Consider the following 56,020-nt stretch of genomic DNA (forward strand, 5'->3'; position numbering starts at 1 on the left):
CTGGCAATACCGATGGTCGAAATAATGGCCGCCGCCCCTTCGTTCAGGCTCATGTTGCCCATCCCCGGAATGTCGGCTTTCTGGTTCTTCAGCTCAAGCAGGGCGTTAAGGTTGTCGCCATTGCCCGGCTCCTTCGGGTCGCCGGAAAGCGCCAGCTCGTCGGGAGCCAGATCGTTTACCTGTAGCATGCCCGCCGGGTTCGACGCATCGAAGGTGAACAGCGGTTTCCCCTGCTTGCCGTTCAGATCGTAGCCCTGCGCCAGCTGTGTGTTGAACATATCCGCCACGGCCTGCGCCATGCCCTGCACGGAGTCGCCCATCTGCTTCAGCGTGCCGGTTTCATAGTCATAAAGCGCCCCCAGCTGACCGCCCGTTGAGGGATTGAGGGAAAACTCGCTGGTCGAAAACGCCAGCGTCAGCGTGGTATTACCGTTGCTGTCCTTACCGGTGCTAAGCTTGCCCGCCGTCTTGCCGCTCACCAGCGGCTGACCGTTACTTAACGAGACGGTGTAGCCGTTGCTATCGTCGGTTACTTTGACGTCAGCCATTGAGCTCAGCGTCTTCACCAGCTCGTCACGCTGATCGCGCAATACGCTGCTGTTGCCGCCCGTGGATTCCATCGCAGCAATCTTCTTGTTGTATTCTGCAATGTTGCCGCTCAGGGTGTTGATCTGCTCCACCATCGCCCCACGCTGCGTGTTGATGGACTCTTTCTGGCTGGAGATAAAATCATTCATGCTGTTGAAGCGGGTAGAGAGCGTGTTTGCCTGGTTCAACAGCTGCTGGCGCAGCGCCTGAGATTCAGGCTGCTGCGTCAGGGCGTTCAGGGCGCTAAAAAAATCGTCCAGGCCATTTCCGAGGCTCGTCGAGTCGGTGCCGATGACCTTCTCCAGGGAGCTGACGTACTCGTTACCCATGCTGAAATAGGCGGCTTTGGTGTTGGTCTGCCAGACCTGGTTGACAAGGTACTGACTGGAGAGCCTGCGAATACTGTTCACCTGAACGCCGTTACCCGGCGAGAGTCCGGCCTCGCCCATCGGGCCGATGGCGCTCTGAACAATCCCCTGACGGGTATAGCCTGGCGTCAGCAGATTATTCGCATTCATCGACGAGACGAGCATCCCCATGTTAGCTGCCTGCAGTCCGCTATAGGCGATATCGAACATACTCATGGCTTACTCCTGTCCTTCGGTTATCTGGAACGACTGCAAATGGCGTTCCTGCGGTTGTCCCTGTAAAGCGGCCGCTTCCACCTGATTCTTAAGCGGGGCCGTCACCTGCGGGGAAAGCTGGTTAATAATCATCTGAGCAATGCCGGTGCTGCGCTGGGAGGCCAGCTCTGACGCCATTTTGTCATCATAGAAATCGCGCATCATGCGCTGCTGTTTGCTGTTGAAGGGGTTATCTTCCCCCAGCACGTCGGAGGCCTTACGCATTTGCGATAGCATTGAGCGCAGCATCAGCGCCTCAAACTGCCCGGCGGCCTGTTCAAGCGTTTGCGGCTTTACCTGGCCGGTAATATCACCCGGCAGAATAGCGGTTTGTCGGTTAATCGCATTCAGCATTACATCACCACCAGTTCAGCATCCAGCGCCCCGGCTTCGTGCAGCGCCTGCAGGATAGCCATCGTGTCATCCGGGGCCGCCCCCAGGCTGTTGAGGGTATTGACGATACTGCGCAGGCTGGTGCCGGCTGAGATGGTCACCATCTGCCCACGTCCGCGATTAACGTCAACGTCGCTCTGCGGGGTCACCACCGTCTGTCCACGGCCAAAGGCATTGGGCTGGCTGACGTTTGCGGATTCGCGAATGGTGACCGTCAGATTGCCGTGAGAAACCGCCGCGGCGCGGACGATCACCCCATCGCCGATCACCACCGTGCCGGTCCGGGCGTTAAACACCACCCGCGGCGGCTGCTTGCCGGCGTTGATCTGGACATCTTCAAGCGACGACATAAAAGCCACCCGCTCGCCCGCCCCCATTGGGGCACGCACGGAGACATTGGTGGCGCTCTGGGCCGTCGCCGTTCCTGCCCCAAAGGCGTTATTCAGCGCTACCGCTACCGCGTTGGCGGTTTTAAAGCTCGGCCGCTTGAGGTTCAGCATCACCGTCGGCTCCTGCTGGAAATCGCTCGGGATTTCACGTTCCACCGAACCGCCGTTCGGTACGCGGCCTACCGTTGGCGTATTGATGGTAACGCTGGAACCGCTATTGCCTTCCGCCTTCACGCCGCCCACGACCACATTACCCTGCGCCAGGGCATACACCTCACCGTCGGCACCGCGAAGCTGAGTCAGGAGCAGCGTTCCGCCGCGCAGGCTTTTGGCATCGCCGATGGAAGAGACGGTGACGTCAATGGTTTGTCCGAGCGAGTAGCCCGGCGGCAGCGTGGCGCTAATGGCGACGGCCGCGACGTTTTTCACCTTCGGGTCAATTTTGGCCGGCAGCTGGACACCAAACTGGCGCAGCATATTGGTGACCGACTGGCTGGTGAACTTCACCTGGTTTTTATCCCCGGTTCCGTCCAGACCCACTACCAGGCTATAGCCGATCAGCTGGTTACCACGTACCCCCTGAATGTCCACCACATCGCGCAAAGGCTGGGCAGCAACGCCAAGGCTGTACAGGCACAGGAGCAGTAAAATTCGTCTAAACACGCTCGACTCCGTCAGATAGGGAACAGGGGATGGTTAAAGAAGCGCACCAGCCAGCCGGCCGCGTTTGCATCACTCAGCGCGCCGCGTCCGGCGTAGGAGATACGCGCGTTGGCGATACGCTGTGAGGAGACGGAGTTATCGCGCTCAATATCGTCGGCTCTTACGAGGCCGGTTACCCGCATGTACTCATCTCCCTGATTGAGGGTGAGCCATTTTTCGCCGCGGATTGCCAGCACGCCGTTGGGCAAGACTTTATAAACCGCCACGGTGATCGCTCCGCGCAGGCTGTTTTGCTGCTGCGACGTGGCGCTACCGTTGAAGTTACGGTTACCATCTACCGACCCGGACAGCTTATCCACCGAGTGGCCAAAGGCCTCCGGGATGCCGAGCGAGACGTCATTCTTCTTGCCAAAGTTCGTTCGCGCCTGCTTGCTCGCCTGGGTGGATTCGTCCAGCTTTACGGTCAGGATATCGCCAACACGATAGGCGCGGCGATCCTGAATAAGCGACCAGTTATAGCCGCTGTTATAGACGCCACCGCCGCGGACGTGCGTCTCCGGCATGGCGAAATCTTCCGGCGGCGCGTACGCCGCATCGTCTTTGTGCACCAGCAGTGCCGGGCTTTCGCAGCCCGACAGCACCAGCGCCAGTAAACCGATCGCTACCTGCTTTTTCATCTCTTTCACTTTACGGCTCTGCCCTTACATCGACTGCGTAACAAACTTCAGCATGTCGTCAGCGGCAGAAACCATTTTGGCGTTCATTTCATAGGCGCGCTGGACGGTGATCATATCGACCATCTCCTCAACAACCTGCACGTTGGAGCCTTCCAGCGAACCCTGTTCCAGCTGGCCAAACGCCTCTTCACCGGGTACGCCTTCCACCGCTTCACCGCTGGCGGCCGTTTCACGATAGAGGTTGCCGCCGACAGCCTCGAGACCGGCCGGATTGACAAAATTCACCAGCGTCAGCTGCCCCAGTTCAATCGGATCGGTTTCACCCGCGACCGTCGCGGTGATGGTGCCGTCTTTGCCGATCTGAATATCCTTCACGTTATCCGGCAGTTCGATTTGCGGGATCAGCGGCAGCCCCTGCGCGTTCGTCAGCACGCCTTCAGGCGATTTTTGCAGGTTACCGGCGCGGGTATAGGCGATATCACCGTTGGCCGTTTCCACCTGGAAAAAGCCCTGCCCGGTAATCGCCACGTCCAGGCTCTGCCCGGTGTTCTGGATGTTGCCGACGGTGAACTCTTTCTGGGTACCGACAATCTTGACGCCGGTACCGAACTGGATGCCCGTCGGTGAGATAGTGTCCTGATCGAGCTGGCCGCCCGGGGTGCGCTGATTCTGGTAGAACAGATCGGCGAACATAGCGCGGTCACGTTTAAAACTGGTGGTATTGACGTTCGCCAGGTTGTTGGAGATGGCGGTCATTTTGGCGTCCTGCGCCGCTAGCCCAGTTTTACTGATCCATAAAGCGGGATTCATCTGTATTCCTCAAATGTGTTGTCAGGTGCCGCGAATCAGGCGGTTACCGGCGTTTGCGAGATCTTCAGCGGCTTTCATCATCTTGATCTGCGCTTCAAACTGGCGATTGAGCGCAATGCTGGAGACCATTTCGCTGATGGCCGACACGTTGGCGGATTCAAGATGTCCGGCGGCCACCTTCACCTCTTCGTCACGCGGATTAAACGCCGCGCTGGTGATCAAGAAACCGGCTTCGTTTTTGCTGAGCTCGCTGGCGGGGATATTCACCAGCTTCACGCGGTCAATATCCATCGGGGCGGCGATGTCGCCGTCCTCCGGCACGATGGTGATTACCCCATCCTCACCGATTGAGATGGAGGAGTAAGGCGGCAGCACGATCGGGCCGTTATCGCCCTCCAGCGGCAGGCCGCTGACTGACAGCTCGCCATCGGCGTTGATGTCGATTTGGCCGTTACGCGTGTAGACCTCACGAGTGCCGCTGCGCAGCGTAATCAGGCCGTCGCCCTTCACGGCAATATCCAGGTCACGCCCGGTTTCACGCATGGCTCCCGGCGTCATATCGACGCCGCCCTGAGTGGGCTGCGCCAGATAACGCGAGGCATATCCCTCGCCGTTAATCTGCTGCGTGAGCGCTTTGTCGAGATCGCTACGAAAACCCTGGGTATTAACGTTCGCCAGGTTATTCGCGTGGATTTCCTGCTGCGTCAGGCTTCGCGAGGCGCCGCTGACGGCGGTGAACAGTAGGCGATCCATCGATTACACCGCCTGGAAGAGCGAGGTCATCATGCTGTCGTTGGTGCTGATCACCTTGGTATTCGCCTGATAGTTTCGCTGGGCGGTCATCAGCCCGACCAGTTCGGCGGTCAGATCGACGTTTGACGACTCCAGCGCCCCGGAAACAACAGAACCCAGCAGGCCGGTACCCGGCGTGCCGGTCAGCGGCGCGCCAGAGCTGGTGGTTTGTGACCAGGTTGTACCGTCCTGCGCGGACAGGCCGTTCGGATTAGCGAAGTTCGCCAGCACCAGCTGCCCCTGCAGCAAACGCTCGCCGTTAGAGAAGGTGGCATAAACGCAGCCGTCCTGATCGATTGCCTGGCCCGTACGTTCGCCGGAGGCATAGCCGTCGCCTTTGTTTTTGCTGACGGAGAAATCAGAACCATACTGGCTGGTGCCGCCATAGGTCATGTCAAGCGTAATGGGATTAGCGCCCGCAACATCCGCGGTCAGCGTGACTGCTCCGCTCGGATCGGTAAGCACGCCCTGGCTGTTAAAGGTCAGCTTCTGTACCTGCTCCGTACCGCCGCTGGTCACCGGCGTATCGTCCATGTAGTAGTGCACTTCCCAGGCGTTTTCGCCGGTTTTCACGAAGTACTGGTTCAGGGTGTGCTCACGGCCCAGCGAGTCATAAACCTGAGTGGTGTAGGAGTTGTTATAGGAGGTGTTGTCTTTAGGATTGAATGGCGTAGTGGCCGGAACGTCCGCGCGCGCGTCCATGTTGGCGGTAAAAGCGATACTTTCCGTCGCTTTTGCCGGAATCGAACCGCTGCTGATCGTCAGGTTGCCGATAGTGCCCACCTGGAGCGTACCGCTGGCATCGACAGGATAACCCTGAAGATACATCCCTTTGTTGTTGACAAGATGACCGTTGCTGTCGGTGCCGAAGTAGCCCGCGCGGGTATAGGCGGTAGTACCTGCGCTATCGCGAACCATAAAAAAGCCATTACCGTTGATGGCCAGATCCAGCGCGGTACCGGTGGAAGTAATACTTCCCCCTTTGGTAATGCTCTGGGTAACGGCAGTTACGCCCACGCCCAGCGGCTGGCTTTCCGCGTACAGCGCGGAAAACTCCGCGCGCCCGGATTTAAACCCCACGGTACCGGAGTTGGCAATGTTGTTAGAGATAGCACTCAGCTGCTCGGTAATCGCATTCAGACCGGACGTTGCAATACTAAAGCTCATAATCGTTCCTGTTTAATTAATATCCTGATTCACTTCAGGCTTTGTTCCTGGAGGCAGTGCCAAACTGGCTGATGTTGTTGTAGGCGACTTCGCCAAGACCGTCGATATTGAGTACCGTCGGGCTACCGTCGAGAGGAATGCGCACGTTGTTTACCACCCCGCCCATTTCGAGCGGCACTTTCTCTTCACCGGTATCGGTCACCACGCTCAGGGTGTATTTGCCTTCGCTCAGCCCCAGCGCTTCCGGGTCGAAGGTGAAATCCACCTGTCCCGCTTCCTGCTTGCCCAGCTCAATTTTGTGTTCAATGCCGGCGGCGTCTTTGGCAATCACCGTCACCACGCCGGCGGCGTGCTCCAGCGTCAGACGTCCGTCAAGCACGCTCTCGCCATCGCTGTTCACCGAATCGGTCTGCACCATCACGTGCTGTCCAACGAGGTTGCCGGTAGTCAGCGTTTGCAGGTTGTCCATCAGCACGGAATTGTTCGCCATCAGCTGCGACATGGTTTCCATTGATTGCACCTGGGTAAGCTGGGCCAGCTGGCTCACGTACTCGGTACCGTCGGTAGGGTTGAGCGGATCCTGGTTCTGGATCTGCGCGACCAGAAGCTGCATAAACATGGTGTTCATGCCGGAGGCGGACTGGTTGCTGGCAATGCCGTCCGTTGTACTGCCGGAACGGCTTTTGGCGTAAGCGCCGTCTACGTTCATATCCATGCTTATGCTTCTCCAAGTCGCAGCAGGCTTTGCTGCATGCTTTTCACACTGTTCAGCACATCCACGTTGGTTTCAAAACCGCGTGATGCCGACATCATATCCGCCATCTCTTCCACAACGTTGACGTCCGGGTAGTAGACATAGCCGTCGGGATTGGCCATCGGGTTGTGCGGCTCATAGCGCTGTACCGCGTTACCGGTCTCAACGACGTCCATCACCTGCACGCGCGCACCGGTTAAGGCCTGATGGTTCATCAACTCGTCATTTTTATACACCGCAGCAAATACCGGACGGCGCGCTTTATAGGTGCCGTCTTCGGTAGCAGAGGCGGTTTCTGCGTTGGCGAGATTACTGGCGATGGTATTAAGACGAACGGTTTGCGCCGTCATCGCCGATCCCGAAACGCGATAAATATCCGAAAAAGCCATATTTCGTGGTTACCTGCGTTGGGTTACTTACCGTCAATGGCCTTTTTAAGGCCAGTGAACTTCATGTTTAAAAAGGCAAGGCTCATCTGATAGTCCTGGGTGTTCTTCGCGAACTCCGCCTGCTCGACGTTCAGTGAAACGGTATTGCCGTCGGAAGACGGTTGGTAAGGCACCCGATACATCTCCTGCGGGGCAGACGAAAAGGAAAAACTCGACCGTGAACGTTGCATCTCGGAGGCAAAATCAATATCTTTAGCCTGGAAGTTAGGGGTATCAACGTTTGCCAGATTGGCTGAAAGCAGCTCTGCTCGGGAAAGTCGAAGTGCTACAGCCTGTGGATGAACGCCCAATGCTTTGTCAAAAGTAATACTCACAATTCACACCCTCGTGATGCTTAAACCTGCATGCTCTGCGTTTTCATAGCAACTTTCATGCCAAGGTTTTAAGTTTATGATTTACAATGTTTTTCCTCTTTTTTTAAGCCTCAGGGTGAAACGGTATTTCCGCTTTCTGATGGCGTTTTTCCTGCTGTCGTTTTCAGTTACCGCGCTGGCCGATGTCGCCCCTCCCATCAGCGCCCGCAAGCAAGTTTTTGCCACCGTCCAGCACAACGCGTCGGATCTCATTCGCCAGGAGGCAAAGCGCCGTCGCTGGCCTGACTATCAGGCGAAAATGAATCTGTTTATTCCTGGTGAAGTATCACAGTACGCGGCATGCCCTGAAAAACTGGCCGTTTCTCTTCCCGGCGGCGACCGCCTTGACATCAATCGCCTGCGCTTTGACGTGCGCTGCGCGGGCCCCGGAGGCTGGGATATTCCGGTTACCGTAAAGCCAGATATTTACCTGCCGGCAATCGTCGCCAGCGCCACGCTGGAACGCGGTCACGTCATCACTCCCGACAGCATCGCCATTAAAAAGCTCAACGTCAGCAATATGCGCGGTGAATATCTGACCCAGCCAGACGACATCATCGGGATGACCGTCAGGCGCCGCATACGGGATCGGCAGGCAATTACGCTTCAACAGCTGGAAGCGCCGCTGCTGGTAGAGCGCGGCCAGCGCGTGCTGATGATTGCCGGACAAAACGGCGTAGAAGCCAGAACGATGGGTGAAGCCATGAAGAAGGGACGCAAAGGCGAGATCATTAAGGTCAAAAACGAGACCAGCGGACGGATCGTCAGCGCTATTGTTGCCGACGTTGGCGTGGTGAATATGGTGTATGCCAGCGGCAGGTAAAAAACTTACCTCCCTGTTTAAGTTACCGCATGCCATAGCCGCTCTTTACACATAACGGCACAGGAAGCAGGACTTCCGCAGGGCAAGGTTCATACGCAACCAGAACAGACGATAGGTAAAAGGGCAAAGCGATGAAAGTAGCAGCACCGCAGTACAACCTGACCACTGCAATTAATAAAGCCAGCAGCGCGGAACAAACGTGCACCGTGGCGCAGGAGGGTACCCGCGTGATGCGCAGCGCCGCCATCGATCCGGTCCTGGGCGATGCGCAGACGCAGTTAAGCACGCTGCCAGAAGTGGACATGGCGCGTGTCGCCGAAATGAAGGAAGCCATTAGCAGCGGCAAAATCAGCATCAATATTGATTCGCTGGCCGAGGCGATGCAGAAGTATTTCCAGAGGTAATTATGACCAACGCCGCCCAGCGCGTTAAAACCCTGATTCAGGATATGGCGGAAGACCGCAAGCACTACAGCGCCCTGACCGCCCTGCTCGACACACAGCGCCGCCATATTGTCGCCCGCGATAGCGCGGCGCTGGAAACGCTCAACGCGCAGCTGATGGCGATTTACCAGCAGCTATCAAAAAATAGCCAACAGCGCTACAAGCTTTTGAACGAACTGGGCATCACTCCGAATGCCGAAGGCATAAAATCGCTGATCGCCCGCCTGCCCGCCACCCACCGGCCAACCGTTTCAGCTCTCTGGAAAGGTCTCCAGCAGCAGGCCACCGCCTGTCAACGCGCCAACGACTACAACGGTGCGCTGATAAATATGCAGCAGGAGATCCTTGGGAATTTGCTGAACAGCAGCGCGCCGGAGAACTGGTTGTATCAGGAGGGGTGATGCAACACCCGCCGTTTTAATGATGGGTCAGTTATAACTTTAGCCACTTTAGTTTATCGCAAAGTTTTTGAGCACCTGTGAAATTGAGGTGGTGGGCGTCACTAAAATCTTCTGGAGAAAAATCATTATCTTCAGAAAGATCGATACAAAATGCGTTTTTGCCGTCAGTAACTGAAGTTAAAAATTCTTTGGTTTCGCGGCGCATTTTTTCATGGAATAGTGCATTATATAGCCGGGTAAAGGGTTGAATGATAAAATAAATATGCCCCTGTACTTGCCTCACCTGTTCTACAATACCCTGAAAAATAAGTTTATTATATTCAGCAACCCCCTCGCGCTCATAAAACCTGGCAAAATATTCAGTTTCTCTTCTAGTATATGCACTGCTATAAATAAAATCAGTAGAAATTGGTTTTTCAGGTATTAACGGCGAGGATGAACGCAACGATGTAATTTCTCTCCTCGCGACCCAAGAGGCAATATCGACGTTTAATATATCAACAATTGGCTCCCTTTCAAAATTAAACAAAAAAGAATTACACTTATAACGGCCACGATAATCATATGCAATATTGTTACTTGAAAAAAACTCAGAGGCCAAATGAAAGTATCCATTGGATGATTTAGCTAGTTCATGGAATAATTCAAAAAAGCCGATAACAATAACAAAATCCTTAATGTTATGGTGTCGGATACAGTGTTCAACCAGTGCTTTATTGTAGGCCGCATCCCCACTAGCAATAGATAAATTCACAGCATTCGTTAACAAAGCATCATGCATACCATAATAGCCAAACGAAGACCCAAGAATTACCTTATCATAGTTGTTATTACTTTCTAATTTTCGCAAGTTATTATTTAGAATAGCGACCATATCAATATGTTTACGAATGACGCCTATATATTCAGCATGATTACCAATGAGAGAACCAGCTGTTTCAATATTTATATAACCCAGCAAGTTTCGAACATTTACATGGGATAATCCTTCTTTGTCTCCAAGAATAACGGGGCGAGGGAGATTGATACAGTTCAGTTCATTTTTAAGTGTCTCTGGACTTATTTCATCGACAAAGATAGTATTCTTAAAATACAGAGGAGCATTGCCAAGGATATGGCAGCTCAAATGAAAGTTTTTGCGCTTGCCAATATAAATGAAATCCAAAGGACGGCGCTGTACAAGCCACTGCCAGAATGCGGAAAGATGAATTAAAAAATCATCGACATCTCTACCGCTTACTTTTTTTTCAGATACAGAAATGAGTTTCTCAATAAAATTCACAGACTGAATTTCATCAGGTATAACACATTGGTTTTTAATAACACATTCTTTTATTGCATCTATGACTTCATCCAGTTTAGTGAGAGATAATGTCATAGCAAGATTTTTTAACTGAATAAGAAAGCAGCTTTCTCTAGGAATAAGTGATTCTTTCATAATTGTGTTATATATTTTAACGATTAATAAACTCTATCGCTTTTTCCCGATCGATTCTATCGTTACTGAAAAAATCGATGCCATTAAACAAATAATAGTGAATATATTTTTTCAGCATTTCCTGATTAAATGTTTTATAAAAACAATCACCTATAGCTATAACTGGCTTATAATGTAATAAACCTTCTAGCCCTACAGTCGAATTTATCGTCACTACACCTTCTGACTGTTTGATAAGATCGGTAGTTAACTCTCTCGATAATTTAAAACCTAGCGTCTTTTGTAATTGCACAATATGTCGAACTTCTTCACTTTGTGGTTCCGCAGGATGGAGTTTCACTACAACCTGATACCCACTGCTCTGTGCCAACTGTAATGCATAACGGATAACATCTTCGTTTTTATAACGTGAATAGAGCCAGAGTTGCGCATCATTGGAAACCTGAAGTGGAACAAAGAGATAAGGTGCCCCAGTGTTAAGAATTTTATCTGTCGAACACTCGTTAATGAAATTAGTCAATATATTCCCCTGCGCCTGGCGGGGCGGCTGTGCTTTAAAAGCGCGGTACCTGGACATCCATGCCAGATGTGTTGTCTCTTCAACCGCTGGATACCTTTCAAGTATTTCTGGAGTCATGGCAAGTTGTGAGTGGGCATTCGTACCCAGTGGATCGACAAAAATCTTATTGGGTAAATTTGACAGTTCTACAAATTGCATTGGGATCGATTTTAGCTCGCATACCACCTTTGCTGCTTTTGCCCCGATGCCACAGCCGCTACACATGACAAACCGAGAAATTCTGGCGGGTTCAAATTGGTTAAAAAAAACAAAGCATGACAATAGAACATGCCAACAGACCTTACGCTCACCGCCCCCGATGACGTACTCGAAGCTACTTTCAATCGCCTTACCAAGCCGCTCACCAAGAAGCGGTCTGGAGTGATGAAATAATTTTTCTTCTGGCACCGATTTGAGCATCGGAATTTGCATTACCTGACAGTATGGCAACTGACTCTTAATCAAATTGCAAATGTCAGAATCACGGGAAAAAAATATCACATTTTTTCTTTCCCTTTCCGGTAGCGCTTTTACGATACGGATAAAAAAATATGCGTAGAAATGCCCTTCTATCAGAAATGCAATCATCACTTATGCCTGTTTATTTATTACGTATTAAAAGGAGCAAGTGCTTTACAACAGCGACAGCCCGCACAGCAGGCTGTAATCCGCCGTATTTGCCGCGTCGGTCGCAAATGGATTCTCCTGCTGCCAGCCGCGTAACGCGCCGATCAGCAACGCCGCGTCGTCCTGACCAAACGCGCCCTGCTCGGCGCGCATGGCGCACAGCATTTTGAGGTGGAAGAACTGTCGCGCCAGCCCCAGCAGGGCTTCGCCATAGTTGCTACAGTTCACGCCGGGGAACACATCGTTGTACAGCGGATAAATCAACGCATTGCGAAGGATGTGCGGCTGCTCGTTAAACAGGCTGATATCCGCCCATACCGCTTCCAGCGTTTGCAGACGTTCCGCCAGGCGCGAAGGCTGCATGATCGACAGCTCGCTCAGCTTCAGCGCCATACCCATCTTCTCCACCATCGGCAGGTTGAGATTAAGGCGCAGGGTGCCCATCTCTTTCAGCGTGGCCACGCGGTTCTCAATAATCGGAGGCAGCATCGCGAATTGCTGCGTTAACACTCCCTGCTCCGCCAGCGCGGCCAGCTGTTCTCCCATATTTACCAGCAGTGCCGGGTCGCACTCACCGTTATCCCGATATTGCTGCGCTTTACTGAGCAGCACGCCAATGCTGTACAGACTCACTTCCAGCGCCAGCGCCGGATGAATGGCGAGGTTAACGCACTGCTGATTGAGGGTCTCGCTCCATGGAGAGAGCATCTCTTCGCCCTGCGCTGCCCTCTGCGTGGTGTGCAAAATAAACGCGTCCGGATTGAACAGCATCTCTTTGGCCGCCGTTTCACAAACGATATCCAGGCTCTCACGCTGCTGGTTTTTCATCTTCACGCTGATATGCGGCCAGCCCTCCCCGCCGTTCCGGCAGGCCGGGCATTCACACGCGGTCTCGCGCGCATCAAAACGTGACACAAATTCAGGTTGGTAGTGTTCAGTCAGTTCCATGTTCGTTCTCTTTCGGGCTGTCGCGGGTTAACGGTGTTTACGGAAGAACCAGTGCGTACAGTCAACAGGCTCGCCGCTTTTGGGGTCCGGGTAGTGTTGCAGGAAGGCGAAGCTTGGGCTGAATCCCAGCCACAGCGCGTTTTTGCTCATTAATACCGCCCAGCAGCGATCGATGCTGACGCTCTGCTCCATCGCCTGACGATAGGCATCCAGCAGCACAGGGTAGTAATCGGCATTCACCGCACAGGCGCACGCGCAGCCCGCATTAAAGATACGTGCCACTCCTTTTAAAGATCGGGTTGGCGTGAAGTTTTCATAACGTCCACCCAGCAGCAGCACCTGCCAGTCCAGCTGGTCCAGTCCATCGAGCAGTTTGTTGACGTTCTGGATCGCATTCTCTTTTCTGACAAAGCGCAGCCCGGCATCCAGCAGCACCACGTTTTTCCAGCCCTGCTGTTGGGCATGGGACAGCACCTGCACGTGGGTTGCCAGTTCGGCGGCCTCCGGCGTTCCCGTCTGCACTTTTGCCACCGGCCAGATTTGTCCGGCTTCTACCCCCAGCGCTAGCAGCGCTTCACATCGCGTCGGCAGCGTTGATTCCTGCTGCGGGTCATACAGAACGGCAATCTTCTCGAATACCGACCAGTTCACCCGCGTACTGAGCGGCGCGGTGCTAAGCCGGCGGTAGTGCGCCAGCAGGTTGGGATCGCTGACAAAGTCCTCCAGCGTAAGATCGACCGGCGTTGAGCTATCGAGAATGAAATCTTTGTCATAGGTGTTGCTGCTGTGCGAAATACAGAGGATGGTTCGCTTCGGGTCAATCTGCTGCACCGGCGTGGTGAAATTATTCAGAAATCCCACCTCTTCCGCCTGCATCGCTTCATCATCATAACGATGATTTTTCAGCAGGTTACGATGATAGCCGAACGTGCCGTTCAGGGCGTGGCGGGCCCCGAAGGAGTGGGTCAGATAGATTTTATCCAGATGGCTGTACCAGATATAAATCTGGTCGCTGCCGGAAAACAGCGCGCGGTGGGTCTGCATCTGCGCCACCTGATGGGAAATCTTATCCGGCGCATAATAGTCATCATCATCGAAACAGATGATGTATTCACCCTTCGCCAGCGCGTTGAGCCGGTTACGTTTATTGCCCAGCGTCAGCCGCTCCGGGCTGTGGATATACCGTACGTTTGGCTGCGACGGATCGACCATCATATCGATGAGATCGGCGTTGCTGGCCGGCGAATCGTCGAGGATCACCAGTTCGCGCCTGTCCGCCGGGTAGTCCTGGTACTGCCAGATATAGAGCAGATAGGGCAAAAACTCGCGGCGGTTGTAGGTCGGGCAGATAACGCTGACAAACGGCGTCGACCGCGGCTGCGAACGCTGCTGGCGCGCCAGCAGGGCTGAGATCAGGGAAGACTGAGTGTTTTTAGAGGTTGTGGTCATAACATTTATCGTTGGCGAGCGGCGGCCTGCCGTTGGCGCAGCCAGCACTGAACAGAAACAGAATCGGTTATTTTTTGATCGCGTCGGCTTAACGCCATCCGCTGGTCGCTGCGTTTGGCATCCAGCACCATCGCAAGGCTTTTTTCCCGCTTTGCTTCGGCCAGCAGGTTATCCTGAATCTTTGCTGCTTCCAGCGAAGCCAGCGCCTGCTCCTGCTTCTGCCAGTCGATAACCCGCTGAATATTTTGCTTATATTTCGACTGGTTGATCATCAGCACGGCGCTGTTCGCGCTCTGCGTGACGAGGCCTGATGCCAGCGAGGTCAATGCATCAATGTTCTTCTCAAAGCGCTGGCAGAGCTGTTTTTGCGAGGCCAGCTTTACGGTCAGGTCATCAACCGCGCGAGTACGCATCAGCTGTAGCTGTTCCAGTGTCGAAATGAGTTTGCTCATCGGTTATCCTGCCTGCGCCAGCGCACACAAATCCGTTACGGTGGCGTCAATCAACGCCGCGTCGTGCACTTCCTGCTGTAAAAAATGCGCGATGGCCGGAGAAAGGCGTACCGCCTTATCCGCCAGCGGATCGGTCCCCGCGATATAGCCGCCCAGCGGTATCAACGGCTTAATATTCTGGTATTCGGCGTACAGCTGCTTAAGGGTACGCGCGGCGAGCTGGTGCTCACGGGTCGTCACCTGGCTCATGCAGCGGCTGATCGACTGGCCGATGTCGATGGCCGGATAGTGCCCGGCCTCCGCCAGATGGCGCGACAACACGATATGACCATCAAGCACCGCGCGCGCGCAGTCAACGATGGGATCCTGCTGATCGTCCCCCTCCGCCAGCACGGTATAAATCGCCGTCATCGATCCGTTACTCCCGCTGTTACCGGCGCTTTCGACCAGGCGGGGGATCATGCTGAACGCGGAGGGTGGATACCCTTTCGTTGCGGGCGGCTCGCCGAGCGAGAGGGCTATCTCGCGCTGGGCCATGGCGTAGCGGGTCAGGGAATCTACCAGCAGCAGCACATCTTTGCCCTTGTCGCGATAGTAACTGGCGATGGTATGGCACAGCTCGGTGGCCTTGATGCGCATCAGCGGCGACTCATCCGCCGGTGCGGCGACGATCACCGACTTTGCCAGGCCTTCAGCCTGGAGCGAATTCTCAATAAATTCTTTAACCTCACGTCCACGCTCGCCAATCAGCCCCACGACCACCACTTCGGCCTGGGTATAGCGGGTGATCATCCCCAGCAGGACGCTTTTGCCCACCCCACTGCCCGCCATAAGCCCTACGCGCTGGCCTTTACCAACGGTCAGCAGGCCGTTGATCGCCCGCACGCCCACGTCCAGCGGTGTTTCAACCAGCTGCCGTCGAAGTGGGTGGATCTGCGGCAGCTGCTGTGGCAGCAGCGTGTCACCGGTCAGCTTGCCCTTATCGTCCAGCGGTTCACCGAGGCCGTTAACAACGCGGCCAAGCCACTGGTCACCCACCATCACCCCTTCGCTTTTACCGGCAGGGAAGACGCGCGCCCCGGCAATCAGTCCGGACGGCTGTTTGAACGGCATCAGGTAGGTAACCTCACGGTCAAATCCCACCACCTGGGCTTCCATCATCTCTTGCTCAACGCTTTCTACGTAGCACAGCTGGCCTATCGCCAGTCGACAGCCCACGCACTCCAGCAGAATGCCGTTCACCCGCACCAGACGGCCCGCGACGCGTGCCAGGTCAATCTCTTCGATGGAGCGTAACGCCTGTTCGAAATCAAGGCTGCTCATGGGATGCGTCCGGCAACAGGTTGTCTTTCAGCACCGCCACGCACTGGTCGAGACGGTGCTGGCAGCCCACATCCATTTCGGTGGTCTCGGTGATTACGCGGCATTCGCCTGGCTCCAGCGCCGGGTCGGCGGTCAGCCCCCACTCACGCGCTTTTTCCGGCTCCGCTTCGCTGATGCGGCGGAACTCTTCGCTGTTCAGCACCACGCGCATCTGCTCTGGCGGCTGCGGCAGGCTGGTCAGCGCCTCTTCCACCAGCGCTAGCAGCTGGGTCGGGTGCAGCGCCAGCTCGCAGCGGATCACCTGGCGGGTTACTTTTTCCACCAGCTGCATTAACTCTTCACGACGGCGCTGCTCATAGCTTTCGAGGAAACGCTGCACGTCGGCGGTGAGGCGTTCAAACGGCGCCGCCGCCTCCAGAAACTGCTGGCGAGCCTGCTGTTTACCTTCCGCCAGGCCTTTGCGCATCCCTTCGTCGAAGCCGAGGCGCACCCCTTCCTGGTAGCCCTCCTGCTTGCCCTCTTCCATGCCCTGGGCAAAGCCCTGGTTCATGCCTTCGCGGAAGCCGGCTTCGCTCTGCCGCTGATGCTCGCCGGGATCCTGCATGACGGACACCTCGCTCTCGCCGTCCGCGTGCGGCGTCGCCCGGCGTTTGCGCAGCGGGGGGAATTTATGCAGCCGGGGTTTAACCACCGCCTGACGCCGCGAGGTCAGTGCCTCGAGCGCGGGACTCCTTTTCTTGAACATGGTTTATTCCACCGTCTGTTCGGCGAAGAGCTGCACCTGAATCTCACCCTCTTCCACCAGCTGACGCAGGGTCTGCATAATCTCTTTTCGCACCTGCTCAATACGGCTGACCGGCACGGGACCCAGGCGGCTGGTGGTGCTTTGCAGCAGAGTCACCTGACGCTTCGGCATGACGTTGAAAATCGCCTGGCGCAGCACCGGCTCGGTGCCCTTCAGCGCCACGGCCCACTCTTCAATCGGCACTTCTTCCATCAGGCGCTGCAGCGTGGCTGGCGTCTGGCGGCTGAGAATGAAGAACTCGTACATTTCGTCCTGCAAATCGTCGACCACGCTTTCGTCGCGCTCGCGCAGCTGCTCCAGCAGCTCCTGCTGGTTGCTGGGAATACGGTTGACGATATTGGCGGCGTGCTTGATGCCCGCCACCTTAGAACCATGCTCCGAAAGCACCGCGATACCGCGATCGATCAGGCGATCGAGCTCGTCAATTACGTCGCGGTTGACATCATCGAGCCGGGCAACGCGGTATATGATTTCATCCTGACGTTCGCGCGGCAGCACGCTCAGCACGCTGGCGGCGATGTCTGGCGGCAGGAAAGCGAGGAAAACCGCCTGCAGCTGCAGGTGCTCCTGATCGATCAGCGCCGCCAGCTGGGGAATATCAACCCACTGCAGGCGCGCCATGCGGTAGCGGATCTCATCGCCGTAAATACCGTTAATGACGCTGCGGGCAATTTCACCCCCCAGCGCCTTTTCCAGAATGCTGCGCAGGTAGGAGCGCGACGCGCCGTTGATGCCGCTCTGCTCGCTGTAGTCGGAAAAGAAATTATTCATCGCCTGACGCGCCTGGCTCACCTTCACGTCATGCAGACGCGCCATGGTTTCACTCAGCAAAACCACCTCTTCACGGGTGAGTTTCTGCATAACCTGCGCAGCGGCCTCTTCGCCCACGCTCATCAGCAAGATCGCCGCCTGCTCCAGGCGGCTACGCCCTTTGGCGTTACTGGTCCGGTTTGCTGTTGCTTCGGTCATTGCTGTTAATCCATTGTTTCAGAACTTCTGCCACGCGCTCTGTTTCGCTCTGGGCCAGAACCTGGAGATACTCCACCTTGGTTTCCAGGCCGGAGCTTTGCGGCGGCAGCAGATCGTCATTATTGTTAAAGCCCGCTTTCGACAGCGTGGAAAGCCCGTTTTCCGACGCAGGAGAATCGTCTGTCAGCAGCATTGAATCGTCCTGCTCGACCGCGTTTACCACGCGCTCGCGGCGTCCCAATCGCTGGGCCAGCGGCCGTACGCCGAACAGCAGCGTCAGCAGAAGCAGCAGGCCAATACCGCCGTTCTGCGCCCAGTACTGCATATCCGGATCTTTCCACCATTTCCCGACTACCGGGTCCTGGCTGACCGGAGGGGTAAAGGTCAGCACGTCCAGGGTTAACGCATCACCGCGCTGTTTATCGATCCCGGCGGCGCTTTCTACCAGGCGGGTAATTGAGGTCAGCTGCTCGGGCGTGATCTTAGCCAGCGCGGGTGCGCTCTGGTTCAACGCCACGGCCACGCTCAGCTTCTCCAGCTTATAGCCGGGGTAGCGGATATGGCGGATGTCGCGGTCGAACGCATACTTGCGCTGCTCCTGGCTACGGTTGCTCAGGGAACGCGGATCGCGGGTGGTTGTTTCCGTCGTATTCGTCGCGGCAGGCGCTGCCTGGCCCGCGGCCTGAGCCGCGGCCGCCTGCGGATTTTGGTTCACCGGACGGTTGCTTAGCGAGCCGGGAATACCAAACGCCATTTCGTTGGTGCTGTTTTCGTGGCTTATCTGCTCATCGCTCACGCGCGGATCTTTGCCCAGCCGCTCCTGCGTCTCTTCAACGCGGCTCAAATCCACGGTCGGGGCAACGCTGATGCGGAAGTTCCCCTCGCCCACCAGGGAGGTCAGCAGCGTGGTGATGTTCTTGCGGGTATCGTCGCGGATGTGCTGCACAACCTCGTTGCCGGGGCGTTTGCCCTCAGGGCCTTCAATACCGGCTGAGAGCAGGTTACCCGCCTGGTCAACCACGCGTACGCTGCCTGCGGCCATGCCCGGCACGGAGCCGGAGACCAGCTGCACAATCGAGGCCACCTGCTGTTCATCCAGCCGTTTGCCGTAGCGCAGCTGCACGATCACCGACGCGCTGCTGTTCGGCTTGTTGGTCAGAACAAACGAGCTGGACTCGCTCAGGCCGAGATGCACGCGGGCGTGTTCCACCGGATCCAGCGCCATGATGCTCTTAGCCAGCTCGCCCTCCAGGCTGCGCTTATAGCGCACGTTCTGAATGAACTGGCTGCTGCCGAGCATCTCTTCTTTATCCATCAGCTCGTAGCCGTCCGGCGTCGCGGCGCTAATACCTTTCGCCGCCAGCGCCATACGCGCCTGCGGCAGCTTACCTTCACTGACCAGGATCTGGCCGTTATCGGGGTTAACGCGATAAGGAATGTTTTCTGCACCCAGCACTTCCACCACCTGCGAAACAGGGATCTGTTCCTGCGCGCCGTACAGGGCTACATAGCCCTGATTGTGGTTCCACAGCGAGGCGACGATCCCGAGTGCCAGCACGGCGCCACCGGCAATCGCCAGCAGTTTAGGTGCGTTAGTGCCGGAGGGCAGAGAGAGAGCGGGAAGACGAGCTTTGATTTTGTTTAACACGGTACAAACCTTACAGCGAGATGTTCATCACTTCGTCCAGCGCGCTGTTGAGCTTATTGCGCACCTGCATCATGGCCGAAAAGGCCACGCTGGCTTTCTGGCTCTCAATCATTGCGCCGGCTAAGTCGTCGCTTTGCCCCATATCGATTGCGGTTTGCTTTGCGCTGGCGCTGTGCTGCAATGCATCGACGTTATCGATAGCGCTGTTCAGCACGCGCGCGAAAGAGACCGGCGCCGTACGGGTAAACGCGTCGCCAGCCGGCGCTATCGTGGGGGAAAGGTTAACCGCGCCGGAAGAGGCCAGCGAGGCCGTGCGCTGCATACGATCCAGAAGCGCCTGTTGCGCGCTGTTAATACCTGCGGCAGCTATTTTGTCCATGATTTGTTCCTTTCTGGCCTCAGGAATAACATTCAATATCAATACCTTCGTCACGCATGGACGCAAGGCGATAACGCAGCGCGCGAGGCGTAATGCCAAGGAACGCTGCCGTTTTAGATTTGTTGCCTTTGTGGCGTTTTAACAGGTCGATGATGTACTGATATTCCGCCATGCGGCCGTGCAGCTTAACGTCGCGTATGGCTGAACTGTTGTCCTGCTCCCGATAGGCGGGCATCACCCCGACAGCCGGGTTTGCCGGCAGGGGTGCGCACGCAACCAGCCCGAGATCGGCGGCTTTGATTTCATCACCGTTGCCGAGTATCATGCCCCGCTGGATCACGTTCTCAAGTTCACGCACGTTGCCCGGCCAGTCATAGTTCAGCAGCGCGTGGCGGGCATCGTCGCTCAGACGAACATTGCCCTTATGGAAGGCGCGATATTTGGTAATAAAACGCTGAACCAACGGCAAAATATCCTGCTTGCGTTCGCGCAGCGGCGTAATATGGATCGGCACGACCGAAATACGGTAAAACAGATCCTGACGAAAACGGCCTTCGGCGATTTCCTGTTGCAGATCTTTATTGGTGGAGGCAATCAGACGAATATCGAGAGGAATACGCTTATGGCTTCCCAGACGTTCAACTTCCTGCTCCTGCAATACGCGTAATAACTTTGCCTGTAGTGATAAAGGCATATCGCCAATTTCATCCAGCAGCAGCGTTCCGCCATTAGCCTGCTCGAATTTTCCGGCCACGCTGGCGACCGCCCCGGTAAAAGCCCCTTTTTCATAGCCGAATAAAATGGCTTCCAGCATGCTTTCCGGGATCGCCGCACAATTAACGCCAACATATGGCGCACCATTGGCGCAGGCATGCTCATGAATATATTTGGCGACGCACTCTTTACCTGTTCCCGTCTCGCCGGTGACCAAGACTGACACATTATATTTAGCAACGCGGCGGGCTAATGACATCACACCCACACTGGCAGGGGAAACGGCAATAAACCCCTCTCCATTACGGTCTTCACGTTCAATGATAATGTTCATGCTGGAGTACCATTAAAAGAACTTAAAAACAAGAATTCGCCACACCTTTATTAACATCCACAATTGTCCTTCCATTGCTGGATGGATAATTAAAACGTTTAAATAATGTTAAAAAAGATTAGAACTTATATTTATTATCCCGAGGAAAGGAATCTTCCTGGAAAATATGTTGCCTAGTATACGCACCGCCTAAGAATTGTCTTATCTTTAATGCATATTAAAAAATTAACCATTTAAATTCATATGGTTATGAATAACATTAATCTACTTTCAACCGGAAAAATAATGGATTAATAAACCATGCACTCTTGCAATAAAATGAAGAGAAAGGTCTAATTCTCAGCCTGAATAAAAAGGCATATGGGTTTTCGACAGGCAACGCGCCTTTGGTGCCAGTGATAAGCGTCACAACGATTTCAAAACTCAAATGCTGGCAGAAGAAATTTTCGTGATGGGTCATACAGGTCTTCACCCTTACGTTATGGTCATACCAGGAATTGTTATCAAAGCGGAATAAACATGTACCCTGCTTCAGAACGAATCAGAATCCACCAGCAGAATAACCTTCCTGATCTGGTAAAGCTTGATGTGAGTAAACTCGGCCGACCATGGCATAAGCTACCTAAGTTAATGAATGATAGCTTTGATATTCTTGATGCGCGCCTGAGCATTTACTTTCTGAAAAAACTACGGGTTAATGCCGCGCTGGAATCAATGACCTTTGTCATTGATAAGCATTATAAGAATGCACAGATATTCTCTACGCCTTACGGGAATATCGGTTTTGTTATTGACCGTATTTTATTACTTAACGTGCTTCATGATTATTACGGCCTGAGTAAAGATACCAATCAGATAGCGCCCGATGAGTCATTACCGATAACCAAAACGGAAGAACGCCTTAAAAGTAAGCTGGGGCAAGAGCTCACGTCGCTGATTATCTGCAAAGAAACCTTTGGCGAAGATCTGGATATCAAGGTGGATTATTCCGCCGTCATTAATCAGTGGACCTGGGGCATCACCTTTACTCTGGCCGGCTACAGCCACGGCAATTTTACCGTCCTGCTGGACAATCATCACGTCGATCAGATGCTCGCTACGCTGCGCACGCCGGATCTTCACGCGCGGGCCACTGAGAAAAGCGTGACCCTAAGCCCGGCCCAGATCGAACGCCTGTTCGACAGCCTGCCGCTGAAGCTGACCGGCCGCCTCGCCAGCCTGAACCTGACCGTCGCGCAGATTGCCGACATCAAACCCGGGGACATTATTCCGATCGCAATTAACGAACCGGTGCCGGTTTTTATCGGTAAAGAACAGATTTTTGAAGCCGCAATCGCCGAAGATCGCAGCAAGCTTTTCTTATGCGATATCCATGACAAGACAACCGAGAAGCACTATGAGTGATTTGCAACATGAGCTGAGCCAGTCTCTGGACCTGGACGACCTGAACCTGAGCGATATGCCGCAGGAAGAGACCGTTGAAGGCAATATCCGCCTTGATATTCAGCCTGAAATCCGCCATGCGCCACAAACCGACGAACGCCGCATGGCGCTGTTCAGCCGCATTCCGGTCACGCTTACCCTGGAAGTATCCTCCGTGGATATCTCGCTGGCTGAACTGATGTCGGTGAATAGCGATTCCGTGATCGAGCTGGACAAAATGGCCGGTGAGCCGCTGGATATTAAAGTGAACGGCATTGCCTTCGGCAAAGCGGAAGTGGTGGTCCTGAACGACAAATACGGCCTGCGCATTATCGAGTTCAATGCAAAAGAACTGGGCGAGCTGACCCGATGAACCGCACGTTTTACCGCAACGGCTTGACGCTGCTGCTGGTGGCTGGCCTGCTGTTTGCTACACCCGCTCTGGCGGCTAATGGCGATATCACGCTGTTTAGCACTACGGCGAACGGCGCAGGACAGGATTACAATGTCAAAATTGAAATCCTCATTCTGATGACCCTGCTCGGCCTGCTGCCGATCATGGTGTTGATGATGACCTGCTTTACCCGCTTTATCATCGTGCTGGCGATCCTGCGTCAGGCGCTGGGCCTGCAGCAGAGTCCGCCCAACAAGATCCTTACCGGCATTGCGCTGGCCCTGACGCTGCTGGTGATGCGTCCGGTATGGACCACGATTTACGCCGATGCCGTCGAGCCGTTCCAGAATGACCAGATCACCCTTAAGCAGGCGCTGGTTAACGCCGAAGGGCCGCTGAAGAAGTACATGCTGGCACAAACTAACACCAAAGCGATGGCGCAGATCATGACCATCGCCGGGGTTGAAGGCGATGCCCGCGAGCAGGATTTGACCATCGTCACCCCGGCCTATCTGCTGAGCGAGCTTAAAACGGCCTTCCAGATCGGCTTTATGATCTACATCCCTTTCCTGGTTATCGACCTGATCGTCGCCAGTATCCTGATGGCGATGGGGATGATGATGCTGTCGCCGCTTATCGTCTCGCTGCCGTTTAAGCTGATGCTGTTCGTGCTGTGCGACGGCTGGACGCTTATCGTCGGCACGCTCACCTCCAGCGTGCAGGGGCTGTAGCGATGATGAACATGGACACGGCGGGCGACATCATGGCCTCCGGCATTCACCTGGTGCTGGTGATCTCCGCCGTGGCGATTATTCCCAGCCTGATTGTCGGCCTGTGCGTCAGTATTTTTCAGGCCACGACCCAGATTAACGAACAGACGCTGAGCTTCCTGCCGCGGCTGGTCGTGACGCTGGGCGTACTGATTTTTGCCGGGAAATGGATGCTGACCCAGCTGGTAGATTTTACCGTCCAGATTTTTCATCAGGCGGCGGCGCTGGTGGGTTAACGCGTAATGGGAATCGATATTCAGGCGCTGTTGACGCCGATAATGGCGCTGGTTCTGCCCTTCTTCCGCATTCTCGCCTTTTTACAATTTGCGCCGGTACTCGATAACCGCGTCTTTTCACGACGTATCAAAATCGGGACCGCGCTGGCGCTGGCCATCATCATTACGCCTATGCTGCACCACAACGTGGTGCTTAACGAACTGCTATCCATGCGCAGCATACTGCTCATTGGCGAACAGCTGCTGTGGGGATTTCTCTTCGCTACGGGGCTGCAGCTGGTATTCGTCGCGCTACAGACGGCGGGGCATATTCTGTCGATGAATATGGGGCTCGGGATGGCGATGATGAACGACCCCGTTAACGGCAGCTCCACCACGGTTATCTCGCAAATTATCTATATCTTCTGCGGACTGCTGTTTTTCATTATGGACGGCCATTTATTGCTGGTCACCATTCTGTTCAAAGGCTTCAGCTACTGGCCCATCGGACAGGCCATTAACCAGCCGTCGCTGATGTTGGTCGTGCAGGGGCTAGGCTGGATTATGGCCTCCGCCACGCTGATTGCGCTGCCAACCACCTTCGTGATGCTGATCGTCCAGGGCGGATTCGGCCTGCTCAACCGGGTGTCGCCGACGCTTAACCTGTTCTCCCTTGGTTTCCCTATCAGCATGCTGTTTGGGCTGCTGTGTATCTCAATGCTGGTGACCAACATTCCGGATCACTACCTCAATCTGACCAATGAAATTCTGGCGAAACTTGACGCCATAAGGGTTCAGTAATGGCCTCTGGCGGCGATAAGAGCGAAAAACCTACCCCCAGGAAGCTGCGCAAAGCGCGGGAAAAGGGTGACATTCCCCGCTCAAAAGATTTAACGATGGCGGTCGGCCTGCTGGCGTCCTTTTTCACTCTGTCGGCGTTTTTACCTTATTACCACCAGCTCATCGGCGAGTCATTCGCCGCCGCCGGCACAATGGCGCAAGACCTCGATAACCCGACCATTCTGAACCAGTTTCTGATGCTCAATCTGAGCGTGTTGCTGCGTTTTATCGCCACGCTAACCCCCATTCCGCTGGCCTGCATCGTCGCCAGCCTGGTGCCGGGCGGCTGGTTATTTACGCCAGTGAAGCTCAAGCCGGACTTTAAAAAACTCAGCCCCATAAGCGGCGTCAAGCGTATGTTTTCCGCCAGCCATTACACGGAAGTCGGCAAAATGCTGCTGAAATGCGCGACTATCCTGGCCGTGCTTTACACCATGGTTCATAGCCAGATGAGCGAGCTGCTGCACCTGCAACAGCTGTATCTGAACCAGGCAATTGGCTATGGATTCACCATTTTCCATCATGTTGTCAGCTACTTTGTCGCCGTTATCGTCATTTTCGCCCTGCTTGATGTGCCCCTGAGCAAATTCATGTTTACCAAAAAAATGCGCATGACTAAGCAAGAGGTGAAAGAGGAGTACAAAAATAATGACGGGAATCCGCAGATTAAGGGGCGAATTCGCCAGCTACAGCGCCAGATGGCGATGGGACAGATTTCGCGCACCGTGCCCACCGCCGACGTCATTATCACTAACCCGACCCACTATGCGGTGGCATTGAAGTACGACCCGCAGAAGGCAGAAGCGCCCTACATCGTCGCTAAGGGGATTGATGACGTAGCGCTGTGGATCCGTGAAGTGGGAGCCAGTCACAGCATCGAAGTGGTGGAGTTCCCGCCGCTGGCGCGCGCGGTGTATTACACCACCCGGGTGAATCAACAAATTCCGGCGCAGCTGTTTCGCGCCATCGCTCACGTGCTGACCTACGTCATGCAGCTCAAATCCTGGCGCGAAGGCCGCGTTGAGCAAAAACCCCGCCTGAACAGGCAAATAGATATTCCTCAAGAGGTATTAAAATCCAATGGATAACAGTAAGTTGCACAACTTGCTTAGCGTGCTCCGCAAGGGGCAAGTCGCGGTACCTGTCCTGCTTCTCTGCGTGCTGGCGATGGTTATCCTGCCGCTGTCGCCGCTGATGCTGGACATCCTGTTTACGTTCAATATCGTGCTGGCGGTCATCGTGCTGCTGGTGGCGGTAAACATGCAGCGCCCACTGGATTTTGCCGTTTTCCCGACCCTGCTGCTGATCACCACGCTGATGCGCCTGACGCTGAACGTGGCGTCGACGCGCGTCGTGCTGCTGAACGGTCATCTGGGCGAGGGGGCGGCCGGTAAGGTGATCGAGGCCTTCGGCCAGGTGGTGATTGGCGGCGATTTCGTCGTCGGCTTCGTCGTATTTATCATCCTGATGATCATTAACTTCGTGGTGGTCACCAAAGGGGCGGAACGTATTTCAGAAGTCTCCGCGCGCTTTACGCTGGACGCGCTGCCGGGCAAACAGATGGCGATTGACGCCGACATGAATGCCGGGCTTATCAATCAGCAGCAGGCACGGAACCGTCGACAGGAGGTGGCGAAGGAAGCAGACTTCTACGGCGCGATGGACGGTGCGTCGAAGTTCGTTCGCGGCGACGCCATCGCCGGGATTATGGTGCTGATCATCAACGTGATCGGCGGTATCTGTATCGGTATCTTTAAATACGATCTCGACGCCAGCCACGCCTTCCGCCAGTACGTGCTGCTGACGATTGGTGACGGCCTGGTCGCCCAAATCCCGTCGCTGCTGCTGGCAACCGCTGCCGCCATCATCGTTACCCGCGTCAGTGAAGGTAACGACATCAGCGATGAAATTAAAAGCCAGCTGCTCTCCAGACCGAGGGTGCTCTACACCGCCGCGTTCGTCATGTTTATTCTTGCGATCGTGCCGGGGATGCCCCACGTTGCCTTCCTGAGCTTTACGGCGCTGCTGCTGTTTGCCGCCTGGCGACAAAGCAAAGCAGTGCAGCCTGCGCCAAAAGAGACGGATATGGAGGCGATTGGCGACGCGCTGGCACCCGACGCCAACCCGCCGATTACCTGGGACAGCATTCCGCTCGTGGAACCGATTGGCCTGAACCTCGGCTATAAGCTGGTTTCCATGGTCGATGAATCCAAAGGCAGCCCGCTGTCGCTGCGCGTGCGCGGGGTTCGCCAGGTGATCTCCGAACTGTGCGGCGTGCTTTTGCCCGAAATCCGCATCCGCGAAAATTTCCGCCTCAAGCCTGCTCAGTACGCCATTCATATTAACGGCATCCGCACGGCGATGGGGGACGTTAACGCCGAAAAGCTGATGGCCATACCCGGAACAGAGCTTTATGGGGAAATCGATGGGGTGCTGGACACCGACCCGGCCTACGGTATGGCAATTGTATGGATTGACCCGGAGCAGAAGGCTAAAGCGCTGAATCTGGGCTACCAGGTCGTCGACTGCGCAAGCGTAGTGGCTACGCATATTAATAAAGTTGCCCGTGAACATCTGCCGGAGCTGTTTAATTACGATGACATCACCCATCTGCATGCCCGCCTGGCACAGCAGGCGCCGAAGCTGGCAGAAGATTTAAACGCCGCGCTAAACTATAGTCAGCTGCTGCGCATTTACCGCCAGCTGCTGCTGGAGCAGGTGTCGCTCAAGGATATTGTCACCATCGCCTCGACGCTACTTGAAAGCTCGGCGGTTACCAAAGATCCGATATTACTTACGTCAGACGTGCGTTACGCGCTGCGTCGCGCCCTCGTCCACAGCATCAATGGCGATCGTCCGCAGCTTGCGGCCTACACCATTGATAGCCAGCTGGAAAATATGCTGTTGAGCGCGCTCAACCAGGCTCAGCAGGCAGGAAAAGTGGCGCTGGACAGCTTCCCGGTCGATCCAAACATTCTGACGCAGCTGCAAAATACGATGCCGATGATTTACGAGCAGATGAAAGCGAAAGGCCTGCCGCCGCTGCTGCTGGTCACCCCGCAGCTGCGTCCGGTCATTTCACGTTACGGCAGATTGTTTGCCAGCGGCCTACACGTGCTTTCCTATAATGAAGTGCCGGACGACGCCGATCTGAACGTGGTGGGGACCCTCGCCTGATTTATTGCGCCAAATAACGCAGCTTCCACTCCGCCAGGGTACGCGGCATTTTGACGGCGTCGTTGCCCTGGGTACTGAAGTAAGAAAACGTTAGCTTACCTTTGCCGTTCGGTTCGATCCGCGCCGCCCAGATGTCGTGGGCGGTGTACATAATGATTGCCGTACGGGTATTCGCGGCACCGCGGACCCACATTGATACCACCGTTGCGCCAACATTATCCATATCATCCTGATAAATATAGATATTAGCGGTATCAACGAATTTTTGATAATCGTCACCCACCAGCGCGCGGAAACGTTCGTCCACCTCCGCATTTGGGAAGATTTCCAGGGTACGCAGCGTCGCTTTCGGCCGCGGATCCTGCTCTGACTTCAGGTAGCGCCCATCGATAAATGCCCCGCTCGGCATTAAGAGGCGACAGCCCCAGTCCGCGTTGCTGTAGGCCTGTATTGCGCCGCTAATTCGCGGAATAAATAGCACCTTACAATGTTTGCTATCGACCATATTATCGATCAGCACCATGCCGTTTATTTTTCGGGCTTCGGCGGTGAACTCATCTTTATTCAGTCCCGCCCAGATGCGTATATCGGCGACGATGGACCAGTCCGCGCTATGGCTGAACTGGATCACCCCACCGCTGACGTTGGCGGCACTGGTATTCCACCAGCGCCCCTCCCAGGAGAAGCCAGACGGCACGTCGGCTATCCGGCTGATTCCGCTATAGTAAGCCCGCTCAATGCAGTCGTCCGAAGCGCACTCACCGAGCGATTTTTCCCACTCCTCAAACTCCTGATGCACCCGGCCGGCATCGCGAGCGACCAGCATCGCCCGGTAGACGTTGGTCATGGTGTCATCCAGCCAGTGAAGATTAGCATTATTACAGACCGTATTCTGGAGCGGAGTAACGGCACGCTGGCAATTCACCGCGTAAACACTGGTACTCGTCAGTGCAGCTGCAAAAATAAGATATTTAATCAAACACTTAACCATTAGGATATTTTTTAATCAAAAAGGGCGCATATTTTGTCTAAAACATTTTTTTAATGCAATAAAACGTTATAAATAATTCACAAAATCAATATTTAAATATTTGTTTTTAATGTTACTCAATTTTGTCATTTATTTATTTTATAAATGTAATATCGACTATTTTGTTATAAAGAATAATCGTCGGTAAAGTAAGTGCCCTTACAGGGCTTTTCTTGAGCATGTGACGATCTCGCCAAACCCTGCGCAGCAGAATGCTGCAACGGGCTGCTTTCACGCTTTAGCTTTTTTAAGGTTAAATCCAACCTTGCGCTGCTAATATCCGAGATGAATCCCAATTATTTATCCAATTAAAACAGTATATTAAACTTATCAAACATTACGCACGATCATTATTATTTCTTATCCGAAATGAGTCACTTTAGAAAATCTCAATCGTGATCTTCCGCACAAATCGCTAACCTCCACGCCTTCATACTGGAGGTTTTATGCTGCTTCACATTCTTTATCTTATTGGCATTACCGCAGAAGCCATGACCGGCGCGCTCGCCGCCGGACGTCGCCGTATGGATACCTTCGGCGTGATCATTATCGCCACTGCCACCGCGCTGGGCGGCGGGTCCGTGCGCGATATCCTGCTTGGTCATTATCCGCTCGGCTGGGTCAAAAACCCTGAATACGTCATTATCGTCGCGACTGCCGCCGTATTGACCACCATCGTGGCACCCGTCATGCCTCACCTGCGCCGCCTGTTCCTGGTGCTGGATGCGCTTGGGCTTATCGTCTTTTCCATCATTGGCGCGCAAATCGCGCTCGATATGGGGGAAGGCCCGGTAATCGCCACCATCGCAGCCGTGATAACGGGCGTGTTTGGCGGCGTGCTGCGCGATATGTTTTGCAAACGCATACCTCTGGTCTTTCAGAAGGAGCTGTATGCTGGCATCTCCTTTGCCGCCGCGGTGCTCTATGTTGCCTTACAGCACTATGTAACCAATCACGACGTGGTGGTTATCTCCACGCTGCTGTTTGGGTTTACCGCGCGTATGCTCGCGTTGCGCCTGAAGCTCGGCCTGCCCGTTTTTCACTACAAGCACAACGCGCATTAAATTCAGAACCCGTTAATGTGCTGCTCAGCCAGCCATCTTGCCAGCCCATCAACGGGAGGCGCATGCAGCCAGCTCACGATCTGCTGCGCCTTCTCTTCACCTGTTCCCGGCAAAGCCTGCCAGTCAGCGGCGCTCCGCTGATTAAGCGCCTGCCACGACGCCGCCCCAACCGCATTCAGCGTGGCTTTTGTCAGCGGGATCCCCATCGCTGTGACCCAGCGAATAAAGGGTTGTTTGCGCACCCGATTAAAACGATGCCAGAGCGATAGCCCGCGCCCGGCGGAAAAGCCCGGCGTGGACTGTAGCTGTTCCTGCGTCAGTGTTAACCACGAAAAAATATGCTCGAAACGATGCGTCTGATGAAGCGTCCGCCAGCCCGCCTCGCCTAACCCCTCGATCCCCAGCCCCTGCTTCGAGCTAAGCCACGTCAGCCGGGCAAAGAACTGTTCCATACACGCCGGTGAGGCATAAAAACAGGTCAGTGAATGGTACCGCGGGGCCGGAGGTTCGGGTTTTTTCCTGTCCGCTCCCCGCCAGACAACCCGGTCGAACCGGGGGATCCCCTGTCCGGCAAGGCTTATCAGAACCTGATCGCCGGGAACAACGTCCAGCCGCTGCCAGCGGGCAACCGAGCCCAGGCTCACCCGCCACACCTGTTTATCATCAAGCTTTACCGGATCCAGCTCGGCTACCACGGACACCTTACCCGTTCGCCCGACGCCAAACTGTATCCCTCGCACCTCAGCAACCTGAGCGACAGGCGTATATTTCCATGCGACAACCCAGCGCCCTTCACCGGGCAACCAACCGTCGCCCGCGGGTTCATCCGCTGAGCGCACCACAATGCCGTCCGTGGCAAAGGGCAGTGCTGCTGTATGCCACGCTGAACGCTGCGCTTCGACCGCATCCACAGACGCGGCGGGCAGCGTATAACGCGCCGTCAGGGCGAACCCGGCTTTTGACAACGCATCCAGAGAGGCCTGCATCTCTTTCGGTCCATCCGGCCAGGCCCAGATAAACACGCCTATTTGTCTGAGCAGCGCGCTATCATTTTGACGCATCATGGCGCCCGCCACTTTTGCCCGCATGTTCATTCCCCCCATCTGACGCTGGATGTGGTTTTCACGGATCCAGAACAGTTCGCCCTGTAAGACGCTGTTTGCCAGGGGGCCGGACAGGTTTTGCGGAACAGAGGGGATCGAGCGAACCTGCGCCGTCCAGTCTTCGCCTTTTACACCGTTGCCACGGCTAATGGCCTGGGCAAGCTTCCCACTCTGGTACACCAGCGTCACAGCCACGCCATCCACCTTGGGCTGCATCCAGAGATGCTGCCGGGCTTGCATCCACCGGCTGAGCTCAGCCTTACCGGCAACCTTATGCACGCCCGTATGCGCAACCGGGTGTTTCACACTGCCCGTAAGAGGGGGCAGCTTCTCCCCGGCAGAGGCATGACCAAAACAGTGCTGCCACTGATTCAACCGCGCGTTAAGCTGATCGTACACGCCGTCATCAACGTCACTTTTTCCCTGCTTCCAGTAAGCATCGTCCCAGCGTTTGATCTGCGCGCTCAGCGCTGCAATTTCCTTCTCTGCTTTTGCCTGCGACCATACCGGGCACACCGCTAACCCGGTGCCACACCACAACAGCGCTAACCCGCTTATCCATCGCCACATCATTACCCCTCCCTTGCGTTGGAGGAGGTATAACCCGGCGTTGAAAACTACGCGAATGGCAACGTTACGCTTTGCGAGGCGTTATCCAGCGTTTCTTTTTATTGCTGCAAACCGCAGATAAAACCTGAAAACGGCACGCAAAAATCAATAATCCAGGGGAAAAAGTGTGACAAAGGCTACGTCACACAGCGGCGACGTGTATAATAAGCCCGTATGTAGGACTTCTTCGCTAACACATACAAAAGACTCTCATGGCTCAAGGCACGCTTTATATTGTTTCTGCCCCTAGTGGCGCGGGTAAATCCAGCCTTATTCAGGCACTGTTAAAAACCCAACCGCTGTACGATACACAGGTTTCTGTTTCTCACACCACGCGGGCACCGCGTCCGGGTGAGGTGCACGGTGAACACTATTTCTTTGTAAATCACGACGAATTTAGAGCGATGATTGCCAGAGACGCGTTTCTTGAACACGCGGAAGTTTTCGGTAACTACTACGGAACCTCGCGTGAAACCATTGAGCAGGTACTGGCTACGGGCGTGAACGTGTTCCTGGATATCGACTGGCAGGGCGCGCAGCAAATTCGTAAGAAAATGCCTGATTCGCGCAGTATCTTTATTTTACCGCCATCGAAAGATGAACTGGATCGCCGCCTGCGTGGCCGCGGTCAGGACAGCGAAGAAGTTATCGCGAAGCGTATGGCACAGGCTGTTGCAGAAATGAGCCATTACGCGGAATATGATTACCTTATTGTGAATGATGATTTTGATGCCGCGCTGAGCGATCTCAAAACTATCCTTCGCGCAGAACGTCTGCGTATGAGCCGCCAGAAGCAGCGACATGACGCATTAATCACCAAACTGTTGGCAGACTGAACCCACTTTCAGTATCATGCCCAGTCATTTCTTCACCTGTGGAGCATTTTAAGTATGGCACGCGTAACTGTTCAGGACGCTGTAGAGAAAATTGGTAACCGTTTTGACCTGGTACTGGTCGCCGCGCGTCGCGCTCGTCAGATGCAGGTAGGCGGTAAAGATCCGCTGGTACCGGAAGAAAACGATAAAACCACCGTTATTGCACTTCGCGAAATCGAAGAAGGTCTGATCAACAACCAGATCCTCGACGTGCGTGAGCGCCAGGAGCAGCAAGAGCAGGAAGCCGCAGAACTGCAGGCCGTAACCGCCATTGCTGAAGGTCGTCGTTAATTAAACCTGCGGGTCGCCCTTGTATCTGTTTGAAAGCCTGAATCAACTGATTCAAACCTACCTGCCTGAAGACCAGATTAAGCGTCTTCAGCAGGCGTATCTCGTTGCACGTGACGCTCACGAGGGCCAGACACGTTCAAGCGGTGAACCCTACATCACGCACCCGGTGGCGGTGGCATGCATTCTGGCCGAGATGAAACTCGACTACGAAACGCTGATGGCCGCCCTGCTGCATGACGTGATCGAAGATACCCCTGCCACCTACCAGGATATGGAACAGCTGTTTGGCAAAAGCGTTGCCGAGCTGGTGGAGGGGGTCTCTAAGCTTGATAAGCTGAAATTCCGCGACAAGAAAGAGGCGCAAGCCGAAAACTTTCGCAAGATGATCATGGCGATGGTGCAGGATATCCGCGTCATTCTCATCAAGCTCGCTGACCGTACCCACAACATGCGCACGCTGGGCTCACTTCGCCCGGATAAACGTCGCCGCATCGCCCGTGAAACCCTCGAAATCTACAGTCCGCTGGCGCACCGTTTAGGTATTCACCACATTAAAACCGAGCTGGAAGAGCTGGGTTTTGAAGCGTTATACCCAAACCGCTATCGCGTGATTAAAGAGGTGGTGAAAGCCGCACGAGGTAACCGTAAAGAGATGATTCAAAAAATCCTCTCTGAAATCGAAGGGCGCTTGCAGGAAGCCGGCATTCCGTGCCGCGTCAGCGGTCGCGAAAAGCATTTGTACTCTATCTACTGTAAAATGGTGCTCAAAGAGCAGCGTTTTCACTCGATCATGGATATTTACGCATTCCGCGTAATCGTCCACGACTCGGACACCTGCTACCGCGTGCTGGGGCAGATGCATAGCCTGTACAAGCCACGTCCGGGGCGCGTCAAAGATTACATCGCCATTCCAAAAGCGAACGGATATCAGTCTTTGCACACCTCGATGATTGGCCCGCACGGCGTTCCGGTTGAGGTGCAAATTCGTACCGAAGACATGGATCAGATGGCGGAGATGGGTGTCGCGGCACACTGGGCTTATAAAGAGCACGGTGGCGAAAGCAGCACTACTGCGCAAATCCGCGCTCAGCGCTGGATGCAGAGCCTGCTGGAGCTACAGCAAAGCGCAGGCAGCTCGTTTGAATTTATCGAGAGCGTTAAATCCGATCTCTTCCCGGATGAGATTTACGTTTTCACACCTGAAGGGCGCATTGTCGAACTGCCTGCGGGTGCGACACCGGTCGACTTCGCTTACGCCGTACATACCGATATCGGCCATGCCTGCGTGGGTGCCCGCGTCGACAGGCAGCCTTATCCGCTGTCTCAGCCGCTCTTCAGCGGGCAAACGGTAGAGATCATCACCGCGCCGGGCGCCCGTCCTAACGCAGCCTGGCTGAACTTTGTCGTGAGCTCTAAAGCGCGTGCGAAAATCCGCCAGCTGCTGAAAAACCTCAAGCGCGACGACTCCGTCAGCCTGGGGCGTCGTCTGCTTAACCACGCCCTGGGTGGCAGCCGCAAGCTGGCTGAGATCCCGCCAGAGAATATTCAGCATGAGCTGGAGCGCATGAAGCTCGCCTCGCTGGATGACCTGCTGGCAGAGATCGGCCTCGGCAACGCCATGAGCGTGGTGGTGGCCAAGAACCTGCAACAAGGCGAAACGACAGCCGTTCCTGCCACCGCGCAAAATCATGGCCATCTGCCGATCAAAGGCGCTGACGGGGTGCTGATTACCTTCGCCAAATGCTGCCGTCCGATCCCTGGCGACCCGATTATTGCGCACGTCAGCCCGGGTAAAGGGCTGGTGATCCACCACGAATCCTGCCGTAACATCCGTGGCTACCAGAAAGAGCCAGAGAAGTTCATGGCGGTCGAGTGGGATAAAGAGACGGCGCAGGAATTTATCACCGAAATCAAGGTGGATATGTTCAACCACCAGGGCGCACTGGCAAACCTGACGGCAGCGATCAACACGGCCTCGTCCAATATTCAGAGCCTGAATACGGAAGAGAAAGACGGCCGCGTTTACAGCGCCTTTATTCGCCTGACCGCCCGTGACCGCGTGCATCTGGCGAATATTATGCGCAAGATCCGCGTAATGCCGGACGTCATTAAAGTCACCCGTAACCGAAACTAGCATTATGAATTCAAAACGTTACGAGCGAATCTGCGAAATGCTCGCCAGGCGTCAGCCTGATCTGACGGTCTGCATGGAGCAGGTCCATAAACCTCATAACGTCTCTGCTATCGTTCGCACCGCAGATGCCGTCGGCGTACATGAAGTACACGCCGTCTGGCCGGGCGCACGCATGCGCACCATGGCCTCGACTGCCGCAGGCAGTAACAGCTGGGTATCCGTGAAAACTCACCAGACCATTGGTGAAGCGGTCTCGCACCTGAAGGGGCGCGGCATGCAGGTTCTGGCAACCAACCTCTCCGACAAAGCCGTAGATTTCCGTGAGATCGACTACACTCGCCCGACCTGCATTTTGATGGGTCAGGAGAAAACGGGGATCACCCAGGAAGCGCTGGATTTGGCAGATCGGGACATCATCATCCCGATGATCGGCATGGTCCAGTCACTGAACGTGTCGGTCGCCTCTGCGCTTATTCTGTATGAAGCACAGCGCCAGCGTCAGAACGCCGGCATGTACGAGCGCAGCAACAGCATGCTGCCGGAAGATGAACAGCAGCGCCTGCTGTTTGAAGGTGGCTATCCGGTGCTGGCTCGCGTTGCGAAGCAGAAAAAATTGCCTTACCCCCACGTCAACGCGCAGGGCGAAATTGAAGCCGATGCCGAGTGGTGGTCTACCATGCAGTACGCCGGGTAAACCATGAAAGGCCGCCTGCTGGACGCCATCCCGCTCAACAGCCTGACGGGCGTGGGCGCGGCACAAAGCAGCAAACTGGCGAAGATTGGCCTGCATACCGTGCAGGATCTCCTGCTCCACCTCCCCCTGCGTTACGAAGATCGTACCCAGCTTTATAAAATTGGCGATCTGCTGCCCGCTATTTACGCCACCGTTGAAGGCGAAGTGCTGAACTGCAATATCACCTTTGGTGGACGCAGGATGATGACCTGTCAGATCAGCGACGGGACCGGCATTCTCACCATGCGCTTTTTCAACTTCAGCGCGGCGATGAAAAACAGCCTTGCCGCAGGCCGACGCGTGCTCGCGTACGGTGAAGCCAAACGTGGTAAATACGGTGCGGAGATGATCCACCCGGAATACCGCATACAGGGCGATCTCAGCTCGCCTGAGCTACAGGAAACGCTCACGCCGGTTTATCCGACCACCGAGGGCGTTAAGCAGGCAACGTTGCGCAAGCTCACCGACCAGGCGCTGGAGCTGCTCGATACCTGCGCCATTTCCGAGCTGCTGCCCCCGGAGCTGGCGCAAGGCATGATGAGCCTGCCGGAAGCGCTGCGCACCCTGCACCGTCCGCCGCCGACGCTTCAGCTCACAGACTTAGAAAGCGGTAAACACCCCGCACAGCGGCGTCTTATCCTTGAGGAGTTACTGGCTCATAACCTGAGCATGCTGGCACTGCGCGCCGGTGCGCAGCGTTTCCACGCTCAGCCTTTAGGCCAGCGTGATGAACTCAAAGATAAGCTGCTGGCCTCACTCCCGTTTAAACCCACCGGCGCACAGGCGCGGGTTACCGCCGAGATTGAACGCGATATGGCGCTCGACGTGCCGATGATGCGCCTGGTGCAGGGCGACGTGGGTTCCGGTAAAACGCTGGTTGCAGCGCTGGCCGCGCTACGCGCCATCGCCCACGGCAGGCAGGTGGCGCTGATGGCACCGACTGAGCTGCTGGCCGAGCAGCACGCCAGTAATTTCCGCAGTTGGTTCGCGCCGCTGGGCATCGAGGTGGGCTGGCTGGCCGGGAAACAGAAGGGCAAAGCGCGCCTTGCGCAGCAGGAGGCGATAGCCAGCGGGCAGGTGCAGATGATTGTCGGTACGCACGCCATTTTCCAGGAACAGGTGCAGTTTAACGGCCTGGCGCTGGTCATTATCGACGAGCAACACCGCTTTGGCGTGCATCAGCGTCTGGCGCTGTGGGAGAAAGGTTTGCAGCAGGGCTTCCACCCGCATCAGCTGATCATGACCGCCACGCCTATCCCGCGCACCCTGGCAATGACGGCCTACGCCGATCTGGATACCTCCACCATCGATGAACTGCCGCCGGGCCGTACGCCGGTGACCACGGTCGCCATACCGGACACGCGCCGCAGCGACATCATTGACCGGGTGCGCAACGCCTGCACCCAGGAAGGCCGTCAGGCGTACTGGGTCTGCACCCTGATTGAAGAGTCTGAGCTTCTGGAAGCGCAGGCTGCCGAAGCCACGTGGGAAGAGCTAAAGCTCGCCCTGCCGGAGCTGAACGTCGGACTCGTTCACGGCCGCATGAAGCCCGCCGAGAAGCAGGCGGTAATGCAGTCGTTCAAGCAGGGCGAGCTGCATTTACTTGTTGCGACAACGGTCATCGAGGTAGGTGTGGACGTGCCAAACTCCAGCCTGATGATTATCGAGAACCCGGAGCGTCTGGGCCTGGCGCAGCTCCACCAGCTGCGGGGCCGCGTGGGGCGTGGCGCGATCGCCTCCCACTGCGTGCTGCTCTACAAAGCGCCGCTGTCGAAAACCGCGCAGATGCGTTTGCAGGTATTACGCGACAGCAACGACGGCTTCGTGATTGCGCAAAAAGATCTGGAGATCCGCGGCCCGGGCGAACTGCTGGGCACGCGTCAGACGGGTAATGCCGAGTTTAAAGTGGCAGATTTGCTGCGCGATCAGGCCATGATCCCCGAGGTTCAACGCCTGGCGCGCCATATTCATGAACGCTACCCCGAACAGGCGGCAGCGTTAATCGAGCGCTGGATGCCGGAAACCGAACGGTATTCCAACGCCTGACGATCAGCCAAACATCGGCAGCATCAGGTATAGCTTGATGACCAGCGCGTTGACGATATCAATGAAGAACGCGCCAACCATCGGAACCACCAGAAACGCCATGTGCGACGGGCCGAATCGTTCAGTGATCGCCTGCATGTTGGCGATGGCCGTAGGCGTTGCCCCCAGCCCAAACCCACAGTGACCCGCTGCCAGTACCGCCGCATCATAGTTTTTGCCCATCATGCGCCAGGTGACAAAGATGGCATACAGCGCCATAAACACGGCCTGAACCGCCAGAATCGCCACCATCGGCAGCGCCAGCGACGCCAGCTCCCACAGCTTGAGGCTCATCAGCGCCATCGCCAGGAACAGCGACAGACTGACGTTACCCAGCACGGACACCGCGCGTTCAAAGACGCGGTAGAAGCCCATCTGCGCCAGACCGTTGCTCAGGATCACCCCGATAAACAGCACGCAAACGAACGTTGGCAACTCGAAGGCCGTTCCCGCCAGCCATTGCGCAACGATTTTGCCCACGGTGAGGCAGATCGCAATCATGGCGATGGTTTCAATCATCACCAGCGAGGTGATGCTGCGGCCAACGTCCGGTTTTTCGAATGCCGTTGGCACCATTTCATCATCCGGTCTGCCTTCCGGCGTGGTGGAGTGCTTCACCAGGTAACGCGCTACCGGGCCGCCAATCAGGCCGCCAAGCACCAGACCAAAGGTCGCGCAGGCCATCGCCACTTCCGTCGCGTTTTCAAAGCCATAGCGTTCGATAAACAGTTTGCTCCACGCCGCCCCCGTACCGTGGCCGCCTGACAGGGTGATTGAGCCCGCCAGCAGACCCATCAGCGGATCCAGCCCCAGCAAAGACGCCATACCGATGCCGATGGCGTTTTGCATCAGCAGCAGCCCAACCACGACAATCAGGAACACGCCCAGCACCTTGCCGCCCGAGCGCAGGCTCGCCAGGTTGGCGTTCAGGCCGATAGTGGCAAAGAAGGACAGCATCAGCGGATCTTTAAGGGACATGTCAAAATCGATTTCCCAGCCCATGCTTTTTTTCAGCACCAGCAGGGCCAGCGCCACCAGCAACCCACCGGCGACAGGTTCAGGAATGGTGTACTTTTTCAGAAAGGAAACACTGTGTACCAGCTTGCGACCAAGCAGAAGAACCAGCGTTGCGGCAACAAGGGTCGACAACGTATCGAGATGAATCATAAGAGGCTCCTGTTATGCGCGTATTCCATACACACGCGGCGTTATCCTGGGCCGGGTTATGCTCGTCATGAGCCACCGGCGCGAAAAGTGTAATTTTTTTTCCCTCTGCGTTGTAGAAAACCTGCTCACACCGGCAGATTTTCTCTCTTTTTTTTGCTGGCAATCGTTTGCTTTTACCAGGTGGTCAGATAAAATGCCCGCTTTTCCACCGTGGGATTGCCGCCGATGTCTGTTAATACTCTGGAGTCTTCTGATGCGCAACCGATTGCGCAGAAGCAAAACAGCGAACTGATTTACCGCCTTGAAGATCGTCCCCCGCTGCCACAAACCCTGTTTGCCGCCTGCCAGCACCTGCTGGCGATGTTCGTTGCGGTCATCACGCCTGCTCTGCTGATTTGTCAGGCGCTGGGATTACCGGCACAGGATACGCAACATATCATCAGTATGTCTCTGTTCGCTTCCGGCGTGGCCTCCATTATTCAAATTAAAGCATGGGGTCCGGTGGGTTCGGGTTTATTGTCGATTCAGGGCACCAGCTTCAACTTCGTGGCGCCGCTGATCATGGGCGGTACGGCACTGAAAACCGGCGGCGCAGATGTCCCGACGATGATGGCAGCGCTGTTCGGCACCCTGATGCTGGCAAGCTGCACAGAGATGATTATTTCCCGCGTGCTGCACCTGGCGCGCCGCGTGATCACCCCGCTGGTCTCCGGCGTGGTGGTGATGATTATCGGCCTGTCGCTGATTCAGGTGGGCCTGACCTCCATCGGAGGCGGCTACGCGGCAATGAGCGACCATACCTTTGGCGCCCCGAAAAACCTGCTGCTGGCTGGCGTCGTGCTGGCGATCATTATTCTGCTTAACCGCCAGCGTAACCCTTACCTGCGCGTTGCGTCGCTGGTGATCGCCATGGCGGCCGGTTACCTGCTCGCATGGGCGCTGGGCATGTTGCCTGAAAACACCGCGCCAGCGAACGCGGCGCTGATAACCGTCCCTACCCCGCTCTATTACGGCCTGGGCATTGACTGGAGCCTGCTGCTGCCGCTGATGCTGGTCTTTATGATCACCTCGCTGGAGACCATTGGCGATATCACTGCCACCTCCGACGTTTCCGAGCAGCCGGTGTCTGGCCCGCTGTATATGAAACGCCTGAAAGGCGGCGTGCTGGCGAACGGCCTGAACTCCTTCGTCTCTGCGGTGTTCAACACCTTCCCGAACTCCTGCTTCGGCCAGAACAACGGCGTGATCCAGCTGACCGGCGTCGCCAGCCGCTACGTTGGCTTCGTGGTGGCGCTGATGCTGGTCGTTCTCGGCCTGTTCCCGGCGGTGAGCGGATTCGTGCAGCACATCCCTGAGCCGGTCCTGGGCGGCGCGACGCTGGTCATGTTTGGCACCATCGCCGCCTCCGGCGTGCGTATCGTTTCACGCGAGCCGCTGAACCGCCGCGCAATCATGATTATCGCGCTGTCTCTCGCCGTGGGTCTTGGCGTGTCCCAGCAGCCACTGATTCTGCAGTTTGCCCCGGACTGGGTGAAGAACCTGCTCTCCTCCGGCATTGCCGCGGGCGGCATCACGGCTATCGTGCTGAACCTCGTATTCCCGCCTGAAAAGAACTGATCCTCCTCACGGCAGACTGTCAATGCCTGCCGTGACATCTCTTTACACCATTCCCGCCTTGAGCATTGCGCATAAATCGTGCATAACTCCTCTATATGCGTTTCGCGGGAGGGAAGACCATGAAATTTATTGGAAAGCTGCTCATCTATCTTCTGGTAGCCCTGCTTATTGTAGTGCTCGCCTTCTATTTTCTGCTCCAGACCCGCTGGGGCGCGTCGCAGGCTAGCAGCTGGATCACGGAGAATACCGATTACGAGCTCAGCTTCGACCAGATGGATCACCGGTTTTCATCTCCTTCCCACGTCCTTCTGGAGAACGTCACCTTCGGACGCGATGGCCAACCGGCCACGCTGGTCGCCAAAACGGTGGACATTGGCTTAAGCAGCCGTCAAATCACCGACCCGCTGCATATGGACACCATCGCCCTGTCTGATGGCACGCTGAATTTATCGCCGCAGACTGCACCGCTGCCGTTCCAGGCCGACCGTCTGCAGCTCAACAACATGGCCTTTAACAGCCCGAATACGGCGTGGGATCTGAGTGCGCAAAAGGTCACTGGCGGCGTCAGCCCGTGGCAGCCAGAGGCGGGGAACGTGCTGGGGAAAAAGGCGCAAATCCAGATGAGCGCCGGCTCGCTCACCCTCAACGGCATACCGGCCAACAACGTGCTGATCCAGGGGCAACTCAACGGTAATGAGGTGGCGCTGAACACTATCGGTGCCGATATGGCGCGCGGCTCGCTTACGGGCTCGGCCCTGCGTAACGCCGACGGCAGCTGGGTAATTAATACCCTGCGTCTGAACGAGATCCGCCTGCAAAGCGATAAACCGCTGCTGGATTTCTTCGCCCCTCTCGCCACGCTGCCTTCGTTACGGATCGGGCGGCTGGACGTGACCGATGCCCGCCTGCAGGGGCCAGACTGGGCGGTGACCGACCTGGATTTGAGCCTGCGCAACCTGACGCTGAGCAAAGGCGACTGGCAAAGCCAGGAGGGTCGCTTATCCATGAACGCCAGCGAATTTATCTACGGCTCGCTGCACCTGTACGACCCGATTATGAATGCGGAATTTTCCCCGCAGGGTATGGCGCTGCGCCAGTTCACCTCCCGCTGGGAAGGCGGTATGGTGCGCACGTCCGGTAACTGGCTGCGCGAGGGTAAAGCCCTGGTGCTGGATGATGTCGCCGTTGCCGGGCTGGAGTATACGCTTCCGGAAAACTGGAAAACGTTGTGGATGGATCCGCTGCCGGCGTGGCTGAACAGCGTGACGCTGAAAAAATTCGGCCTGAGCCGCAATCTGGTGATCGACATCGATCCTGCTTTCCCGTGGCAGATCACCTCTCTCGACGGTTACGGCGCCAACCTGCAGCTGGCGAAAGACCGTAAGTGGGGCGTATGGGGCGGCAGTGCGACCCTGAACGGCGCGGCGGCAACCTTTAACCGCGTCGATGTGCGCCGCCCGTCGCTCGCGCTGAACGCCAACGCCGCGACGGTGAATATTACTGACCTGAGCGCGTTTACCGAGAAAGGGATCCTGGAGGCGACCGCCACGGTTTCACAGCTGCCGCAGCGGCAGACCACCGTTAGCCTGAACGGGCGCGGCGTGCCGCTCAGCGTGTTGCAGCAGTGGGGCTGGCCAGCCCTGCCGATTGCGGGTGACGGTAATATTCAGTTGACTGCCAGCGGTAGCGTGCAGGCGAATGCGCCCCTGAAGCCAACGGTGAACGGCAAGCTGAGCGCGGTAAATATGGATAAACAGCAGGTGCAGCAGACGATGACGGGTGGTGTGGTATCGACACTACCCTCACCCCAGCCCTCTCCCTGAAAGGGAGAGGGAGCAAACCATTCCCTCGCCCCTTTGGGGAGAGGGTTAGGGTGAGGGGGAATTAAAGGTGCACCACCACCTCATCCCCCTCCGCTTTCACCACCACGCCCCACTCGCTGCCCGCGTGCGTTCCGCCCTTCACGCCGCCTACCTTCTGCACGTTGCGCAAGCATACCGACCAGTTCCGCGCTTCACCCGCACCGGTAAGGGTCACGGTGTCGCCCTGGCGTGACGCCTTCAGCGTAAATACCACCGAACCGTCCGCCGCAGGCACTTCGCTTACCGCCGTTGCGCCATCGCTCAGGTTAAACAGCTGGAAGGCCGTCCCCTCGTTCCACGCGTAGTCCGGTTTCTGGCTATTGTTGCCCAGCGCCAGCAGCGTGTTGTCGCGCACATACACCGGCAGGCTCTGGAAATCGTGCTGCTGCTTATGCCAGCGGTTGCCCTCAACGTCGTCGTTATGCCACAGGTGCGTCCAGCGGCCTTCCGGCAGATAGAACTGCACGTCGCCCGCCTCGGAGAACACCGGCGCCACCATCACGGAATCCCCCAGCATGTACTGCCGGTCGAGGTAATCGCACGCCGGATCGTCCGGGAACTCCAGCATCATCGCCCGCAGCATCGGCGTGCCGCACTCGCGAGCCAGCGCCGCCTGACGGTACAGGTAAGGCATCATCCGGCATTTCAGCTGCGTGAAGTAGCGCACCACGTCGCAGGACTCGTCATCGTACGCCCACGGCACCCGGTAGGATTTGCTGCCGTGCAGGCGGCTGTGGCTGGAGAGCAGCCCGAACGCGCACCAGCGTTTGTAGACGTGCGCCGGGGCGGTGTTTTCGAATCCGCCGATATCGTGACTCCAGAACCCGAAGCCGGACAGGCCAATCGACAGCCCGCCGCGCAGGCTTTCCGCCATGGATTCGTAGTTGGCGTAGCAGTCCCCGCCCCAGTGCACCGGGAACTGCTGCGCCCCCCACGGACGCGGAGCGGGCAAACAGCACCGCCTCCTCTTCGCCCACCGTCTCTTTCAGCACGTTCCACACCAGTTCGTTGTAGATGTAGGCGTAATGGTTATGCATCTTCTGCGGATCGGCCCCGTCGAACCATCGGACATCGGTCGGGATCCGCTCGCCAAAGTCGGTTTTGAAGCAGTCAACGCCGATATCTACCAGGCCCTTCAGCTTATCGGCATACCACCGGCACGCTTCCGGGTTGGTGAAGTCGTAAATCGCGAGCCCAGGCTGCCATTTGTCCCACTGCCACAGGGAGCCGTCCGGCCGCTTAAGCAGGTAGCCCTTCGCCTTCAGCTCCTGAAATACCGGCGATTTCTGGCCGATATACGGGTTAATCCACACGCAGACCTTCAGCCCTTTCTCCTTCAGGCGGCGGATCATGCCTTCCGGGTCCGGGAAGGTCGCCGGGTCCCACTCGAAGTCGCACCACTGGAAGGCCTTCATCCAGAAGCAGTCGAAGTGGAAAACGTGTAGCGGCAGGTCGCGCTCGGCCATGCCGTCGATAAAGCTGTTTACCGTCGCTTCGTCGTAGTTGGTGGTGAACGAGGTAGTCAGCCACAGGCCGAACGACCACGCCGGCGGCAGCGCCGGACGCCCGGTGAAGCGGGTATAGCGGTTCAGCACCTCTTTCGGCGTCGGACCGTCGATCACGAAATACTCGAGATATTCCCCTTCCACGCTGAACTGCACTTTGGAGACTTTCTCGGAGCCGACTTCAAACGAGACGTTTTCCGGATGATTGACCAGCACGCCGTAGCCGCGGTTGGTCAGGTAGAACGGGATGTTTTTGTAGGACTGCTCGGTGCTGGTGCCGCCGTCGCGGTTCCAGGTATCTACCGTCTGGCCGTTGCGCACCAGGGCGGTAAAGCGCTCGCCCAGGCCGTAAACCGTCTCCCCCACGCCCAGATCCAGACGCTCAAATACGTAATTGCGATCGGTATTGGTATCCTGCACGTAACCGTTGTTTTTCAGCTGGCTGCCGGTTATGCGCTGGCCGTTGCGCAGGAAATCCAGCGCCCAGAACTCGCCTTTGGTAACGCGCACGCTGACGCTGCCGCTTTTCAGTTCGGCAAAATCGGCGTTGTTTTCAATCTCTACCTCTACGTTCTTCAGCACGTTGAGCGGATAGTGCGGGCCGTTGTTCAGCGCGCCCTGGAAGTGCTCGATGCGCACCCCGACAATGCCTTCCTGCGGAGCAAACAGGCGCACCGTGAACATCAACGTGTCGAGCTGCCAGGTACGTTCGCGCACGTCGCGCGGGGCGACATACGCCACCAGGTCATTGCCCTGCCGCTCCACGTCGAACACCTGAACCGGATACGTCACGTTCAGCCCCGGTTGAATAAGCCAGTTTCCATCACTGATTTTCATGCTTTCGTCCTCTTAGTTCTGTAATTCTTTGCCGGTCGGCAGGTTTTCAAACTCCTGCTGATTGCGGCGCGCACCGTGTGCCAGCTCGCTCAGGATTTTGGTCAGGAAGGGGGTTTTAAGCGTGTAGTAGCGTTTGGCGATAATGGCGCTCAGCACGTAGCAGATCGCCGGCGCCAGCGTAAACAGGCCGATAATGATGCTGATGGTCGTGCTGTTCTGCGTACTGGCTGCCGCGTCGTAGCCGCCGCCGGCCAGCATCCAGCCGATTGTCGCGCCGCCCAGCGCGAGGCCGAGCTTCAGCACGAACAGCGTGCCCGCGAAGCTGATGCCGGTCAGGCGTTTGCCGTTGGTCCATTCGCCGTAGTCGACGGTATCGGACATCATCACCCACTGGATTGGCGTCACCAGCTGGTGCAGCACGCCGATAACGAAAATAAAGGCGAACATCAGCACCGTGGCATGCATCGGCACAAAGAACATCGCAACGCTGACCACGGCCAGCGCGGCGTTGGTCCACCAGAAGATGCTGACCTTGCACTTCCAGTCGGTGAGCGGTTTCGCCAGCGCGGAGCCGATCAGGTTGCCGACGCAGTAGGTGGTGAGGAACGCGACGAACACCTCCGGCGAGCCCATTATCCAGGTGCAGTAGTACATCATCGCGCCGCCGCGCACGCAGACGGCGAGGATATTGAGGATGGTCAGCACGCCGACGATGCGCCACTGGTCGTTGTGCCAGATGTCGCGCAGGTCTTCACGCATGGAGGTGGTGCTCGGCGGTACCTGGATGCGCTCTTTGGTGGTGAAGAAGCAGAACGCCAGCATCAGGAACGCGACCACCGACAGCACGGCGATCCCGCCCTGGAAGCCGAACGCTTTATCGTCTCCGCCGATCAGATTTACCAGCGGCATCATCAGCACCGTGGAGAGCATGCCGCCCGCCGTCGCCAGCACAAAGCGCCAGGATTGCAGGGAGATGCGCTGCGTCGGGTCGTTGGTGATCACCCCGCCCAGCGCGCAGTAAGGGATATTGACCACGGTGTAGAGCAGGGTCAGCAGCGTGTAGGTAATGGCGGCGTAAACCATTTTGCCGTTGAGGCTGAGGTCCGGCGTGGTGTAGGCCAGCACGCAGACGATGCCGAACGGGATAGCGCCGAACAAAATCCACGGGCGGAACTTGCCCCAGTGGCTGCGGGTGCGATCGGCAATCAGCCCCATGCAGGGGTCGGAGATTGCGTCCAGCGCACGCGCCAGCAGGAACATGGTGCCGACAAACCCGGCGGGAATGCCGAAAATATCGGTGTAAAAAAACATCATGTACAGCATGACGTTATCAAAAATGATATGGCTGGCGGCGTCTCCCATGCCGTAGCCAATCTTCTCTTTTACTGACAATACTTCGCTCATCTTCTTATCCTTCACGCTGTAGGGGGCGCTGAGACCGGTTGCTTTGGTTTTAAACCATTGTTTCAGATGCGAGTATTGCGTTTTCTGGTTAGCAGATTACGTTTCTTGTTTTTTGTGATCGGGATAAAAGTTGATGAGCACGAAATGCTAACCTGAGGATTTTCTTAAGAATTAACTGAAACAGGGGGATTCAGGTCAAAAGAGAGGTGAAAAAAGTGGTGTGGGGTATGTGGTAAATGTCTGAAAGTAGCTATAATGCGCCCCGCCTCCATGTAGCAATCGAGGCGCGGAAGATCGTCATCTCCGGTGAGGTGGCTGGACTTCAAATCCAGTTGGGGACGCCAGCGTTCCCGGGCAGGTTCGACTCCTGTGATCTTCCGCCAAAAATGAATCAGTGCATTTTGGCATTTCAGCTTATTTAATCCCTGTTTTCACTCATAGAAAATATACACAAGCTTTTTTTTATGGCAGAATAAATTTATTGGCTGATTACATGAAGACGAAAAAAATGTCCGTACACATGCCTATAAATATAGAATCATTTTCAGATAAAGATTTAAGAAAATATATTGACTCCATCATAAACATTATTACAAATGGTATTAATGATACAAAAAAAGTTATCTTTATTTGTGGGAAAGATAAATCGGATAAAGAAAGCTTTCGCTTTAAAATATCTCAATTACTAGAACAAAAAACTAATTATCAGCTGGCATATCCCGAAGATCTTTTTGAAGATCTATTGGAGGGACAAGCAAGCAATAGCTTATTATCTTTAGAACAACAATTAGCTGAAGCAGTAGACTTAATAATCCTAATCCCAGAAAGCCCTGGTTCTTTCGCAGAACTTGGCGCTTTTTCAACGCAAAAAGAATTAGCAGAAAAAATGCTCGTGTTGAGGCCTAAAAAATATAAAAGCGATAAAAGCTTCATTAACCATGGACCAATCAGACTTGTCAGATCTTATAAAGGAAAAATATTAGACATACAAAGTAAATTTGATAATCAAAAAATTGAGCATACATCTTCGATATTGAAGACTGTAAAAAAAATGATCCCATCAGGAAGAAAATCTAAATCAATAAATAATATTCTATTGTATCAAAACCATATATTATTATTAATCTATCTTTTCGATAGCTTATCTATGAATGCTATCCATAAACTAATGGCATTAATACTTTCCAAAAGAAAACTAACCAATCAAGAGGTCATTGGATGTAAAGCGGCCATACATTCACTTATAAGATCTTTATTTATCGAGAAGATTGGTGATGAATTCTCAATTACCAGCCGTGGTTTTTTGGACATACAAAATAAATATTATGCATTAAATGAAATAAGTAGCTTAAGAGTTAGCATAATGAATAAACAATTGTCTCCTTAGGGGTAGACATTCATTTCTGTTTATAGAATAATGACTAAGCTAACTCCTAAGCGGGAACTAATCATATGCGCAAGGCCTTAAATGCGGTGTGACGTTCCAGAGGATAGAGAAGCATTACCTCTAGTCCTACAATTTAGCTGTAACATGGTAATGCGATCGATTCGCCAAACCCACCCCCAGTGGTTTTGGCGCCTCGTGCGCATTACGAGCCAATCAGGGCTTAAAAACCCTGTGCGCCAGGGTTTTTAAGCCCTGCCTGGCTCTCCTTAGCCGTTAGGAGTTAGCACCATTTACGCTTTATTAATTTGGAGCTTATTTTGGCCAAACACTCTCAAAGCTTATATACTCAAAGGTTACTTTCCTTACCAATCTTACAAAGCATTGAAGATCTTTCCGTTAAGACACGACTGCCACATGCATTGCTTTCGCAATATTTAACCGATAACTCTCGATACTATTGTCATATCAAGGTACCAAAAAAAACTGGTGGTTATAGGCCAATTGATAGCCCAAATCGACAGTTAAAAGCTTTACAACGATGGATATTGCGTAATATTCTCGAAAAACTGCAATCATCACCATATGCCACTGGTTTTATATCAGGCATATCATTAAAACAAAACGTTCAGCCGCATACCGGAAATCAATATATTCTAAAGTTGGATATAAAGGATTTTTTCCCTAGCATTAAAGCCAGCTATGTTTACTCTATTTTTAGAGCCGCTGGTTACTCCAAGAAAATAGCTTTCCATTTAACATCTATATGTACTTTAAACGGCTATCTACCACAAGGTGCTCCCTCTTCTCCTTGCTTATCAAATCTTGTTTCTTTGAGGATGGATCAGCGAATTGGGAAATATTGTGATAGACATGCGCTTACCTATACCAGATATGCAGATGATATATCAATATCAGGTAATAAACTTAGTGTTATAAAAAAAGCTTGGACCGTTGTTAAGTTAATCATTAGTGAGGAGGGTTACTCAGTAAACAAAAATAAAGAAATGCTTTCTGGGCCGCGCTCCCGAAGAGAAATAACTGGAATTATAGCAACCCCTAAATTGGGTATCGGTCAGAACAGTTATAACTCTTATAGAAATAAAATATTCCATCTTTCTAAGAAAGGTGATCCTAATAGCAAAGCAATTATTCTTGGCATTTTAGCATTTATTAAAAGCGTTGATTTAGAAAGGCATGACAAGCTATTACAATACTATAAAAAGTTGTAATTAGGACTATTGCGCTTGATACTTTTCAAAATTTTATCTTATTTTATCCTTTTGGAGTTACTCCCTTTTGCCTCAGAGCCTCCCTCGCCAGTTCCTTCAACCAGCTGGCGAGACTCACCCCTTCCTCAGCCGCCACAGCATCCAACTGCTCCTTCAATGCCGGATCAATTCGCATCTTAAACTGCGGAGACTGCCCGCCGCCTTTTGGTTTTTTTTCGCGCGATATGATTGACATGAGGCCACCTATCCATCTACTCTGTGTCACATAGGAGGCCACCTAAACCTCCTCTACTAGCAACGCCCCGATGTGCGGGAACACAGCCGGAGCGTCTAACCTCACCAACTATCAAGGAGTTGATTATGGCTGATTCGCATTCTACCTCAGACACAGACCAATCCGGAACCGAGCGTTCGCTAATTGTGGGATACCGCCCGAATGTTTTCGACAAATCCACGCCGAAAATCATCCTTTCCGGCAAATGGCTACGCGCTGCAGGTTTTGATACCGGACAGCAGGTCACGATAAAAGTCATGAAAGGATGCATCGTTCTGGTGGCGTATAACGAGCAGGAGCAGAGGTTGCAGGACGATTATAAACGTACGAAGGCAAAGCTCGTTGAGATAGAGGATGCGCTTGCAGCGATCCAAATTCCACATGCTGGAAAGCGCCTCGCAAAATCAAATACAAACCACCTGGCTTAGCGGCTGTTTCTGGCGCGCAAACCGTCTTGTGCAATAGGCGTTTAAGATATGGAGGCGACATGGCTGATAAGACATAATCCAATCTCCGACAGGTGATTTGTTATGTTTACCTGTGATGACGGAACGGTTCGCATTACATGTCGCTTTAAACATGAAACACTCTGGCTGTCGCAAGCAGCCAGAGCGGTTCTTTTCAGGTCACACCGCAAGCCATAACTCAGCATATCAAAGCAATTTATGAAGAGGGTGAACTTGAATAAAAAAGCAACTTGTAAGGCTTACTTACAGGTTCAGCAAGAAGGTCAATCGCAACACATTTCACTATTGCCTTCCCGGCTTCCTCGCTATCGGTTAGGCCAGGCGCTTCAGGAGTACCTGGTAAATGGCTTAGTTATGGATAACAAGTGCCTAAAGAATCTCCCACTCAGATCATCCGCCCTAAATGTTTATTTCGAAGAAATGCTGGAAAGCGCCTCGCAGTTTCTCTGTTGCACCATCCGTTTGATATCCCATCTTTGTCATACTCCTGCCACTTATGGCCTGGCTGCAACGCGCAGCTATTGCATTTATTAACTACAGCTTATATTCTTTTTATAAGCTACAGCTTATCATGGATGAAAACATGTGGACCGTAGTGTTTAGTAAGGTATTCGAGCAATGGTTGCTTGAACAGGAAGATGGGTTGCAGGAAAAGGTACTGGCAGACCTGTTAAATCTACAGAATTATGGACCTCGTCTTCCTCGTCCCTATGCAGATACCGTTAAGGGCTCACAATATAAGAATATGAAAGAGTTACGTATTCAATATGCCGGTCGCCCGGTTCGTGCGTTCTTCGCGTTTGATCCTGTACGTCAGGCCATTGTGCTTTGCGCGGGCGATAAGCGTAACGACAAAGCCTTTTATGGAAAACTGATTCGCATTGCGGATGCTGAATTCACTCTTCATCTGACAAGCCTGGAGGCATCCAAGTGAAAACCTTAAATGAAGTTATTGCGTCACGCTCACCGGAAAGCCAACAGCGCATTCAGGAGATGGCAGAGGAAATGTTCCTCGAAACCGGTCTGCAACTTCTGCGTGAAGAGCTCCAGCTTTCGCAAAAACATGTCGCCGATCTTATGGGCGTAAGTCAGCCTGCGGTAACACAGCTGGAGCAACGTGGAAACGATCTGAAGATTGCTACGCTTAAGCGTTACATCGAAGCGATGGGCGGAAAACTTTCCATTAACGTGGAACTTCCCACTGGCAAGCGAGTAGCGTTTCATCTCTAGCGCGATGGTATCCGCAGTCATTGGTGCAACCACATATGCCACATTTTACATCCATGTAAGAAATTCAGCTCTGCGACGTGCGCCATACGCCAGGCGTACAGCCGTACTCTGTCTGGAAATGGCGAATAAAGTGCGCACAGTCGCTGAACCCCATCCGTTCTGCAATCTCGGTAACGCTTTGCTGTGAGTTCTTAAGCAGCCAGCAGGCATACCGTAGCCTGGCGCTGCGGATAAACTCACGGGTCGTTTTACCAAACTCGGCGTTGAAGAGCCGGTTGAGCTGGCGCTCGCTTAAGGCCACTTCGCTGGCCAGCCCGGCGGTGGTCAGGGGCCGGGTCAGAAACTGTTCAATTAGCATAACGGCGCGACGCAGCCGCGAGTCCGGTATCAGGGCAATGTTTGCCGGGCGGGGCGTGGCCATTTCATGTGGTACGAGCGACAAACGCTGACAGGTGGTGCTGGCGAGCTCTTTTCCGGCATGCGCGCGGATGAGCTCCGTGGCAAGCGTAAGGGTCGAAATGCCGCCCGGGCAGGTCAGCACATCGCCATCATCAATGAAATCAAATCCCTGCTCGGCATATACCTGTGGGAAAGACTGCCGGAATGTATCCAGATGAAAAGGATGTATCGAGGCTCTTCGTTCGTTGAGTAACCCTTCCTGCGCCAGCACAAAACTGCCGGTGCCAATGCCAATGAGCGGCACTCCGGCATGGTGGGCATGCGCCAGATACGCTTTATCCCCCCGATAGCCTAAGTCCAGATACTGTAGTTCACCGCCAATCACCGCAATATAGTTAAATCGTTCGGGTGGTGCATGGGGGGAGTCAGGCCTCATGATTATCCCCGCATTGCTGGGGATGGGGATGTCGGGGAATTCGCTTATCAGACTGATTCTGAATGCTATTTTATCCTGCGCTTTCTCGGCATAACGCAGCGCCTCCAGCAATCCCGAAACTGCCAGGAGTGAATAGCGAGGCCACAGTATCAACCCAATATGAAGCGGTTTTCCCGGCGCTGATTTTCCGCTGCCGGCTGGATCAAATATGTTTTTCATTTACTTGCCAAATTTAAAATTAATTACATTATCGCAACACAATATGTCGCATTTTATATTCTTAAGATAATTCTATAATTTTAAATTAAGCATAAATGAGTGTGGGAGAATTTATAGTCTTTTTTTACGGCTATCATTCTTTTTTTGAACCCCGACACACATATGTCGGCAATGTTCCTAAGGTAAAGATATAGTTACCGTTATGTTGTTCATTGATGCGCATATAAATACTTTTCCCCGGATAGACGAAAAATTGCGGTAAATATTCTTCCAGCCAGCTATCTTCGACATTATCATCCGGGAAGATCATATTCTTATCTGACGTCAGCAAATACAGGTGATCCTTTCGCTCCACCTGAAATGAAATTTTCCGATCGATAATTTTATTCGGATCGTTCTGCGACCGGGCGTTCATGCTCAGGGTGCCGAATTTGCCGTCGAAGGTATAGTTCAGCCAGACCCCTAACGTCTCATCCGGATGGTGCTGAAACAGGTTCGCCTGGCATGTAAAAGGGTGGACGTAGGATCGGTGCCACAGGTAATAGCCCGTCATTACCCCCAACGTAACGAGGCAGGTCGCGAGGATGTACAGCATCTGCTTAATACGAGTCATGCTAGCTGTCCTTAAGAAAATAATCAGATATACAGCGGTTGGGTTCCTTCATAGGCCGATCGCAGCGAATTACGGAAGCGCGGGGAAGCAGCGCGTACCAGCTGATATAAACCCACGGGTACTGCGCGCAGTCAGCCTTAAAGGGTTCCACGTAAGCCAGCGCAGAGGCGCGCTCGTTCTGAGTCTGAATATCGTTCGCCAGATAGACGCGACAGGCTCCGATGGAGGCCGCAAAATGGTAATCCTCAACAAAGCGGTTTTCCGTTGCGCTCATATAGCCCGTCACGCCTGCACCGGCCAGTATGATAAGCAGCATTCCCAGAACCACAGCCGGCCAGCGGGTAGGCTTCACAGAGACGGGGGCTGCTGGCTCCGCTGCCTCCAGAGAAGGCGCTGACGGTTCCTCGGGCTCGAGTACCTCAGGACACTTTTCATCTGCTGCCGGAGCCGCGCCGGGCAAAGGTTCTCTGATGACGATCTGCGTATCGCTTGCCAGCGTCAACCCAATACGGGGGATCGTGACGATAGGATCGGTTTCAAAACCAATCTTTTTTAACCCTTTGCGCAGAATTGAAATGTTCTGGTAATAGGTATTGGGAGAGACGAGCATGCCACGGCTTTGCCAGACAATATCAAGGAATTCCTGTTGAGTAACAATCGACCCCGCTCTGTCGATTAATAACAGCAGGCACCGGCCTGCTGGCGAATTTAACACAACCACACGGTCAGGATTGTTGATATCACGTAACGTGCTGGCCGCAGGATGAAATTCGACGATATTATTAATTATGTAATGCTTATGCATAGGGGCTGTATGAATTCTCCGGTTAACGCATAGTGAACCTGAATCACCGTATGACTGAGAAGACAACCTCGTCGTGTTTAATGTGAACGATAAACGGCAGGCTGTATATCTCAGCAATTGGCGAAAAATCTTAATTCATATTACCCTCCTGCAGCTTCACTGAACCTGCATAAGAACGCAGCCCTTGCACGATGCGGCTTACGGGGTTGAGACATAAGCCATGCCCCTGTTTTCTGAACTTTTATGAAGCGACATTTCGCCTCCCGAATTATCCTGAATCAGTAAATTACTCGTTAATCATGATCCCTCCTCCTGAACCGTTCCAGACACCCTTGACATTGACAAAAACATACACAAAAAAAGATTGTACGCCGCGGACAAGCATGTCCAAAATATTCAGAAACGTGAAACCTCATCTTTTCTTAACCTCTTAACTATCAACCATTTTGCGCTTATCCGCCTATATTTTGTGCATCAATGCATCAGTTTTTACCGATGATAACGCTCGTAAATTGTTATGCCCCGTCAGTAACTTCACACCCGCACTGACACCAGCAGACAAAACCCTTACAAAACATTTATCAAAGCTAAATTTTCATGAAAAACAGCGGTTATCATAATTTACAGAAAGCAAAGCGGAATTAGGCCAATCAGAGGAAACGTCGTAACCGGCCTCGATCGTAGCAATTAATACAAATTTAGATTAATTCAGATTACCTCTTTATTGGCCGTCGTATAGTAGGCCTACACTATGCAATGCGTCATTGCTTCGAGAATACTGGCGATAACACGGCAAATAATTCGCCTGATTACTATTATAAATCGAGGGAATAATATGACGGATACAACCCAGACAACACAGCATATTACTATTGCCTTGATGGGCGGCGATCGTTATGCAAGAAACGGTATTAAAACGCTATTAAGAAGCATTAATAACGATCTTCAAATCAATATCATCGAAGGGGGTTATGAGCAGCTTGATAACGTGCTGTCGCTGACGCGCCTCGATATCTTATTTATATCCGGCGCAGAGAAATACCATACGGGATATGGTTCGCTGAAATATTTAAAAAAAATTAAGGCCATGCATCCCGACGTGATTATCTGCCTGTATTCAACGTCTGCCCATTCGCTGTTATGGGTCCGGGAAAATATTGATGCCTATATCTCGCTACAAAACACGGTTTATCAGTGGCGAAGCAAGTTAGCAAAGATGGTGGATAAACATTATCGACCGCAAAAGCAGCCAGCGGCGTTATCGCTGACGCCAGGAGAAAGGAGGGTATTAAAGGAACTCAGGAACGGACTGGATATACGTTACATCGCAGAACTGGAGAAACTTTCATATCGCCGGGTGAGCGCCTTAAAAAGCTCAGCGATACGAAAACTCGGGCTCAGGAATAAGACAGATTTGCTGGTCTTTTTAACCAGTTAGACCTGCCGCTTTCAGAGCAAATCTCGTAATAAAAAAAATGAAGGAATAGTGAAATGAAAGCACGTATGACACGCACCTCTCTGCTGGCATTAACCATCGCCGCCCTGCTGCCAGCAGGCTCTGCACTTGCCGCCACCACCAGCGGCGGCACGGTTAACTTTAGCGGGAAAGTGGTGACCTCTGCCTGTGCCATCAGCGCCGGTAGCGCCAATATTGACGTCGACATGGGTGAAGTGCGTACCGCAACGCTTGCTGCGGCAGGCAGCGAAGCCAGTACCGCGAAGGCCTTCTCCATCACGCTGGAAGACTGTGAAATCGCCGATACCTCAGCCTCCACGCCAGAAAACCCGATTGCCGCAACGACCGTGGCCGTCACCTTTACCGGTACGCCGGACACCACGGATACCAATAGCCTGGCGGCAGGGATAAACGGCGGTGCCGGCTCGGCGCAGCATGTCGCTATTCGACTTTATGACGAACAGGGCAACGTGGTGAGGCTGGGTGAGCCCGCGGCCGCGATCCCGCTGCGTAAAGGAGAAAACACCCTGAACTTCAGCGCGAAGTATTACTCCCCGCAGGGCGGAGCCACGGCGGGTGATGCCAGCGCTGTCGCCACCTACACCGTTACCTATTCGTGACCTTCAGGCCCGGCCTGCTGGCCGGGCCTGACTCAGCTTTCAGGAGACGCACTATGCGCGTAAACACATGGATTTGCCTGGCTGGAACGTTATGTTCAACCGCCGCGTATGCCGGCGGCGTGGGATTAGGCGCAACGCGACTGGTCTACTCCGGCGCGGCAACGCAGACAATGCTGCAGGTGAGAAATACCCATCCTGACGCCACGTTCCTGATCCAGTCGTGGATGGAGGACGAAAAAGGCAGCCGTACCCGGGATTTTGTCATCACGCCTCCGCTGTACGTCATGAAGCCCGCCAGCGAAAGCGCGGTGAAAATTATGTTCAACGGCAACGCCCTGCCTGCCGATCGCGAAACGCTTTACTGGATGACGGTTAAAGCTATCCCACAGCAGGTAAAAAACGGCTCCGGCAACTCGCTGCAATTTGCGTCGGCCAACCGCATCAAGGTTTTTTATCGCCCGGAAGGGCTGGCTGAAGGCGTTGGTGATGGCTGGAAAAAGCTGGCCGGTGCGTATCGTGCGGGGAAGGTCACGCTTACCAACCCGACGCCGTACTACCTCACCACCATTAACGTGAAAATCGACGGCAGGCCGGTGAAGCCCGTCATGGTGCCGCCGAAGGCCAGCGTGACGCTGGCGGAAACCTTCAGCCACGCGAGCAGCATGAGCTATCAGACCATTAACGATTATGGGGCATGGACGCCTGCGACCCGCACCACGTTATCCCAATAATAAAAACAGTAAGGCGTGACCACATGAAAACAAAAATCCTGTGCGCCACG

General features: G+C 54.4%; 57 protein-coding genes, 1 tRNA gene and 2 pseudogenes (2 of these 60 running past the window's edge). 29 read left to right on the forward strand and 31 right to left on the reverse strand.

The features are described 5' to 3' along the window. The 10 genes in view from flgK to flgB are tightly spaced (at most 34 nt apart) and all read right to left on the reverse strand, a layout consistent with a single transcriptional unit that may run on beyond the window. Window positions 1-1,172: the 5' portion of a flagellar hook-associated protein FlgK gene (flgK, locus tag HWQ14_RS04330; RefSeq protein ID WP_176609051.1), read on the reverse strand. The gene continues 196 nt to the left of window position 1, outside the view; 1,172 of the gene's 1,368 nt are visible here — the first part of the coding sequence; it begins with the start codon at window positions 1,170-1,172; its stop codon lies off the left edge, out of view. A 3-nt stretch (window positions 1,173-1,175) separates the two neighbouring features. Then, entirely contained in the window at window positions 1,176-1,565 is a 390-nt protein-coding gene (locus HWQ14_RS04335; protein WP_176609052.1) for a rod-binding protein, read from the reverse strand. Beyond that, on the reverse strand, window positions 1,565-2,656 hold the full coding sequence (locus tag HWQ14_RS04340) for a flagellar basal body P-ring protein FlgI (protein WP_176609053.1): 1,092 nt from the start codon (window positions 2,654-2,656) through the stop codon (window positions 1,565-1,567). The genes HWQ14_RS04335 and HWQ14_RS04340 overlap by 1 nt, the downstream gene beginning before the upstream one ends. Window positions 2,657-2,667: 11 nt before the next feature. Further along, a complete protein-coding gene (gene flgH / locus HWQ14_RS04345) occupies window positions 2,668-3,333 on the reverse strand; it encodes a flagellar basal body L-ring protein FlgH (RefSeq protein WP_176609054.1) in 666 nt (221 codons plus the stop codon). Window positions 3,334-3,357: 24 nt separating this feature from the next. Then, window positions 3,358-4,143 carry a flagellar basal-body rod protein FlgG gene (gene flgG, locus HWQ14_RS04350; RefSeq protein ID WP_148420467.1) on the reverse strand — a complete coding sequence of 262 codons (786 nt, stop codon included), beginning with the start codon at window positions 4,141-4,143 and terminating at the stop codon, window positions 3,358-3,360. A gap of 21 nt (window positions 4,144-4,164) precedes the next feature. Then, window positions 4,165-4,896: a flagellar basal body rod protein FlgF gene (locus HWQ14_RS04355; RefSeq protein ID WP_176609055.1), complete on the reverse strand. Its 732-nt coding sequence runs from the start codon at window positions 4,894-4,896 to the stop codon at window positions 4,165-4,167. A gap of 3 nt (window positions 4,897-4,899) precedes the next feature. Further along, window positions 4,900-6,102 carry a flagellar hook protein FlgE gene (flgE, locus tag HWQ14_RS04360; RefSeq protein WP_176609056.1) on the reverse strand — a complete coding sequence of 401 codons (1,203 nt, stop codon included), beginning with the start codon at window positions 6,100-6,102 and terminating at the stop codon, window positions 4,900-4,902. Between the two features lie 34 nt (window positions 6,103-6,136). Further along, window positions 6,137-6,811, reverse strand: a complete 675-nt coding sequence (flgD, locus tag HWQ14_RS04365) for a flagellar hook assembly protein FlgD (RefSeq protein ID WP_148420487.1) — start codon at window positions 6,809-6,811, stop codon at window positions 6,137-6,139. A gap of 8 nt (window positions 6,812-6,819) precedes the next feature. Next, a complete protein-coding gene (flgC, locus tag HWQ14_RS04370; RefSeq protein ID WP_059310347.1) occupies window positions 6,820-7,245 on the reverse strand; it encodes a flagellar basal body rod protein FlgC in 426 nt (141 codons plus the stop codon). A gap of 23 nt (window positions 7,246-7,268) precedes the next feature. Next, window positions 7,269-7,619: a flagellar basal body rod protein FlgB gene (flgB, locus tag HWQ14_RS04375; RefSeq protein ID WP_176609057.1), complete on the reverse strand. Its 351-nt coding sequence runs from the start codon at window positions 7,617-7,619 to the stop codon at window positions 7,269-7,271. 76 nt (window positions 7,620-7,695) lie between these two features. Between flgB and flgA the strand changes: the two genes are divergently transcribed. From flgA to HWQ14_RS04390, 3 genes are all read left to right on the forward strand, one after another. Continuing rightward, window positions 7,696-8,481, forward strand: a complete 786-nt coding sequence (flgA, locus tag HWQ14_RS04380) for a flagellar basal body P-ring formation chaperone FlgA (RefSeq protein ID WP_176609058.1) — start codon at window positions 7,696-7,698, stop codon at window positions 8,479-8,481. A 131-nt stretch (window positions 8,482-8,612) separates the two neighbouring features. After that, window positions 8,613-8,885 carry a flagellar biosynthesis anti-sigma factor FlgM gene (gene flgM / locus HWQ14_RS04385; protein WP_148420462.1) on the forward strand — a complete coding sequence of 91 codons (273 nt, stop codon included), beginning with the start codon at window positions 8,613-8,615 and terminating at the stop codon, window positions 8,883-8,885. A gap of 2 nt (window positions 8,886-8,887) precedes the next feature. Continuing rightward, window positions 8,888-9,325 (forward strand): flagellar protein FlgN, encoded by a 438-nt coding sequence (locus HWQ14_RS04390; protein ID WP_176609059.1) that lies wholly within the window; start codon window positions 8,888-8,890, stop codon window positions 9,323-9,325. Window positions 9,326-9,356: 31 nt separating this feature from the next. Here HWQ14_RS04390 and HWQ14_RS04395 read toward each other — a convergent pair whose 3' ends face one another. The 12 genes from HWQ14_RS04395 to HWQ14_RS04450 form a co-directional block, all read right to left on the reverse strand. Further along, window positions 9,357-10,763: a hypothetical protein gene (locus tag HWQ14_RS04395; RefSeq protein ID WP_176609060.1), complete on the reverse strand. Its 1,407-nt coding sequence runs from the start codon at window positions 10,761-10,763 to the stop codon at window positions 9,357-9,359. A gap of 16 nt (window positions 10,764-10,779) precedes the next feature. Continuing rightward, window positions 10,780-11,910 (reverse strand): hypothetical protein, encoded by a 1,131-nt coding sequence (locus tag HWQ14_RS04400; protein ID WP_176609061.1) that lies wholly within the window; start codon window positions 11,908-11,910, stop codon window positions 10,780-10,782. Between the two features lie 45 nt (window positions 11,911-11,955). After that, a complete protein-coding gene (locus HWQ14_RS04405; RefSeq protein WP_176609062.1) occupies window positions 11,956-12,897 on the reverse strand; it encodes a hypothetical protein in 942 nt (313 codons plus the stop codon). A 27-nt stretch (window positions 12,898-12,924) separates the two neighbouring features. Then, on the reverse strand, window positions 12,925-14,346 hold the full coding sequence (locus HWQ14_RS04410) for a glycosyltransferase family 2 protein (RefSeq protein WP_176609063.1): 1,422 nt from the start codon (window positions 14,344-14,346) through the stop codon (window positions 12,925-12,927). A gap of 5 nt (window positions 14,347-14,351) precedes the next feature. Next, complete coding sequence (gene fliJ / locus HWQ14_RS04415) at window positions 14,352-14,798, reverse strand: flagellar export protein FliJ (protein ID WP_148420455.1); 447 nt, start codon at window positions 14,796-14,798, stop codon at window positions 14,352-14,354. A gap of 3 nt (window positions 14,799-14,801) precedes the next feature. After that, complete coding sequence (fliI, locus tag HWQ14_RS04420) at window positions 14,802-16,121, reverse strand: flagellar protein export ATPase FliI (RefSeq protein WP_176609064.1); 1,320 nt, start codon at window positions 16,119-16,121, stop codon at window positions 14,802-14,804. Continuing rightward, on the reverse strand, window positions 16,108-16,866 hold the full coding sequence (gene fliH, locus HWQ14_RS04425; protein WP_176609065.1) for a flagellar assembly protein FliH: 759 nt from the start codon (window positions 16,864-16,866) through the stop codon (window positions 16,108-16,110). The genes fliI and fliH overlap by 14 nt, the downstream gene beginning before the upstream one ends. A gap of 3 nt (window positions 16,867-16,869) precedes the next feature. Further along, complete coding sequence (locus tag HWQ14_RS04430) at window positions 16,870-17,895, reverse strand: flagellar motor switch protein FliG (RefSeq protein WP_148420453.1); 1,026 nt, start codon at window positions 17,893-17,895, stop codon at window positions 16,870-16,872. Then, complete coding sequence (fliF, locus tag HWQ14_RS04435) at window positions 17,864-19,543, reverse strand: flagellar basal-body MS-ring/collar protein FliF (RefSeq protein WP_176609066.1); 1,680 nt, start codon at window positions 19,541-19,543, stop codon at window positions 17,864-17,866. Before fliF ends, HWQ14_RS04430 begins: the two co-directional genes overlap by 32 nt. Before the next feature lie 10 nt (window positions 19,544-19,553). Continuing rightward, window positions 19,554-19,922, reverse strand: a complete 369-nt coding sequence (locus HWQ14_RS04440; RefSeq protein ID WP_148420451.1) for a flagellar hook-basal body complex protein FliE — start codon at window positions 19,920-19,922, stop codon at window positions 19,554-19,556. A gap of 19 nt (window positions 19,923-19,941) precedes the next feature. Beyond that, complete coding sequence (locus tag HWQ14_RS04445) at window positions 19,942-20,970, reverse strand: sigma-54 interaction domain-containing protein (RefSeq protein ID WP_148420450.1); 1,029 nt, start codon at window positions 20,968-20,970, stop codon at window positions 19,942-19,944. Between the two features lie 259 nt (window positions 20,971-21,229). Next, window positions 21,230-21,430, reverse strand: coding sequence for a hypothetical protein (locus HWQ14_RS04450; RefSeq protein WP_176609067.1), 201 nt, complete (start codon window positions 21,428-21,430; stop codon window positions 21,230-21,232). Window positions 21,431-21,600: 170 nt separating this feature from the next. Between HWQ14_RS04450 and HWQ14_RS04455 the strand changes: the two genes are divergently transcribed. The 7 genes from HWQ14_RS04455 to HWQ14_RS04485 are packed head-to-tail and all read left to right on the forward strand — an operon-like array spanning window position 21,601 to window position 27,788. Then, window positions 21,601-22,374: a FliM/FliN family flagellar motor C-terminal domain-containing protein gene (locus HWQ14_RS04455; RefSeq protein WP_245166437.1), complete on the forward strand. Its 774-nt coding sequence runs from the start codon at window positions 21,601-21,603 to the stop codon at window positions 22,372-22,374. Further along, window positions 22,367-22,765 (forward strand): flagellar motor switch protein FliN, encoded by a 399-nt coding sequence (fliN, locus tag HWQ14_RS04460; protein WP_148420448.1) that lies wholly within the window; start codon window positions 22,367-22,369, stop codon window positions 22,763-22,765. The genes HWQ14_RS04455 and fliN overlap by 8 nt, the downstream gene beginning before the upstream one ends. Continuing rightward, entirely contained in the window at window positions 22,762-23,517 is a 756-nt protein-coding gene (fliP, locus tag HWQ14_RS04465; protein WP_176609069.1) for a flagellar type III secretion system pore protein FliP, read from the forward strand. The genes fliN and fliP overlap by 4 nt, the downstream gene beginning before the upstream one ends. A gap of 2 nt (window positions 23,518-23,519) precedes the next feature. Continuing rightward, window positions 23,520-23,792 (forward strand): flagellar biosynthesis protein FliQ, encoded by a 273-nt coding sequence (gene fliQ / locus HWQ14_RS04470; protein ID WP_047347521.1) that lies wholly within the window; start codon window positions 23,520-23,522, stop codon window positions 23,790-23,792. 6 nt (window positions 23,793-23,798) lie between these two features. Continuing rightward, entirely contained in the window at window positions 23,799-24,572 is a 774-nt protein-coding gene (locus tag HWQ14_RS04475; RefSeq protein WP_148420446.1) for a flagellar biosynthetic protein FliR, read from the forward strand. Then, entirely contained in the window at window positions 24,572-25,699 is a 1,128-nt protein-coding gene (gene flhB / locus HWQ14_RS04480; protein WP_176609070.1) for a flagellar biosynthesis protein FlhB, read from the forward strand. Before HWQ14_RS04475 ends, flhB begins: the two co-directional genes overlap by 1 nt. Beyond that, window positions 25,692-27,788 (forward strand): flagellar biosynthesis protein FlhA, encoded by a 2,097-nt coding sequence (locus HWQ14_RS04485; RefSeq protein WP_176609071.1) that lies wholly within the window; start codon window positions 25,692-25,694, stop codon window positions 27,786-27,788. Before flhB ends, HWQ14_RS04485 begins: the two co-directional genes overlap by 8 nt. A 1-nt stretch (window position 27,789) precedes the next feature. On the opposite strand, the gene HWQ14_RS04490 is transcribed toward HWQ14_RS04485, so the two are convergent. Continuing rightward, entirely contained in the window at window positions 27,790-28,635 is an 846-nt protein-coding gene (locus HWQ14_RS04490) for a hypothetical protein (RefSeq protein WP_227009609.1), read from the reverse strand. Between the two features lie 629 nt (window positions 28,636-29,264). On the opposite strand from HWQ14_RS04490, the gene HWQ14_RS04495 reads away from it, so the two are divergent. Then, window positions 29,265-29,882: a trimeric intracellular cation channel family protein gene (locus tag HWQ14_RS04495; RefSeq protein ID WP_023299016.1), complete on the forward strand. Its 618-nt coding sequence runs from the start codon at window positions 29,265-29,267 to the stop codon at window positions 29,880-29,882. A gap of 2 nt (window positions 29,883-29,884) precedes the next feature. Here the strand turns inward: HWQ14_RS04495 and ligB are convergent, their stop codons facing one another. After that, window positions 29,885-31,555: an NAD-dependent DNA ligase LigB gene (gene ligB / locus HWQ14_RS04500; protein ID WP_176611151.1), complete on the reverse strand. Its 1,671-nt coding sequence runs from the start codon at window positions 31,553-31,555 to the stop codon at window positions 29,885-29,887. A 251-nt stretch (window positions 31,556-31,806) separates the two neighbouring features. Here ligB and gmk point away from each other — a divergent pair, with 251 nt between their 5' ends. The 5 genes from gmk to recG are packed head-to-tail and all read left to right on the forward strand — an operon-like array spanning window position 31,807 to window position 37,673. Further along, the gene (gmk, locus tag HWQ14_RS04505; protein WP_148420442.1) at window positions 31,807-32,430 is read left to right on the forward strand and encodes a guanylate kinase; all 624 of its coding nucleotides are present in this window, start codon (window positions 31,807-31,809) and stop codon (window positions 32,428-32,430) included. Window positions 32,431-32,484: 54 nt separating this feature from the next. Further along, complete coding sequence (rpoZ, locus tag HWQ14_RS04510) at window positions 32,485-32,760, forward strand: DNA-directed RNA polymerase subunit omega (RefSeq protein ID WP_000135058.1); 276 nt, start codon at window positions 32,485-32,487, stop codon at window positions 32,758-32,760. A gap of 19 nt (window positions 32,761-32,779) precedes the next feature. Then, entirely contained in the window at window positions 32,780-34,894 is a 2,115-nt protein-coding gene (gene spoT / locus HWQ14_RS04515; protein WP_148420441.1) for a bifunctional GTP diphosphokinase/guanosine-3',5'-bis pyrophosphate 3'-pyrophosphohydrolase, read from the forward strand. Between the two features lie 4 nt (window positions 34,895-34,898). Then, a complete protein-coding gene (gene trmH / locus HWQ14_RS04520; RefSeq protein WP_148420440.1) occupies window positions 34,899-35,588 on the forward strand; it encodes a tRNA (guanosine(18)-2'-O)-methyltransferase TrmH in 690 nt (229 codons plus the stop codon). 3 nt (window positions 35,589-35,591) lie between these two features. Beyond that, window positions 35,592-37,673 carry an ATP-dependent DNA helicase RecG gene (recG, locus tag HWQ14_RS04525; protein WP_176609072.1) on the forward strand — a complete coding sequence of 694 codons (2,082 nt, stop codon included), beginning with the start codon at window positions 35,592-35,594 and terminating at the stop codon, window positions 37,671-37,673. Window positions 37,674-37,676: 3 nt separating this feature from the next. Here the strand turns inward: recG and gltS are convergent, their stop codons facing one another. Next, entirely contained in the window at window positions 37,677-38,879 is a 1,203-nt protein-coding gene (gltS, locus tag HWQ14_RS04530; RefSeq protein ID WP_176609073.1) for a sodium/glutamate symporter, read from the reverse strand. A gap of 225 nt (window positions 38,880-39,104) precedes the next feature. Here gltS and xanP point away from each other — a divergent pair, with 225 nt between their 5' ends. Next, a complete protein-coding gene (gene xanP / locus HWQ14_RS04535; RefSeq protein WP_176609074.1) occupies window positions 39,105-40,496 on the forward strand; it encodes a xanthine/proton symporter XanP in 1,392 nt (463 codons plus the stop codon). 119 nt (window positions 40,497-40,615) lie between these two features. Further along, complete coding sequence (locus HWQ14_RS04540) at window positions 40,616-42,319, forward strand: AsmA family protein (protein WP_176609075.1); 1,704 nt, start codon at window positions 40,616-40,618, stop codon at window positions 42,317-42,319. Between the two features lie 61 nt (window positions 42,320-42,380). On the opposite strand, the pseudogene yicI reads toward HWQ14_RS04540, so the two are convergent. Together yicI and HWQ14_RS04550 are read right to left on the reverse strand one after the other, a co-directional pair. After that, window positions 42,381-44,700: pseudogene (gene yicI / locus HWQ14_RS04545) on the reverse strand (alpha-xylosidase). A gap of 12 nt (window positions 44,701-44,712) precedes the next feature. Further along, entirely contained in the window at window positions 44,713-46,104 is a 1,392-nt protein-coding gene (locus tag HWQ14_RS04550; protein ID WP_176609076.1) for a glycoside-pentoside-hexuronide family transporter, read from the reverse strand. A gap of 288 nt (window positions 46,105-46,392) precedes the next feature. Between HWQ14_RS04550 and HWQ14_RS04555 the strand changes: the two genes are divergently transcribed. The 3 genes from HWQ14_RS04555 to HWQ14_RS04565 all read left to right on the forward strand — a co-directional run bounded on the left by HWQ14_RS04555 (window position 46,393) and on the right by HWQ14_RS04565 (window position 48,720). Next, a tRNA-Sec gene (locus HWQ14_RS04555) sits at window positions 46,393-46,487 on the forward strand. 11 nt (window positions 46,488-46,498) lie between these two features. Then, entirely contained in the window at window positions 46,499-47,491 is a 993-nt protein-coding gene (locus HWQ14_RS04560) for a retron St85 family effector protein (protein ID WP_245166438.1), read from the forward strand. A 317-nt stretch (window positions 47,492-47,808) separates the two neighbouring features. Continuing rightward, on the forward strand, window positions 47,809-48,720 hold the full coding sequence (locus HWQ14_RS04565; RefSeq protein WP_176609077.1) for a retron St85 family RNA-directed DNA polymerase: 912 nt from the start codon (window positions 47,809-47,811) through the stop codon (window positions 48,718-48,720). A 43-nt stretch (window positions 48,721-48,763) separates the two neighbouring features. On the opposite strand, the gene HWQ14_RS04570 is transcribed toward HWQ14_RS04565, so the two are convergent. After that, the gene (locus tag HWQ14_RS04570; RefSeq protein WP_045631216.1) at window positions 48,764-48,955 is read right to left on the reverse strand and encodes a toxin-antitoxin system HicB family antitoxin; all 192 of its coding nucleotides are present in this window, start codon (window positions 48,953-48,955) and stop codon (window positions 48,764-48,766) included. Between the two features lie 125 nt (window positions 48,956-49,080). Between HWQ14_RS04570 and HWQ14_RS04575 the strand changes: the two genes are divergently transcribed. The 4 genes and pseudogenes from HWQ14_RS04575 (at window position 49,081) to HWQ14_RS04585 (ending at window position 50,691) form a co-directional block, all read left to right on the forward strand. Next, entirely contained in the window at window positions 49,081-49,422 is a 342-nt protein-coding gene (locus HWQ14_RS04575) for a SymE family type I addiction module toxin (protein WP_176609078.1), read from the forward strand. Window positions 49,423-49,481: 59 nt separating this feature from the next. Then, window positions 49,482-49,890, forward strand: a pseudogene (locus tag HWQ14_RS23480) (hydroxyacid dehydrogenase); the annotation flags it as partial. Window positions 49,891-50,044: 154 nt separating this feature from the next. Then, the gene (locus HWQ14_RS04580) at window positions 50,045-50,395 is read left to right on the forward strand and encodes a type II toxin-antitoxin system RelE/ParE family toxin (RefSeq protein ID WP_176611153.1); all 351 of its coding nucleotides are present in this window, start codon (window positions 50,045-50,047) and stop codon (window positions 50,393-50,395) included. Continuing rightward, window positions 50,392-50,691, forward strand: a complete 300-nt coding sequence (locus tag HWQ14_RS04585) for a helix-turn-helix domain-containing protein (protein ID WP_045335986.1) — start codon at window positions 50,392-50,394, stop codon at window positions 50,689-50,691. The genes HWQ14_RS04580 and HWQ14_RS04585 overlap by 4 nt, the downstream gene beginning before the upstream one ends. Window positions 50,692-50,755: 64 nt before the next feature. On the opposite strand, the gene HWQ14_RS04590 is transcribed toward HWQ14_RS04585, so the two are convergent. The 3 genes from HWQ14_RS04590 to HWQ14_RS04600 all read right to left on the reverse strand — a co-directional run bounded on the left by HWQ14_RS04590 (window position 50,756) and on the right by HWQ14_RS04600 (window position 53,163). Beyond that, window positions 50,756-51,526 (reverse strand): GlxA family transcriptional regulator, encoded by a 771-nt coding sequence (locus HWQ14_RS04590; protein WP_242174346.1) that lies wholly within the window; start codon window positions 51,524-51,526, stop codon window positions 50,756-50,758. Between the two features lie 352 nt (window positions 51,527-51,878). After that, complete coding sequence (locus HWQ14_RS04595) at window positions 51,879-52,358, reverse strand: hypothetical protein (protein WP_176609079.1); 480 nt, start codon at window positions 52,356-52,358, stop codon at window positions 51,879-51,881. 1 nt (window position 52,359) lies between these two features. After that, window positions 52,360-53,163 (reverse strand): winged helix-turn-helix domain-containing protein, encoded by an 804-nt coding sequence (locus HWQ14_RS04600; protein WP_176609080.1) that lies wholly within the window; start codon window positions 53,161-53,163, stop codon window positions 52,360-52,362. A gap of 835 nt (window positions 53,164-53,998) precedes the next feature. Here HWQ14_RS04600 and HWQ14_RS04605 point away from each other — a divergent pair. The 4 genes in view from HWQ14_RS04605 to HWQ14_RS04620 are tightly spaced (at most 53 nt apart) and all read left to right on the forward strand, a layout consistent with a single transcriptional unit that may run on beyond the window. Beyond that, window positions 53,999-54,601, forward strand: a complete 603-nt coding sequence (locus HWQ14_RS04605) for a helix-turn-helix domain-containing protein (RefSeq protein WP_176609081.1) — start codon at window positions 53,999-54,001, stop codon at window positions 54,599-54,601. A gap of 53 nt (window positions 54,602-54,654) precedes the next feature. Then, window positions 54,655-55,239 (forward strand): fimbrial protein, encoded by a 585-nt coding sequence (locus HWQ14_RS04610; protein WP_176609082.1) that lies wholly within the window; start codon window positions 54,655-54,657, stop codon window positions 55,237-55,239. A gap of 53 nt (window positions 55,240-55,292) precedes the next feature. Continuing rightward, window positions 55,293-55,970 carry a fimbrial biogenesis chaperone gene (locus tag HWQ14_RS04615; protein WP_176609083.1) on the forward strand — a complete coding sequence of 226 codons (678 nt, stop codon included), beginning with the start codon at window positions 55,293-55,295 and terminating at the stop codon, window positions 55,968-55,970. Window positions 55,971-55,993: 23 nt separating this feature from the next. Continuing rightward, window positions 55,994-56,020, forward strand: the 5' portion of a protein-coding gene (locus HWQ14_RS04620; protein ID WP_176609084.1) for a fimbria/pilus outer membrane usher protein. It continues 2,499 nt past the right edge of the window; the window shows 27 of its 2,526 coding nt (coding positions 1-27); the start codon lies at window positions 55,994-55,996; its stop codon lies beyond the right edge, outside the window.

The organism is Enterobacter cloacae, assembly GCF_013375935.1.
GTDB classification, from domain to species: Bacteria; Pseudomonadota; Gammaproteobacteria; order Enterobacterales; family Enterobacteriaceae; genus Enterobacter; species Enterobacter pasteurii.

What these genes read in the sequence shown, in the direction of transcription:
- HWQ14_RS04335 (WP_176609052.1), bottom strand. Translation starts at nt 1,565, where the DNA reads ATGCTGAATGCGATTAACCGACAAACCGCTATTCTGCCGGGTGATATT.
- flgH (WP_176609054.1), bottom strand. Translation starts at nt 3,333, where the DNA reads ATGAAAAAGCAGGTAGCGATCGGTTTACTGGCGCTGGTGCTGTCGGGC.
- flgG (WP_148420467.1), bottom strand. Translation starts at nt 4,143, where the DNA reads ATGAATCCCGCTTTATGGATCAGTAAAACTGGGCTAGCGGCGCAGGAC.
- HWQ14_RS04355 (WP_176609055.1), bottom strand. Translation starts at nt 4,896, where the DNA reads ATGGATCGCCTACTGTTCACCGCCGTCAGCGGCGCCTCGCGAAGCCTG.
- flgE (WP_176609056.1), bottom strand. Translation starts at nt 6,102, where the DNA reads ATGAGCTTTAGTATTGCAACGTCCGGTCTGAATGCGATTACCGAGCAG.
- flgD (WP_148420487.1), bottom strand. Translation starts at nt 6,811, where the DNA reads ATGAACGTAGACGGCGCTTACGCCAAAAGCCGTTCCGGCAGTACAACG.
- flgC (WP_059310347.1), bottom strand. Translation starts at nt 7,245, where the DNA reads ATGGCTTTTTCGGATATTTATCGCGTTTCGGGATCGGCGATGACGGCG.
- flgA (WP_176609058.1), top strand. Translation starts at nt 7,696, where the DNA reads ATGATTTACAATGTTTTTCCTCTTTTTTTAAGCCTCAGGGTGAAACGG.
- flgM (WP_148420462.1), top strand. Translation starts at nt 8,613, where the DNA reads ATGAAAGTAGCAGCACCGCAGTACAACCTGACCACTGCAATTAATAAA.
- HWQ14_RS04390 (WP_176609059.1), top strand. Translation starts at nt 8,888, where the DNA reads ATGACCAACGCCGCCCAGCGCGTTAAAACCCTGATTCAGGATATGGCG.
- HWQ14_RS04395 (WP_176609060.1), bottom strand. Translation starts at nt 10,763, where the DNA reads ATGAAAGAATCACTTATTCCTAGAGAAAGCTGCTTTCTTATTCAGTTA.
- HWQ14_RS04400 (WP_176609061.1), bottom strand. Translation starts at nt 11,910, where the DNA reads ATGATTGCATTTCTGATAGAAGGGCATTTCTACGCATATTTTTTTATC.
- HWQ14_RS04405 (WP_176609062.1), bottom strand. Translation starts at nt 12,897, where the DNA reads ATGGAACTGACTGAACACTACCAACCTGAATTTGTGTCACGTTTTGAT.
- HWQ14_RS04410 (WP_176609063.1), bottom strand. Translation starts at nt 14,346, where the DNA reads ATGACCACAACCTCTAAAAACACTCAGTCTTCCCTGATCTCAGCCCTG.
- fliJ (WP_148420455.1), bottom strand. Translation starts at nt 14,798, where the DNA reads ATGAGCAAACTCATTTCGACACTGGAACAGCTACAGCTGATGCGTACT.
- fliI (WP_176609064.1), bottom strand. Translation starts at nt 16,121, where the DNA reads ATGAGCAGCCTTGATTTCGAACAGGCGTTACGCTCCATCGAAGAGATT.
- fliH (WP_176609065.1), bottom strand. Translation starts at nt 16,866, where the DNA reads ATGTTCAAGAAAAGGAGTCCCGCGCTCGAGGCACTGACCTCGCGGCGT.
- HWQ14_RS04430 (WP_148420453.1), bottom strand. Translation starts at nt 17,895, where the DNA reads ATGACCGAAGCAACAGCAAACCGGACCAGTAACGCCAAAGGGCGTAGC.
- HWQ14_RS04440 (WP_148420451.1), bottom strand. Translation starts at nt 19,922, where the DNA reads ATGGACAAAATAGCTGCCGCAGGTATTAACAGCGCGCAACAGGCGCTT.
- HWQ14_RS04445 (WP_148420450.1), bottom strand. Translation starts at nt 20,970, where the DNA reads ATGAACATTATCATTGAACGTGAAGACCGTAATGGAGAGGGGTTTATT.
- HWQ14_RS04450 (WP_176609067.1), bottom strand. Translation starts at nt 21,430, where the DNA reads ATGACCCATCACGAAAATTTCTTCTGCCAGCATTTGAGTTTTGAAATC.
- HWQ14_RS04455 (WP_245166437.1), top strand. Translation starts at nt 21,601, where the DNA reads ATGAATGATAGCTTTGATATTCTTGATGCGCGCCTGAGCATTTACTTT.
- fliN (WP_148420448.1), top strand. Translation starts at nt 22,367, where the DNA reads ATGAGTGATTTGCAACATGAGCTGAGCCAGTCTCTGGACCTGGACGAC.
- fliP (WP_176609069.1), top strand. Translation starts at nt 22,762, where the DNA reads ATGAACCGCACGTTTTACCGCAACGGCTTGACGCTGCTGCTGGTGGCT.
- fliQ (WP_047347521.1), top strand. Translation starts at nt 23,520, where the DNA reads ATGATGAACATGGACACGGCGGGCGACATCATGGCCTCCGGCATTCAC.
- HWQ14_RS04475 (WP_148420446.1), top strand. Translation starts at nt 23,799, where the DNA reads ATGGGAATCGATATTCAGGCGCTGTTGACGCCGATAATGGCGCTGGTT.
- flhB (WP_176609070.1), top strand. Translation starts at nt 24,572, where the DNA reads ATGGCCTCTGGCGGCGATAAGAGCGAAAAACCTACCCCCAGGAAGCTG.
- HWQ14_RS04485 (WP_176609071.1), top strand. Translation starts at nt 25,692, where the DNA reads ATGGATAACAGTAAGTTGCACAACTTGCTTAGCGTGCTCCGCAAGGGG.
- HWQ14_RS04490 (WP_227009609.1), bottom strand. Translation starts at nt 28,635, where the DNA reads ATGACCAACGTCTACCGGGCGATGCTGGTCGCTCGCGATGCCGGCCGG.
- HWQ14_RS04495 (WP_023299016.1), top strand. Translation starts at nt 29,265, where the DNA reads ATGCTGCTTCACATTCTTTATCTTATTGGCATTACCGCAGAAGCCATG.
- ligB (WP_176611151.1), bottom strand. Translation starts at nt 31,555, where the DNA reads ATGTGGCGATGGATAAGCGGGTTAGCGCTGTTGTGGTGTGGCACCGGG.
- gmk (WP_148420442.1), top strand. Translation starts at nt 31,807, where the DNA reads ATGGCTCAAGGCACGCTTTATATTGTTTCTGCCCCTAGTGGCGCGGGT.
- rpoZ (WP_000135058.1), top strand. Translation starts at nt 32,485, where the DNA reads ATGGCACGCGTAACTGTTCAGGACGCTGTAGAGAAAATTGGTAACCGT.
- trmH (WP_148420440.1), top strand. Translation starts at nt 34,899, where the DNA reads ATGAATTCAAAACGTTACGAGCGAATCTGCGAAATGCTCGCCAGGCGT.
- recG (WP_176609072.1), top strand. Translation starts at nt 35,592, where the DNA reads ATGAAAGGCCGCCTGCTGGACGCCATCCCGCTCAACAGCCTGACGGGC.
- gltS (WP_176609073.1), bottom strand. Translation starts at nt 38,879, where the DNA reads ATGATTCATCTCGATACGTTGTCGACCCTTGTTGCCGCAACGCTGGTT.
- xanP (WP_176609074.1), top strand. Translation starts at nt 39,105, where the DNA reads ATGTCTGTTAATACTCTGGAGTCTTCTGATGCGCAACCGATTGCGCAG.
- HWQ14_RS04540 (WP_176609075.1), top strand. Translation starts at nt 40,616, where the DNA reads ATGAAATTTATTGGAAAGCTGCTCATCTATCTTCTGGTAGCCCTGCTT.
- HWQ14_RS04550 (WP_176609076.1), bottom strand. Translation starts at nt 46,104, where the DNA reads ATGAGCGAAGTATTGTCAGTAAAAGAGAAGATTGGCTACGGCATGGGA.
- HWQ14_RS04570 (WP_045631216.1), bottom strand. Translation starts at nt 48,955, where the DNA reads ATGTCAATCATATCGCGCGAAAAAAAACCAAAAGGCGGCGGGCAGTCT.
- HWQ14_RS04575 (WP_176609078.1), top strand. Translation starts at nt 49,081, where the DNA reads ATGGCTGATTCGCATTCTACCTCAGACACAGACCAATCCGGAACCGAG.
- HWQ14_RS04580 (WP_176611153.1), top strand. Translation starts at nt 50,045, where the DNA reads ATGTGGACCGTAGTGTTTAGTAAGGTATTCGAGCAATGGTTGCTTGAA.
- HWQ14_RS04590 (WP_242174346.1), bottom strand. Translation starts at nt 51,526, where the DNA reads ATGAGGCCTGACTCCCCCCATGCACCACCCGAACGATTTAACTATATT.
- HWQ14_RS04595 (WP_176609079.1), bottom strand. Translation starts at nt 52,358, where the DNA reads ATGACTCGTATTAAGCAGATGCTGTACATCCTCGCGACCTGCCTCGTT.
- HWQ14_RS04600 (WP_176609080.1), bottom strand. Translation starts at nt 53,163, where the DNA reads ATGCATAAGCATTACATAATTAATAATATCGTCGAATTTCATCCTGCG.
- HWQ14_RS04605 (WP_176609081.1), top strand. Translation starts at nt 53,999, where the DNA reads ATGACGGATACAACCCAGACAACACAGCATATTACTATTGCCTTGATG.
- HWQ14_RS04610 (WP_176609082.1), top strand. Translation starts at nt 54,655, where the DNA reads ATGAAAGCACGTATGACACGCACCTCTCTGCTGGCATTAACCATCGCC.
- HWQ14_RS04615 (WP_176609083.1), top strand. Translation starts at nt 55,293, where the DNA reads ATGCGCGTAAACACATGGATTTGCCTGGCTGGAACGTTATGTTCAACC.